This window comes from Serratia sp. TSA_105.2 (assembly GCF_052692115.1).
In genome coordinates this window covers 170738-227198 of sequence record NZ_JBQZFT010000006.1, presented here as the reverse complement: position 1 = coordinate 227198, position 56461 = coordinate 170738, and the positions used below count along the sequence as shown (strand labels likewise).

General features: G+C 58.4%; 56 protein-coding genes and 2 pseudogenes (2 of these 58 cut by a window edge). 38 read left to right on the top strand and 20 right to left on the bottom strand.

What is annotated here, in order from left to right; translation table 11 throughout:
• Positions 1-148, top strand: the 3' end of a protein-coding gene (gene ravA / locus ACUTSC_RS18680) for an ATPase RavA (RefSeq protein WP_197768373.1). The gene continues 1361 nt to the left of window position 1, outside the view; only the last 148 of its 1509 coding nucleotides appear in the window; its start codon lies beyond the left edge, outside the window; its stop codon occupies positions 146-148.
• 2 nt (positions 149-150) lie between these two features.
• The gene (gene viaA, locus ACUTSC_RS18675; protein ID WP_197768372.1) at positions 151-1614 is read left to right on the top strand and encodes an ATPase RavA stimulator ViaA; all 1464 of its coding nucleotides are present in this window, start codon (positions 151-153) and stop codon (positions 1612-1614) included.
• A gap of 4 nt (positions 1615-1618) precedes the next feature.
• Here the strand turns inward: viaA and asnA are convergent, their stop codons facing one another.
• A complete protein-coding gene (gene asnA, locus ACUTSC_RS18670) occupies positions 1619-2611 on the bottom strand; it encodes an aspartate--ammonia ligase (RefSeq protein ID WP_197768371.1) in 993 nt (330 codons plus the stop codon).
• Positions 2612-2766: 155 nt separating this feature from the next.
• On the opposite strand from asnA, the gene asnC reads away from it, so the two are divergent.
• The 23 genes from asnC to ACUTSC_RS18555 all read left to right on the top strand — a co-directional run bounded on the left by asnC (position 2767) and on the right by ACUTSC_RS18555 (position 25398).
• A complete protein-coding gene (gene asnC, locus ACUTSC_RS18665) occupies positions 2767-3228 on the top strand; it encodes a transcriptional regulator AsnC (RefSeq protein ID WP_004933786.1) in 462 nt (153 codons plus the stop codon).
• Between the two features lie 100 nt (positions 3229-3328).
• Positions 3329-3769, top strand: coding sequence for an FMN-binding protein MioC (gene mioC / locus ACUTSC_RS18660; protein ID WP_016929621.1), 441 nt, complete (start codon positions 3329-3331; stop codon positions 3767-3769).
• Between the two features lie 380 nt (positions 3770-4149).
• A complete protein-coding gene (mnmG, locus tag ACUTSC_RS18655; RefSeq protein ID WP_033631384.1) occupies positions 4150-6039 on the top strand; it encodes a tRNA uridine-5-carboxymethylaminomethyl(34) synthesis enzyme MnmG in 1890 nt (629 codons plus the stop codon).
• A gap of 138 nt (positions 6040-6177) precedes the next feature.
• On the top strand, positions 6178-6798 hold the full coding sequence (rsmG, locus tag ACUTSC_RS18650) for a 16S rRNA (guanine(527)-N(7))-methyltransferase RsmG (RefSeq protein WP_015379471.1): 621 nt from the start codon (positions 6178-6180) through the stop codon (positions 6796-6798).
• A gap of 639 nt (positions 6799-7437) precedes the next feature.
• Positions 7438-7821, top strand: a complete 384-nt coding sequence (atpI, locus tag ACUTSC_RS18645) for a F0F1 ATP synthase subunit I (protein WP_004933796.1) — start codon at positions 7438-7440, stop codon at positions 7819-7821.
• Between the two features lie 22 nt (positions 7822-7843).
• On the top strand, positions 7844-8623 hold the full coding sequence (gene atpB, locus ACUTSC_RS18640; protein ID WP_025160299.1) for a F0F1 ATP synthase subunit A: 780 nt from the start codon (positions 7844-7846) through the stop codon (positions 8621-8623).
• A 49-nt stretch (positions 8624-8672) separates the two neighbouring features.
• Positions 8673-8912 (top strand): F0F1 ATP synthase subunit C, encoded by a 240-nt coding sequence (gene atpE, locus ACUTSC_RS18635; RefSeq protein ID WP_004093904.1) that lies wholly within the window; start codon positions 8673-8675, stop codon positions 8910-8912.
• Positions 8913-8969: 57 nt separating this feature from the next.
• On the top strand, positions 8970-9440 hold the full coding sequence (atpF, locus tag ACUTSC_RS18630) for a F0F1 ATP synthase subunit B (RefSeq protein WP_004933804.1): 471 nt from the start codon (positions 8970-8972) through the stop codon (positions 9438-9440).
• Between the two features lie 14 nt (positions 9441-9454).
• The gene (gene atpH, locus ACUTSC_RS18625; protein ID WP_197768370.1) at positions 9455-9988 is read left to right on the top strand and encodes a F0F1 ATP synthase subunit delta; all 534 of its coding nucleotides are present in this window, start codon (positions 9455-9457) and stop codon (positions 9986-9988) included.
• Between the two features lie 12 nt (positions 9989-10000).
• Positions 10001-11542 (top strand): F0F1 ATP synthase subunit alpha, encoded by a 1542-nt coding sequence (gene atpA / locus ACUTSC_RS18620; protein WP_004933808.1) that lies wholly within the window; start codon positions 10001-10003, stop codon positions 11540-11542.
• A 59-nt stretch (positions 11543-11601) separates the two neighbouring features.
• On the top strand, positions 11602-12465 hold the full coding sequence (atpG, locus tag ACUTSC_RS18615) for a F0F1 ATP synthase subunit gamma (RefSeq protein WP_004933811.1): 864 nt from the start codon (positions 11602-11604) through the stop codon (positions 12463-12465).
• Between the two features lie 32 nt (positions 12466-12497).
• Positions 12498-13880 (top strand): F0F1 ATP synthase subunit beta, encoded by a 1383-nt coding sequence (gene atpD, locus ACUTSC_RS18610; protein ID WP_004933813.1) that lies wholly within the window; start codon positions 12498-12500, stop codon positions 13878-13880.
• Between the two features lie 20 nt (positions 13881-13900).
• Complete coding sequence (locus ACUTSC_RS18605; protein ID WP_004933814.1) at positions 13901-14320, top strand: F0F1 ATP synthase subunit epsilon; 420 nt, start codon at positions 13901-13903, stop codon at positions 14318-14320.
• A 290-nt stretch (positions 14321-14610) separates the two neighbouring features.
• Positions 14611-15984, top strand: coding sequence for a bifunctional UDP-N-acetylglucosamine diphosphorylase/glucosamine-1-phosphate N-acetyltransferase GlmU (gene glmU / locus ACUTSC_RS18600; RefSeq protein ID WP_197768369.1), 1374 nt, complete (start codon positions 14611-14613; stop codon positions 15982-15984).
• 152 nt (positions 15985-16136) lie between these two features.
• Entirely contained in the window at positions 16137-17966 is a 1830-nt protein-coding gene (glmS, locus tag ACUTSC_RS18595; RefSeq protein WP_049200563.1) for a glutamine--fructose-6-phosphate transaminase (isomerizing), read from the top strand.
• Positions 17967-18301: 335 nt separating this feature from the next.
• Positions 18302-19342 carry a phosphate ABC transporter substrate-binding protein PstS gene (gene pstS / locus ACUTSC_RS18590; RefSeq protein WP_197768368.1) on the top strand — a complete coding sequence of 347 codons (1041 nt, stop codon included), beginning with the start codon at positions 18302-18304 and terminating at the stop codon, positions 19340-19342.
• 91 nt (positions 19343-19433) lie between these two features.
• On the top strand, positions 19434-20390 hold the full coding sequence (gene pstC, locus ACUTSC_RS18585; RefSeq protein WP_004933822.1) for a phosphate ABC transporter permease PstC: 957 nt from the start codon (positions 19434-19436) through the stop codon (positions 20388-20390).
• A gap of 1 nt (position 20391) precedes the next feature.
• Positions 20392-21282, top strand: coding sequence for a phosphate ABC transporter permease PstA (gene pstA, locus ACUTSC_RS18580; RefSeq protein WP_019455481.1), 891 nt, complete (start codon positions 20392-20394; stop codon positions 21280-21282).
• 54 nt (positions 21283-21336) lie between these two features.
• Positions 21337-22107: a phosphate ABC transporter ATP-binding protein PstB gene (gene pstB / locus ACUTSC_RS18575; RefSeq protein ID WP_016929614.1), complete on the top strand. Its 771-nt coding sequence runs from the start codon at positions 21337-21339 to the stop codon at positions 22105-22107.
• An 11-nt stretch (positions 22108-22118) separates the two neighbouring features.
• Complete coding sequence (phoU, locus tag ACUTSC_RS18570) at positions 22119-22853, top strand: phosphate signaling complex protein PhoU (protein ID WP_016929613.1); 735 nt, start codon at positions 22119-22121, stop codon at positions 22851-22853.
• A gap of 168 nt (positions 22854-23021) precedes the next feature.
• Entirely contained in the window at positions 23022-23861 is an 840-nt protein-coding gene (locus tag ACUTSC_RS18565) for an ABC transporter substrate-binding protein (RefSeq protein ID WP_019455482.1), read from the top strand.
• An 81-nt stretch (positions 23862-23942) separates the two neighbouring features.
• Complete coding sequence (locus ACUTSC_RS18560; RefSeq protein ID WP_025304748.1) at positions 23943-24656, top strand: amino acid ABC transporter permease; 714 nt, start codon at positions 23943-23945, stop codon at positions 24654-24656.
• A 1-nt stretch (position 24657) separates the two neighbouring features.
• Complete coding sequence (locus tag ACUTSC_RS18555; RefSeq protein WP_087762478.1) at positions 24658-25398, top strand: amino acid ABC transporter permease; 741 nt, start codon at positions 24658-24660, stop codon at positions 25396-25398.
• On the opposite strand, the gene yieH is transcribed toward ACUTSC_RS18555, so the two are convergent.
• Positions 25395-26063 carry a 6-phosphogluconate phosphatase gene (gene yieH / locus ACUTSC_RS18550; RefSeq protein ID WP_197768366.1) on the bottom strand — a complete coding sequence of 223 codons (669 nt, stop codon included), beginning with the start codon at positions 26061-26063 and terminating at the stop codon, positions 25395-25397. The two genes, ACUTSC_RS18555 and yieH, sit on opposite strands and share 4 nt — an antisense overlap.
• Before the next feature lie 46 nt (positions 26064-26109).
• Positions 26110-26514: an NUDIX domain-containing protein gene (locus ACUTSC_RS18545; protein ID WP_197768365.1), complete on the bottom strand. Its 405-nt coding sequence runs from the start codon at positions 26512-26514 to the stop codon at positions 26110-26112.
• 235 nt (positions 26515-26749) lie between these two features.
• On the opposite strand from ACUTSC_RS18545, the gene ACUTSC_RS18540 reads away from it, so the two are divergent.
• The gene (locus tag ACUTSC_RS18540; protein ID WP_028128066.1) at positions 26750-28087 is read left to right on the top strand and encodes an NCS2 family permease; all 1338 of its coding nucleotides are present in this window, start codon (positions 26750-26752) and stop codon (positions 28085-28087) included.
• 35 nt (positions 28088-28122) lie between these two features.
• On the opposite strand, the gene ACUTSC_RS18535 is transcribed toward ACUTSC_RS18540, so the two are convergent.
• The 4 genes and pseudogenes from ACUTSC_RS18535 to ACUTSC_RS18520 all read right to left on the bottom strand — a co-directional run bounded on the left by ACUTSC_RS18535 (position 28123) and on the right by ACUTSC_RS18520 (position 31067).
• Positions 28123-29175, bottom strand: a complete 1053-nt coding sequence (locus ACUTSC_RS18535; RefSeq protein ID WP_197768364.1) for a hypothetical protein — start codon at positions 29173-29175, stop codon at positions 28123-28125.
• A 77-nt stretch (positions 29176-29252) separates the two neighbouring features.
• Positions 29253-29819, bottom strand: a complete 567-nt coding sequence (locus tag ACUTSC_RS18530; RefSeq protein WP_197768363.1) for an NAD(P)H-dependent oxidoreductase — start codon at positions 29817-29819, stop codon at positions 29253-29255.
• Between the two features lie 161 nt (positions 29820-29980).
• Positions 29981-30706, bottom strand: a complete 726-nt coding sequence (locus ACUTSC_RS18525; protein WP_197768362.1) for a 4'-phosphopantetheinyl transferase superfamily protein — start codon at positions 30704-30706, stop codon at positions 29981-29983.
• A gap of 259 nt (positions 30707-30965) precedes the next feature.
• Positions 30966-31067 (bottom strand): annotated as a pseudogene (locus ACUTSC_RS18520).
• A gap of 193 nt (positions 31068-31260) precedes the next feature.
• Here ACUTSC_RS18520 and ACUTSC_RS18515 point away from each other — a divergent pair.
• Positions 31261-32154 (top strand): hypothetical protein, encoded by an 894-nt coding sequence (locus tag ACUTSC_RS18515; protein ID WP_197768361.1) that lies wholly within the window; start codon positions 31261-31263, stop codon positions 32152-32154.
• A gap of 55 nt (positions 32155-32209) precedes the next feature.
• Positions 32210-33331: a threonine/serine transporter gene (locus ACUTSC_RS18510; protein ID WP_197768360.1), complete on the top strand. Its 1122-nt coding sequence runs from the start codon at positions 32210-32212 to the stop codon at positions 33329-33331.
• Positions 33332-33341: 10 nt separating this feature from the next.
• Here ACUTSC_RS18510 and ACUTSC_RS18505 read toward each other — a convergent pair whose 3' ends face one another.
• The 6 genes from ACUTSC_RS18505 to rpmH form a co-directional block, all read right to left on the bottom strand.
• A complete protein-coding gene (locus ACUTSC_RS18505; protein WP_197768359.1) occupies positions 33342-34142 on the bottom strand; it encodes an MBL fold metallo-hydrolase in 801 nt (266 codons plus the stop codon).
• A 147-nt stretch (positions 34143-34289) separates the two neighbouring features.
• Complete coding sequence (mnmE, locus tag ACUTSC_RS18500; RefSeq protein WP_060424359.1) at positions 34290-35654, bottom strand: tRNA uridine-5-carboxymethylaminomethyl(34) synthesis GTPase MnmE; 1365 nt, start codon at positions 35652-35654, stop codon at positions 34290-34292.
• 96 nt (positions 35655-35750) lie between these two features.
• Entirely contained in the window at positions 35751-37388 is a 1638-nt protein-coding gene (yidC, locus tag ACUTSC_RS18495) for a membrane protein insertase YidC (protein ID WP_141971844.1), read from the bottom strand.
• 2 nt (positions 37389-37390) lie between these two features.
• Entirely contained in the window at positions 37391-37648 is a 258-nt protein-coding gene (gene yidD, locus ACUTSC_RS18490) for a membrane protein insertion efficiency factor YidD (protein WP_074181168.1), read from the bottom strand.
• A complete protein-coding gene (gene rnpA / locus ACUTSC_RS18485; protein ID WP_004933883.1) occupies positions 37612-37971 on the bottom strand; it encodes a ribonuclease P protein component in 360 nt (119 codons plus the stop codon). The genes yidD and rnpA overlap by 37 nt, the downstream gene beginning before the upstream one ends.
• A 17-nt stretch (positions 37972-37988) precedes the next feature.
• Positions 37989-38129, bottom strand: coding sequence for a 50S ribosomal protein L34 (gene rpmH / locus ACUTSC_RS18480; RefSeq protein ID WP_000831330.1), 141 nt, complete (start codon positions 38127-38129; stop codon positions 37989-37991).
• 682 nt (positions 38130-38811) lie between these two features.
• Between rpmH and dnaA the strand changes: the two genes are divergently transcribed.
• The 5 genes from dnaA (at position 38812) to yidA (ending at position 45816) form a co-directional block, all read left to right on the top strand.
• On the top strand, positions 38812-40206 hold the full coding sequence (gene dnaA, locus ACUTSC_RS18475; RefSeq protein WP_071826153.1) for a chromosomal replication initiator protein DnaA: 1395 nt from the start codon (positions 38812-38814) through the stop codon (positions 40204-40206).
• 4 nt (positions 40207-40210) lie between these two features.
• Positions 40211-41311, top strand: a complete 1101-nt coding sequence (dnaN, locus tag ACUTSC_RS18470) for a DNA polymerase III subunit beta (RefSeq protein ID WP_107227539.1) — start codon at positions 40211-40213, stop codon at positions 41309-41311.
• Between the two features lie 45 nt (positions 41312-41356).
• Positions 41357-42442, top strand: a complete 1086-nt coding sequence (gene recF, locus ACUTSC_RS18465; RefSeq protein WP_033636531.1) for a DNA replication/repair protein RecF — start codon at positions 41357-41359, stop codon at positions 42440-42442.
• An 18-nt stretch (positions 42443-42460) separates the two neighbouring features.
• Positions 42461-44875: a DNA topoisomerase (ATP-hydrolyzing) subunit B gene (gene gyrB / locus ACUTSC_RS18460; protein ID WP_197768357.1), complete on the top strand. Its 2415-nt coding sequence runs from the start codon at positions 42461-42463 to the stop codon at positions 44873-44875.
• A gap of 125 nt (positions 44876-45000) precedes the next feature.
• Positions 45001-45816: a sugar-phosphatase gene (yidA, locus tag ACUTSC_RS18455; RefSeq protein WP_445653485.1), complete on the top strand. Its 816-nt coding sequence runs from the start codon at positions 45001-45003 to the stop codon at positions 45814-45816.
• Between the two features lie 25 nt (positions 45817-45841).
• Here yidA and ACUTSC_RS18450 read toward each other — a convergent pair whose 3' ends face one another.
• Together ACUTSC_RS18450 and ACUTSC_RS18445 are read right to left on the bottom strand one after the other, a co-directional pair.
• Entirely contained in the window at positions 45842-46783 is a 942-nt protein-coding gene (locus ACUTSC_RS18450; RefSeq protein ID WP_197768355.1) for an ornithine cyclodeaminase family protein, read from the bottom strand.
• Positions 46770-47738: a threonine/serine dehydratase gene (locus ACUTSC_RS18445; RefSeq protein ID WP_197768354.1), complete on the bottom strand. Its 969-nt coding sequence runs from the start codon at positions 47736-47738 to the stop codon at positions 46770-46772. The genes ACUTSC_RS18450 and ACUTSC_RS18445 overlap by 14 nt, the downstream gene beginning before the upstream one ends.
• Before the next feature lie 16 nt (positions 47739-47754).
• On the opposite strand from ACUTSC_RS18445, the gene ACUTSC_RS18440 reads away from it, so the two are divergent.
• Both ACUTSC_RS18440 and ACUTSC_RS18435 read left to right on the top strand, forming a co-directional pair.
• Positions 47755-48087 carry a hypothetical protein gene (locus ACUTSC_RS18440; RefSeq protein ID WP_197768353.1) on the top strand — a complete coding sequence of 111 codons (333 nt, stop codon included), beginning with the start codon at positions 47755-47757 and terminating at the stop codon, positions 48085-48087.
• Between the two features lie 121 nt (positions 48088-48208).
• Complete coding sequence (locus ACUTSC_RS18435) at positions 48209-49489, top strand: DUF3748 domain-containing protein (protein ID WP_197768352.1); 1281 nt, start codon at positions 48209-48211, stop codon at positions 49487-49489.
• Between the two features lie 30 nt (positions 49490-49519).
• Here ACUTSC_RS18435 and ACUTSC_RS18430 read toward each other — a convergent pair whose 3' ends face one another.
• Positions 49520-49867: a YceK/YidQ family lipoprotein gene (locus ACUTSC_RS18430; protein WP_016929593.1), complete on the bottom strand. Its 348-nt coding sequence runs from the start codon at positions 49865-49867 to the stop codon at positions 49520-49522.
• Positions 49868-50176: 309 nt separating this feature from the next.
• On the opposite strand from ACUTSC_RS18430, the gene ibpA reads away from it, so the two are divergent.
• The 3 genes from ibpA to ACUTSC_RS18415 all read left to right on the top strand — a co-directional run bounded on the left by ibpA (position 50177) and on the right by ACUTSC_RS18415 (position 52945).
• On the top strand, positions 50177-50590 hold the full coding sequence (ibpA, locus tag ACUTSC_RS18425) for a small heat shock chaperone IbpA (protein WP_197768351.1): 414 nt from the start codon (positions 50177-50179) through the stop codon (positions 50588-50590).
• Positions 50591-50690: 100 nt separating this feature from the next.
• Positions 50691-51119: a small heat shock chaperone IbpB gene (gene ibpB / locus ACUTSC_RS18420; protein WP_033653955.1), complete on the top strand. Its 429-nt coding sequence runs from the start codon at positions 50691-50693 to the stop codon at positions 51117-51119.
• Positions 51120-51286: 167 nt separating this feature from the next.
• Entirely contained in the window at positions 51287-52945 is a 1659-nt protein-coding gene (locus ACUTSC_RS18415; RefSeq protein ID WP_197768350.1) for a putative transporter, read from the top strand.
• 10 nt (positions 52946-52955) lie between these two features.
• On the opposite strand, the pseudogene ACUTSC_RS18410 reads toward ACUTSC_RS18415, so the two are convergent.
• The 4 genes and pseudogenes from ACUTSC_RS18410 to ACUTSC_RS18395 all read right to left on the bottom strand — a co-directional run.
• Positions 52956-53337 (bottom strand): annotated as a pseudogene (locus ACUTSC_RS18410) (type II toxin-antitoxin system VapC family toxin).
• Entirely contained in the window at positions 53337-53558 is a 222-nt protein-coding gene (locus tag ACUTSC_RS18405; protein ID WP_004933932.1) for a ribbon-helix-helix domain-containing protein, read from the bottom strand. Before ACUTSC_RS18405 ends, ACUTSC_RS18410 begins: the two are co-directional and overlap by 1 nt.
• A 75-nt stretch (positions 53559-53633) precedes the next feature.
• Positions 53634-54884 (bottom strand): valine--pyruvate transaminase, encoded by a 1251-nt coding sequence (locus ACUTSC_RS18400; RefSeq protein ID WP_004933935.1) that lies wholly within the window; start codon positions 54882-54884, stop codon positions 53634-53636.
• 135 nt (positions 54885-55019) lie between these two features.
• Positions 55020-56461, bottom strand: the 3' portion of a protein-coding gene (locus ACUTSC_RS18395) for an alpha-amylase (protein WP_197768348.1). Its footprint extends 622 nt past the window's final position; only the last 1442 of its 2064 coding nucleotides appear in the window; its start codon lies beyond the right edge, outside the window; the stop codon is at positions 55020-55022.

Here is a 56461-nt window from a genome sequence, read left to right as displayed (position 1 = left end):
CCAGCGCCTGGCGGAACAGCGCCGCGCCTTCAGCCAGCATCAGCCTTGTCTGTTCACCCCCGCCGCAGGCCTGGCCAAGATCGAAGCCAGTCTGCTGCAGGTGGCAGAGCAGGTTAAACAGCAACAGCAGCAAATGCGCGGCCAGTAACCATGCTCAGTCTGGAGACGCTCGATCTGCTGCTGGCGATCACCGAAGGCGAGATGATCGAGGAGATGATCGTCGGCATGCTGGCGGCGCCGCAGCTGTCGGTGTTCTTTAAAAAGTTTCCGGCCCTTCGCCGGGCGCTGGATCGCGATCTGCCACGCTGGAAACTGCAGCTCAAGGAGCGTCTGCAGGAGGCCATGGTGCCGCCGGCGCTGGCGCAGGAATTTTACCGCTACCAACAGTGCCAGCTGGAGAACAACATCCAGTTCTATCACAACCTCAACGACACGATGGAGCTGCTGCGCCAGCTGGTCTCGCCGTTTTATGAACAGGCGCGCGCGCTGGTGGACGCCGCCGATCTGCCCAGCCATCCGCTGGACGACAGCTTTCAAACCCTGTTCCTGCAGCGCTGGCGCATCAGCCTGACGCTGCAGGCCACCATGCTGCACCACCAGCTGCTGGAACAGGAGCGCGAGCAACTGATGGCGGAACTGCAGGAGCGCCTGGCGCTGAGCGGCGCGCTGGAGCCGCTGCTGTCGGAAAATGACACCGCCGCCGGCAGGCTGTGGGACATGAGCAAAGGCCAGCTGCAGCGCGGTGATTACCAACGGCTGGTGGAGTACGGTAACTTTTTGCAGCAGCAGCCGGAGCTGAAAAAGCTGGCGCAGCAGCTGGGCCGCAGCTATCAGGCCAAGGCGGTGCAGCAACAGGACGCGCAGCCCGAACCATTCAGGGTCATGGTACAGGTGCCGGCCACGCTGCCGGAAGAAGTGAGCGGCATTCATCAAAGCGACGACATCCTGCGCCTGCTGCCGCCGGAGCTGGCGACGCTGGGGATTGAAGAGCTGGAGTTCGAGTTTTATCGCCGCCTGCTGGAAAAGCGGCTGCTGAGCTACCGCCTGCAGGGCGACGTCTGGCAGGAACAGATCCTGATCCGCCAGGTCACCCATCAGCAGCAGGATCAACAGCCGCGCGGGCCGTTTATCGTCTGCGTGGACACCTCAGGATCGATGGGCGGCTTCAACGAACAGTGCGCCAAGGCGTTCTGCCTGGCGCTGCTGCGCATTGCGCTGGCGGACAACCGCCGTTGCTACATCATGCTGTTCGCCAACCAGATCGTGCATTACGAACTCACCGCCGCCAGCGGCATCGAACAGGCGGTGCGCTTTCTCGGCCAGCAGTTTCGCGGCGGCACCGATCTGGCGGCCTGCCTGAACGCCACCGTCACCAAAATGGCGGAAAGCGGCTGGTTCGACGCCGATGCGGTGATCATTTCCGATTTTATCGCCCAGCGGTTGCCGGAGGAGGTAATAAAGAAGGTGAAACAACAGCAGCAAAGCCACCAGCAGCGTTTCCATGCGGTGGCGATGTCCGCCTACGGCAAACCCGGCATCATGCGCATCTTCGATCATATCTGGCGCTTCGATACCGGGCTGAAAAGCCGTTTGATGCGCCGCTGGCGGCGCTAGGCGGTTAGAGCAGGCCTTCGACCGCCCCACGCACTTCCGGCGACCACACGCCGCACTGCACCTGGCCGATATGCGACAGTTGCAACAGCAGCATCACCAAACGCGACTGGCCGATGCCACCGCCGATGGTCTGCGGCATATCGCCGCGCAACAGCGACTGGTGCCATTCCAGCTTCATGCGCTCTTCATCGCCGGTCAGCGCCAACTGATGTTTCAGCGCGGCGGCATCGACGCGGATCCCCATAGAGGACAGCTCGAAAGCGTCCTGCAGCACCGGGTTCCACACCACGATATCGCCGTTCAGGCCCGCCAGGCCATCCGCCGCCGGCGTGGTCCAGTCATCATAATCCGGCGCCCGCACATCGTGCGATTTGCCATGCGACAGCTTGCCGCCGATGCCGATCAGGAATACCGCGCCAAGCGCTTTGGCGATCGCCCGCTCGCGCCCTTTGGCGTCCAGATCCGGGTAACGCTGCAGCAGGGTTTCGCTGTGCACAAAGTGGATCTGTTCCGGCAGGAACGGGGTCAGGCCATGCTCGCGGCTGACTTCCGTCTCCGTCGCCTTGATGGCGGCGTAAATGCTGCGCACGGTGCTTTTCAGATAGTCCAGGCTACGCTCACCGTCGCCCATCACCCGCTCCCAGTCCCACTGATCGACGTACACCGAGTGGATAGGCGTCAGGCGATCTTCATCCGGGCGTAGCGCCTTCATATGGGTGTACAGGCCTTCGCCGGCGCCGAAATCGTAGCTGCCCAGGGTTTTGCGTTTCCATTTCGCCAGCGAATGCACCACTTCGAAGGTGGCGTCCGGCAGGGTTTTGACCTTAACCTGCACCGCTTTCTCGCTGCCGGAGAGGTTATCCTGCGTGCCGTCGCCCAAACGGCTGAGGATCGGGGCCTGCACTTCGATCAGGCCGAGCTGTTGCTCCAGCTGGCGGGAAAAGAAGGATTTGACCTGGCTGATTTGTTGTTGTTTTTGGATAAACTGTTTTTTCATTGCCGTATCTCTTGTAAACCTGTCTCTGTTGCCATCGATTAAGCAACAAAATGACACGTCAATTCAATATTCATTAATCAATATTGCCTTTTCACTTTTAATCGTTCATTTTTACCCGGACAGAATTCAACAATCGTTAATTAATGGGGGATTAAATGGCGGAAATTTATCAGATCGATAATCTCGATCGCGGCATCCTCAACGCCCTGATGGACAACGCGCGCACGCCGTACGCCGAACTGGCGAAAAACTTCGCCGTCAGCCCCGGCACCATTCATGTGCGGGTAGAGAAGATGAAACAGGCCGGGATCATCACCGGCGCGCGCATCGACGTCAGCCCCAAACAGCTGGGCTACGACGTGTGCTGCTTTATCGGCATCATATTAAAGAGCGCCAAGGACTACCCTTCGGCGCTGAAGAAGCTGGAAAGCCTGGAAGAAGTGGTGGAAGCCTATTACACCACCGGCCACTACAGCGTCTTTATTAAGGTGATGTGCCGATCGATCGACGCGCTGCAACAGGTACTTATCAACAAGATCCAGACCATCGACGAGATCCAGTCTACCGAAACGCTGATCTCGCTGCAGAACCCCATTATGCGCACCATCGTGCCGTAACCCGTCAAATTGCATACCCACATTATCCACAGGTAGATCCCAGCCGATTCACAGCGTACAATGCAGCCACTTTGAGTGAGAAGGTTGGGATCGTTGGTTCATGGCAGACATTACTCTGATCAGTGGCAGTACGCTTGGCAGCGCCGAATACGTGGCTGAACATTTGGCTGAAAAGCTGGAAGACGCGGGTTTCTCTACCGAGATGCTGCACGGCCCTGAACTGGATGAGTTGCCCTTGACCGGCCGCTGGCTGGTGGTCTCTTCCACACACGGCGCCGGCGAACTGCCGGATAACCTTCAGCCGTTGCTGGAACAGATCGCCGAACAACAGCCGGATCTTTCCGAGGTGCAGTTTGGCGCCGTCGGTTTGGGCAGTTCGGAATACGACACCTTCTGCGGTGCGATCAAACAGATCGACGATCTGTTGATCGCCAGAGGCGCGAAAAGGATCGGCGATCGTCTCGAGATCGACGTGACCGAACATGAAATTCCTGAGGATCCGGCCGAGGAATGGGTAAAAAATTGGATTAATTTACTCTAATTCGCCTAAAGATCGTGCGAACGATTGTGGGTAACTATACTTAAAAGCAGGGTAAAAGCCGTAGTTATCCCAATAACAACCGTAGTACGCTTTTTGTCCTGTGCATAACAAGCCTTTTAGATCCCAGCTTATCAGCCTCGGGATCACCGATCATTCACAGCAAACGATCCTCCTTAATCTGCTGATCTTCATCGTGAATAGTCACTTATCCACAGAGGATCGCGATCCTAATAAGAGATCTAATAAAGAGATCTTTAAATAAAAAAGATCTTCTTTTAATTACCGACGATCCTGACCACTTGGTCGATCGTCTAAACTTGAGTAGAATCCCCCACCCCAGGGCAAATACGATCGTTCGCAATACGGCGAGGTGCAGTTCCATGTTTTATCCAGATCAATTTGACGTCATCATCATCGGTGGTGGCCATGCAGGTACCGAGGCTGCCATGGCCGCGGCGCGCATGGGACGTCAGACTTTATTATTGACACACAATATCGATACGCTGGGACAGATGTCCTGTAACCCGGCAATTGGCGGTATTGGTAAAGGGCATCTGGTTAAGGAAATTGATGCACTCGGTGGCCTGATGGCGACGGCGATCGACCATGCCGGCATCCAGTTTAGGATACTAAACGCCAGCAAAGGCCCTGCCGTTCGCGCCACTCGCGCTCAGGCGGATCGCGTACTGTATCGCCAGGCGATCCGTACCGCATTGGAGAACCAGCCCAACCTGATGATCTTCCAACAACCCGTTGAGGATCTGATCGTCGAAAACGATCGCGTAGTCGGCGCTGTAACCCAAATGGGCCTGAAATTCCGCGCCAAGGCGGTGGTATTGACCGTAGGCACCTTCCTGGACGGCAAGATCCATATCGGTCTGGAAAATTACAGCGGAGGCCGCGCCGGGGATCCTCCTTCGATCTCGCTGTCGCAGCGTTTACGAGAACTGCCGCTGCGCGTTAACCGCCTGAAAACCGGTACACCACCACGCATCGACGCCCGCACTATCGATTTCAGCGTACTGGCGCCACAACACGGCGATACGCCGGTGCCGGTATTCTCGTTCCTGGGCGATGCCAGCCAACACCCGGAACAAATGGCGTGCTACATCACCCATACCAACGAAAAAACCCATGACGTGATCCGCAATAACCTCGATCGCAGCCCGATGTATGCCGGGATCATCGAAGGGATCGGCCCACGTTATTGCCCGTCGATCGAAGACAAGGTCATGCGCTTTGCCGATCGCAATGCGCACCAGATCTTCCTCGAGCCGGAAGGCCTGACCAGCAACGAGATTTACCCTAACGGGATTTCCACCAGCCTGCCGTTCGACGTGCAGATGCAGATCGTCCGTTCGATGGAAGGCATGCAGAACGCGCGTATTATTCGCCCTGGCTACGCCATTGAGTACGATTTCTTCGATCCGCGCGATTTGAAGCCGACGCTGGAAAGCAAATTCATTCAGGGGCTGTTCTTCGCCGGCCAGATCAACGGCACTACCGGGTATGAAGAAGCCGCTGCGCAGGGCCTGCTGGCCGGTTTGAACGCCGGGCGCTTCGCCGACGAACAGGAAGGCTGGGCGCCACGTCGCGATCAGGCTTATCTGGGCGTGCTGGTGGACGATCTCAGCACCCTCGGCACCAAAGAACCGTACCGGATGTTTACCTCACGCGCCGAGTATCGTCTGATGCTGCGCGAAGACAATGCCGATCTCCGCCTGACGGAAAAAGGCCGTGAACTGGGCCTGGTGGACGATGTGCGTTGGGCGCGTTACAGCGAGAAGCTGGAGCGAATCGAACGCGAACGTCAGCGCCTGCGCGACATCTGGATGCACCCGCACGCCGAGAACGTCGAACAGGTCAATGCGCTGCTGAAAGCGCCATTGTCGCGCGAAGCGAATGGCGAAGAGCTGCTGCGCCGCCCTGAGATGGATTACGCGCAGTTGACCGGCACCGACGCCTTCGCGCCGCCGCTGGACGATGTACAAGCCGCCGAGCAGGTCGAGATCCAGGTCAAATACGAAGGCTACATCGCTCGCCAGCAGGAAGAGATCGAAAAACAGCAGCGCAACGAGAATACCGTGCTGCCGTTGGATCTCGATTACCGTCAGGTTTCAGGGCTGTCGAACGAGGTGATCGCCAAGCTGAACGATCACAAACCGAACTCCATCGGCCAGGCTTCGCGTATCTCCGGCATTACGCCGGCGGCGATCTCGATTTTGCTGATCTGGCTGAAAAAGCAGGGGCTGCTGCGCCGCAGCGCATAAATCTCGTATCCAGGCGGCCGTTTGTTCATCCCGTAGCCAAACGGCCGCTGACATCACTTGCGCCCTGAATTATCATAGTCGCCTCATTGCGCCAGCTGACCATCCGCTGGTCGTTCAGCGCCTGCCAGAGGATCCGTTGTGCAAAAAAAATTAGACTCGCTGCTTGCGGCAGCAGGCATTGAGCTGCCCGATCAGCAGAAACAACAGCTGCTGGGCTATGTCGGCATGCTGGATAAGTGGAACAAGGCTTATAACCTCACGTCGGTGCGCGATCCGCAGCAAATGTTGGTACGCCACATTCTCGACAGCATCGTGGTCAACCCGCATCTGCAGGGCTCGCGTTTTATCGATGTCGGCACCGGCCCCGGTTTGCCCGGCATTCCGCTGGCGATCGTGCGCCCGGACGCACATTTCACGCTGCTCGACAGCCTGGGCAAACGCGTGCGTTTCCTGCGCCAGGTGCAGCATGAGCTGGGCCTGAACAATATCGAGCCGGTGCAGAGCCGCGTCGAAGCGTTTCCGGCCGAGCCACCGTTTGATGGCGTGATCAGCCGCGCGTTCGCTTCGCTGCAGGATATGCTGTCCTGGTGCCATCATCTGCCGGCGAAAGGGCAGGGGCGTTTTTACGCGTTGAAAGGCGTGCGCCCGGATGAAGAGCTGACGCAGCTGCCGGCAGGCGTTAGCCTGGAGTCCATCGTGCGGCTGCAGGTGCCTGAACTGGAAGGCGAACGCCATCTGGTGATTCTTAAGGCAAACTGAGTTTGCTTTTGATCAAACAAGCGTGAATTAAAGGTAGTTCCAGGCAGAAAGATAAGCAGGCTAATTAGTTGGTCGCTTTTTTTAGTTAATTTACTTTCTATTAACACAAAAACCGCGGCTAATTAGCGACAATAGAGTAATTGCATTTAGAAATAGTCACGTTAGCAATCATGTGCGAAAGATTGGCCTTTGCTGCTAATGTTAATTGGCTGTTGGAATATTGCCCCGCTGCTTGTCAATAAAAGGTTTTCATCGGGTATACGGATTGTTTTTGAACAGTTAACTGATAATGTTTTGATTTATATAATCTTTTGATCGCTCAAATTGCTAAAGACGGTTTGGTTGACCATCGGCTATAAATCAGGAAGGGACATTACTGTGATCAGCTTCGCGTTTCTAAACGCAACGCTGGAATAATCAGACAATTAAATGCGCCCTATTATTCCGACCGTTTTCTTGTGAAAATAGGCTGGAATAGGGAAATTTAAATAATTGTTCACCTTTTCGCTACTTATCGATTGAATTCGTTGGTATGCCCCGTATAATTTGCTCGTTTTTTGCTGCTTGACTCAGGACAGCAAAAACAGTTGTATACGTCACTCAGCATACCCCCTCTGGGGTACGGAGAGAACAAACGTCATGTCTGTGTCCCTTTACAGCGGGAAAGTCGCACGCAAACTGCTGTTTTTGCAGTTAATGACTTTTGTTCTGATCAGCGTTGCTTTCTGGCTGAAAAGCCCGGAATGGAGCGCTTCGGCGCTGGCAGGCGGTCTCGCCGCCTGGTTGCCGAGTGCAATGTTTATGCTGTTTGCCTTGCGCCACCAGGCGCAAACGCCGGCGCCCGGTAGGGTTGCCTGGTCGTTCGCCATCGGCGAGGGGCTAAAGGTCGTGATCACCATCGTTTTGCTGATCGTGGCGCTGGGGGTGTTCAAGGCGGAGTTTATACCGCTTGGCCTGACCTATTTAGCGGTGTTAGTGGTGCAGATAGTGGCACCGGCCGTGATTAACAGTTACCGAACTTAACTAAATAAGGGTAAGAGGCATCATGTCTGCAGGAGAAGTCTTGACTCCACAGGAGTATATCGGTCACCACCTGACGCAGCTTCAGGTCGGGACTGGGTTTTGGTCGATTAACCTCGACTCGATGTTTTTCTCCGTCGTCCTCGGGGCGCTCTTCCTGGTGATCTTCCGCAAAGTGGCCAAAAACGCCACCAGCGGCGTGCCGGGTAAACTGCAAACCGCCGTGGAGCTGGTGGTCGGTTTCGTCGACAGCAGCGTGCGCGACATGTACCACGGCAAGAGCAAGGTGATTGCGCCGTTGGCACTGACCGTGTTCGTCTGGGTGTTCCTGATGAACCTGATGGACCTCATCCCGGTTGACTTCCTGCCTTATCTCGGCACCCACGTTCTCGGTCTGCCTGCGCTGCGCGTCGTGCCTACCGCTGACGTGAACGTCACGCTGTCTATGGCGCTGGGCGTGTTTATCCTGATTCTGTTCTATAGCATCAAAATGAAAGGCGTTGGCGGGTTCGTTAAAGAGTTGACCATGCAGCCGTTCAACCACCCTGTATTCATTCCTATCAACCTGATTCTTGAAGGTGTCAGCCTGCTGTCCAAACCTGTTTCACTGGGTCTGCGACTGTTCGGCAACATGTATGCGGGTGAGTTGATCTTCATCCTGATTGCCGGCCTGTTGCCGTGGTGGTCACAGTGGGTCCTGAGCTTGCCTTGGGCTATCTTCCACATCCTGATCATTACGCTTCAAGCCTTTATTTTCATGGTTCTGACGATCGTCTATCTGTCGATGGCGTCTGAAGAGCACTGATTTTCTTAAAACACTTGCACTTTTAAACTGAAACAAACTGGAGACTGTCATGGAAAACCTGAGTATGGATCTGCTGTACATGGCTGCCGCTGTGATGATGGGTTTAGCGGCAATCGGTGCTGCGATCGGTATCGGCATCCTGGGTGGTAAATTCTTGGAAGGCGCTGCTCGTCAGCCTGACCTGATTCCTCTGCTGCGTACACAGTTCTTTATCGTTATGGGTCTGGTCGACGCCATCCCGATGATCGCTGTAGGTCTGGGTCTGTACGTGATGTTCGCCGTCGCGTAAGTAGAGCAACCCTCTACGACGTAACCAAACTATTAACTTTTAAAGAGGCATTGTGCTGTGAATCTTAACGCAACAATCCTCGGCCAGGCCATCGCGTTCGTTCTGTTTGTCTGGTTCTGCATGAAGTACGTATGGCCGCCGATCATGGCTGCCATCGAGAAACGTCAGAAAGAAATCGCTGACGGCCTCGCTTCTGCAGAGCGTGCCAAAAAAGATCTGGACTTAGCGCAAGCCAATGCGACCGACCAGCTGAAAACTGCTAAAGCAGAAGCTCAGGTGATCATCGAGCAAGCGAACAAACGCAAAGCTCAGATCATGGATGAAGCGAAAGCCGAAGCCGAGCAGGAACGTAACAAAATCGTGGCGCAGGCTCAGGCTGAGATCGAAGCCGAACGTAAGCGCGCTCGTGAAGAGTTGCGTAAGCAAGTCGCGATGCTGGCAATTGCCGGCGCCGAGAAGATCATCGAACGTTCCGTGGATGAAGCTGCTAACAGCGACATCGTTGATAAACTGGTCGCTGAACTGTAAGGAGGGAGGGGCTGATGTCTGAATTTGTAACTGTAGCTCGCCCCTACGCCAAAGCAGCTTTTGACTTTGCCGTTGAGCACCAAAGCGTAGAGCGCTGGCAGGAAATGCTGGCGTTTGCGGCTGAAGTCACTCGCAATGAACAGATTTCTGAACTGCTGTCTGGCGCGGTTGCGCCAGAAACGCTGTCCAAGACGTTCATCGCGGTTTGTGGCGATCGGCTCGACGAACATGGCCAGAACTTTATCCGTGTAATGGCCGAAAATGGACGTTTACTGGTTCTTCCTGCCGTGCTGCAGCAGTTCATCGAACTGCGCGCCTCGCTGGAATCCACCGTCGAAGTCGAAGTGCTCTCTGCGAGCGCGCTGAGCGAAGAACAGCAGGCGAAAATCGCCGCTGCGATGGAAAAACGTCTGTCACGCAAAGTTAAGCTGAATTGCAAAATTGACAAGTCTGTACTGGCCGGCATCGTTGTTCGCGCCGGCGATATGGTGATTGATGGCAGCGTTCGCGGTCGTCTTGAACGCCTGACAGACGTCTTGCAGTCTTAAGGGGACTGGAGCATGCAACTGAATTCCACCGAAATCAGCGAACTGATCAAGCAGCGCATTGCTCAGTTCAATGTAGTGAGCGAAGCTCACAATGAAGGTACTATCGTTTCCGTCAGCGACGGGATCATCCGCGTACACGGCCTGGCCGAAGTTATGCAGGGCGAAATGATCGCGCTGCCTGGCAACCGTTACGCAATCGCATTGAACCTGGAGCGCGACTCCGTCGGTGCCGTGGTTATGGGTCCGTACGCGGATCTGGCCGAAGGCATGAAGGTTAAATGCACCGGCCGTATCCTGGAAGTTCCCGTCGGTCGTGGTCTGCTGGGCCGCGTAGTTAACACTCTGGGTGCACCAATCGACGGCAAAGGTCCGATTGAGAACGACGGCTTCTCTCCGGTAGAAGCTATCGCGCCTGGCGTTATCGAGCGTCAGTCCGTTGATCAGCCGGTTCAGACTGGCTACAAATCCGTTGACGCCATGATTCCAATCGGCCGTGGCCAGCGCGAGCTGGTGATCGGTGACCGCCAGACCGGTAAAACCGCGCTGGCGATCGATGCGATCATCAACCAACGCGACTCCGGCATCAAATGCGTTTACGTGGCTATCGGTCAGAAAGCGTCCACCATCGCTAACGTGGTGCGCAAACTGGAAGAGCACGGCGCACTGGCCAACACCATCGTGGTGGTGGCGACCGCTTCCGAATCCGCTGCACTGCAATACCTGGCGCCATACGCCGGTTGCGCAATGGGCGAATACTTCCGTGACCGCGGTGAAGATGCGCTGATCGTGTACGATGACCTGTCCAAACAGGCCGTTGCTTACCGCCAGATTTCCCTGCTGCTTCGTCGTCCGCCAGGTCGTGAAGCTTACCCAGGCGACGTATTCTACCTGCACTCCCGCTTGCTGGAGCGTGCAGCGCGCGTTAACGCCGAATACGTTGAAGCCTTCACCAAAGGTGAAGTTAAAGGCCAAACCGGTTCACTGACCGCTCTGCCGATCATTGAAACCCAGGCGGGTGACGTTTCCGCGTTCGTTCCGACCAACGTAATCTCGATTACCGATGGTCAGATCTTCCTGGAATCCAACCTGTTCAACTCCGGTATTCGTCCGGCAGTTAACCCGGGTATCTCCGTATCCCGTGTTGGTGGCGCCGCGCAGACCAAGATCATGAAGAAACTGTCCGGTGGTATTCGTACCGCGCTGGCGCAGTATCGTGAACTGGCTGCGTTCTCCCAGTTCGCCTCCGATCTGGACGACGCGACCCGCAAACAGCTGAGCCACGGTCAGAAAGTGACCGAGCTGCTGAAACAGAAACAGTATGCGCCGATGTCGGTCGCACAACAGTCTCTGGTGCTGTTTGCCGCAGAACGCGGTTACCTGAACGACGTCGAAGTCGCCAAAGTGGTGAGCTTCGAAGCCGCGCTGGTCGCCTATGCGGACCGCGAGCACGCCGAGCTGCTGAACCACATCAACCAAACTGGCAACTTCAATGATGAGATCGAGGGCAAGTTGAAAGACATCCTCGAGACCTTCAAGAAAACCCAGTCCTGGTAACGCCGAACGGTCCTGCTGTTGAAAGACAGCAGGCCGTCTGGCACTGAGGAGAAGCAGAGATGGCCGGCGCAAAAGAGATACGTAGTAAGATCGCTAGCGTGCAAAACACGCAAAAGATCACTAAAGCGATGGAAATGGTCGCCGCCTCCAAAATGCGTAAATCGCAGGATCGCATGGCGGCCAGCCGTCCTTATGCAGAGACCATGCGCAAAGTGATTGGTCACCTTGCGTTAGGGAATCTGGAGTACAAGCACCCGTACCTGGATGAGCGTGACGTTAAGCGCGTCGGGTATCTGGTGGTGTCTACTGACCGTGGTCTCTGCGGCGGCTTGAACATCAACCTGTTCAAAAAGCTGCTGGCGGAGATGAAAGCCTGGTCCGAAAAAGGCGTCGAAACAGATTTGGCGCTGATTGGCTCTAAAGCGGCCTCTTTCTTTGGTTCCGTGGGCGGCAACGTGGTTGCCCAGGTGACCGGCATGGGGGACAAACCTTCCCTGTCGGATCTGATCGGGCCGGTGAAAGTGATGCTGCAGGCCTACGACGAAGGTCGTTTGGACAAGCTGTACATTGTCAGCAACAAATTTGTTAATACGATGTCCCAAGAGCCGCAGGTGCTTCAGCTGCTGCCGTTACCGCCAGCCGATGACGAAGAGCTGAAGAAAACGCCTTGGGATTACCTGTATGAACCCGATCCAAAAGTGCTGCTTGATACCTTGCTGCGCCGCTATGTGGAGTCGCAGGTTTATCAGGGCGTCGTGGAAAACCTGGCCAGCGAGCAGGCCGCACGAATGGTCGCGATGAAAGCCGCAACCGATAACGGCGGTAGCCTGATCAAAGAGCTGCAGTTGGTATACAACAAGGCGCGTCAGGCCAGCATCACTCAGGAACTCACCGAGATCGTTTCGGGAGCCTCCGCGGTTTAAGCTAGGTTTACGAATTACGTAGAGGATTCAAGATGGCTACTGGAAAGATTATCCAGGTAATCGGCGCCGTGGTGGACGTCGAGTTCCCTCAGGATGCCGTACCAAAAGTGTACGACGCCCTTGAGGTAGAAAACGGCACCGAAAAGCTGGTGTTGGAAGTTCAGCAACAGCTGGGCGGTGGCGTGGTTCGCTGTATCGCAATGGGGACCTCCGACGGTCTGCGTCGCGGTCTGAAAGTGAACAACCTGGACCACCCGATTGAAGTGCCGGTGGGTAAAGCTACCCTGGGCCGTATCATGAACGTATTGGGTCAACCGATCGACATGAAAGGCGACATCGGCGAAGAAGAGCGTTGGGCGATTCACCGCGCGGCGCCAAGCTACGAAGAGCTGTCCAGCTCCCAGGAACTGCTGGAAACCGGTATCAAGGTAATGGACCTGATTTGTCCGTTCGCCAAGGGCGGTAAAGTCGGTCTGTTCGGCGGTGCGGGCGTGGGTAAAACCGTAAACATGATGGAGCTGATCCGTAACATCGCGATCGAGCACTCCGGTTATTCCGTGTTTGCGGGCGTGGGCGAGCGTACTCGTGAGGGTAACGACTTCTACCACGAAATGACCGACTCCAACGTTCTGGACAAAGTATCCCTGGTTTACGGCCAGATGAACGAGCCACCGGGTAACCGTCTGCGCGTTGCGCTGACCGGTCTGACCATGGCGGAGAAATTCCGTGACGAAGGCCGTGACGTTCTGCTGTTCGTTGACAACATCTACCGTTACACCCTGGCCGGTACCGAAGTGTCCGCACTTCTGGGCCGTATGCCATCCGCGGTAGGTTATCAGCCAACGCTGGCGGAAGAGATGGGCGTTCTGCAAGAACGTATCACCTCGACCAAGACCGGTTCCATCACTTCCGTACAGGCCGTTTACGTTCCTGCGGATGACTTGACTGACCCGTCACCAGCCACCACCTTTGCGCACTTGGACGCAACTGTGGTACTGAGCCGTAACATCGCTTCTCTGGGTATCTACCCGGCCGTTGATCCGCTGGACTCCACCAGCCGTCAGCTGGATCCGCTGGTTGTTGGCCAGGAGCACTACGACGTAGCGCGTGGCGTGCAGTCTATTCTGCAACGCTACCAGGAACTGAAAGATATCATCGCGATCCTGGGTATGGACGAGCTGTCTGAAGAAGACAAACTGGTCGTATCCCGTGCGCGTAAGATCCAACGTTTCCTGTCTCAGCCGTTCTTCGTGGCAGAAGTCTTCACCGGTTCTCCGGGCAAGTTCGTATCGCTGAAAGACACCATCCGTGGTTTCAAAGGCATTATGGACGGCGACTATGACCACCTGCCGGAGCAGGCGTTCTACATGGTTGGCACCATTGAAGAAGCAGTGGAAAAAGCCAAGAAACTGTAACGCCTTGAGAGGAGGGTGATATGGCTATGACTTACCATCTGGATGTAGTCAGCGCGGAAAAACAGATGTTTTCCGGCCTGGTGCAGAAGATCCAGGTGACAGGCAGCGAAGGTGAACTGGGGATCTTCCCTGGCCATGCGCCGCTGCTGACTGCCATCAAGCCTGGCATGGTGCGTATTGTTAAGCAGCACGGTGAAGAAGAGTTCATCTACCTGTCCGGCGGCATCCTTGAGGTGCAGCCGAGCGTGGTTACCGTGCTGGCGGACACTGCTATCCGTGGTACTGACCTCGACGAAGCGAGAGCGTTGGAAGCTAAGCGTAAAGCTGAAGAACACATTCGCAGCTCTCATGGCGATGTCGACTATGCTCAGGCATCCGCTGAACTGGCGAAAGCGATCGCAAAACTGCGCGTTATCGAGCTCACCAGAAAAGCGATGTAATGTTTGGGTGCCTGGCACCCAACTTTAAGAAAGCGGCCTATAGGGTCGCTTTTTTTTTACTTTAAAATAAGCATTTCAGCCCGGCGGGCGGTGTGGTGTATAACCCCTGATATCGGGAAATAAATGTCGTCGATCGCCGACAGTTTTTTCGTCCTGAAGCCGAATCGGCCATGATGGCGACAGGCCAAGAGCCGCGCGGCCTGCGCCGGGTTCGTGATGAGAAATATGTAGTAATATCGTCGCTAAACGGTTTTACTTTCGTCTATCAAAATGGAGTTATCAGGTTGCTTATGTCGAACAGCGCAATGAGCGTGGTCATCCTCGCCGCAGGCAAGGGTACGCGCATGTATTCCGATCTTCCCAAAGTGTTGCATCCTTTGGCCGGCAAGCCGATGGTGCAGCACGTCATTGATGCCGCGATGAAACTGGGCGCGCAACATGTTCACCTGGTATACGGCCACGGCGGCGATTTGTTGAAAAGCACGCTGACTGACGGCGCGCTGAACTGGGTGCTGCAGGCCGAGCAACTGGGTACCGGTCATGCAATGCAGCAGGCTGCGCCGCACTTTGCCGACGATGAAGACGTGCTGATGTTGTACGGCGATGTGCCGTTGATCTCCGTAGATACGTTGCAACGCCTGCTGGCGGCCAAACCGCAGGGCGGCATCGGTCTGCTGACGGTCAAGCTGGACGATCCAAGCGGTTACGGCCGTATCGTGCGCGAGCAGGGCAACGTGGTGGGCATCGTCGAACACAAGGATGCCAGCGAGGCGCAGCGCCAGATTAACGAAATCAATACCGGCATCCTGGTGGCGAACGGGCGCGATCTGAAGCGCTGGCTGGGGATGTTGAATAACGACAACGCACAGGGCGAGTTTTACATCACCGATATCATTGCCTTGGCCCATGCCGACGGCAAAAAAATCGAGGCTGTACACCCGTCGCGCCTGAGCGAAGTGGAAGGCGTAAACAACCGCCTGCAGTTGGCGACCCTGGAGCGCGTATTCCAGTCGGAACAGTCTGAAAAGCTGCTGTTGGCCGGCGTGATGCTGCTGGATCCGGCGCGTTTCGATCTGCGCGGGGAACTTGTTCACGGCCGAGACATCACTATTGATGCGAATGTGATTATCGAAGGTCACGTCAAGCTGGGCGACCGGGTGAAAATCGGCGCCGGCTGCGTGCTGAAAAACTGCGTGATTGGCGATGACTGCGAGATCAGCCCTTACAGCGTGCTGGAAGACAGCGTGCTGGAAGCCGACTGCACCGTGGGGCCGTTCGCCCGCCTGCGCCCAGGCGCGGAGCTGGCGGCAGGGGCTCACGTCGGCAACTTCGTGGAAATGAAAAAGGCGCGCCTGGGCAAAGGCTCCAAGGCCGGCCACCTCAGCTACCTGGGCGATGCCGAAATTGGCGATGACGTGAATATCGGCGCCGGCACCATCACCTGCAACTACGATGGCGCCAACAAGCACAAGACGGTAATCGGCGACGGCGTATTCGTCGGTTCCGATACTCAGCTGGTGGCGCCGGTGTCGGTCGGCAAAGGCTCCACCATCGCCGCCGGCACCACGGTGACGCGCGATATCGCTGAGAACGAACTGGTGCTGAGCCGCGTCAAGCAGGTGCACATTCAGGGCTGGCAACGTCCGGTGAAGAAGAAGTCATAGTGTGTTTTGCGTTGGGCTCCGTTCACGAGCCCAATACAAAACATAATAACCCCCACCATCTACAGGCTCGGGGGGCGCACGGTAAAAACCGGCAAAAATCAGGTCAAGGCATCGAAAGCGCCCATGAAGGGCGTTCATTAGGAATATAATTGATGTGTGGAATTGTAGGCGCAGTAGCGCAACGTGATATCGCAGAAATCCTGTTGGAAGGTTTACGTCGTCTCGAGTACCGCGGTTATGACTCCGCCGGTCTGGCGGTGGTCGACGAGAAAGGCAACGTCAGCCGCCTGCGCCGCGTAGGCAAGGTGCAAAAACTGGCCGAAGCGGCGGAGCAGACCGATCTGCACGGCGGTACCGGCATCGCTCACACCCGTTGGGCAACGCACGGTGAACCGACCGAGGCGAACGCGCACCCGCATGTTTCCGACTACATTACCGTAGTGCATAACGGCATCATCGAAAACCATGAACCGCTGCGCGAACTGCTGATCGAACGCGGTTATCGCTTCAGCTCCGAAACCGACACCGAAGTGATTGCGCACTTGGTGCACTGGGAACAACTGCAAGGCGGTACGCTGCTGGAAGTGGTTCAGCGCGTGATCCCACAGCTGCGCGGCGCTTACGGCACCGTGGTGATGGACAGCCGCGATCCGAGCGTATTGGTCGCTGCGCGCTCCGGCAGCCCGTTGGTTATCGGCCGCGGCGTCGGGGAAAACTTCATTGCTTCCGACCAGCTGGCGCTGCTGCCGGTCACCCGCCGCTTCATCTTCCTGGAAGAAGGCGACGTGGTGGAAGTGACTCGCCGCACTGTCAACATCTTCGACAAGCAGGGCAACGCCATCGAGCGCCCTGAGATCGAATCCCAGGTGCAGTATGACGCCGGTGACAAGGGCGCTTACCGTCACTACATGCAAAAAGAGATCTACGAACAGCCGCTGGCGCTGAAAAATACCCTGGAAGGGCGTTTCAGCCATGGCCAAATCAATCTGAGCGAGCTGGGCCCGCGCGCCGACGAGCTGCTGGCCAAGGTGCAGCACGTACAGATCATTGCCTGTGGCACTTCTTACCACTCCGGCATGGTGGCGCGCTACTGGTTTGAAGCGTTGGCCGGCGTGCCATGCGATGTCGAGATCGCGTCAGAGTTCCGTTACCGCAAATCGGCGGTGCGTCCAGGCAGCCTGATCATCACCCTGTCGCAGTCCGGCGAAACCGCCGACACATTAGCGGCGCTGCGCCTGTCCAAAGAGCTGGGTTATCTCGGTTCGCTGGCCGTTTGTAACGTTGCGGGTTCTTCGCTGGTGCGCGAATCCGATCTGGCGTTGATGACCAAGGCCGGCACGGAAATCGGCGTAGCTTCGACCAAAGCCTTCACCACGCAGCTCACCGTGCTGCTGATGCTGGTGGCGCGTCTGGGCCGTCTGAAAGGCATGGCTGAAAGCGTGGAGCAGGAGATCGTGCACGGCCTGCAGGCGTTGCCGGCGCGCATCGAGCAGATGCTGTCGATGGATAAAGAGATCGAAGCGCTGGCGGAAGGCTTCTCCGACAAGCACCATGCGCTGTTCCTCGGCCGCGGCGATCAGTATCCGATCGCCATGGAAGGGGCGCTGAAGCTGAAAGAGATCTCCTATATTCACGCCGAAGCTTATGCGGCGGGCGAGCTGAAACACGGCCCGCTGGCGCTGATCGACGCCGATATGCCGGTGATTGTGGTTGCACCGAACAACGAACTGCTGGAAAAGCTGAAGTCCAACATTGAAGAAGTGCGCGCGCGCGGCGGCCAGCTGTATGTGTTCGCCGATCAGGACGCCGGCTTTGTCAGCAGCGAAGGCATGACCATCATTCCTCTGCCGCACGTCGAGGAAATCGTGGCGCCGATCTTCTACACCGTGCCGTTGCAGCTGCTGTCTTACCACGTGGCGCTGATCAAAGGCACCGACGTTGACCAGCCGCGCAACCTGGCGAAGTCTGTCACCGTAGAGTAATCTGCCGCAGGTAAACTACAAAAGCCGGCCTTAGCGCCGGCTTTTTCATGAGCAACGCGAAAGATGACTGCGGCGCCGATTCAGGGATAAACGTTGTCATATTCAAGCGGATAGGGCGTGGCCAAACGGTTTTTTTATTGCTTGGCAATTGCGCTGTTTTTGATGTAACAAATTGATTTTAATATAAACAAACACACCTCAGACGCACTGTAATATAACTGTCATATTGCGTACATTTTTCTGTCACCAAACTGTCCTATTTTCCCTCCTGCAGCAATACTTACTCTGATTAAAACGACTCGAAGTCGATTTTAAGTATCCCATTAGGAGGGATTATGAAACTGATGCGTACCACCGTCGCCAGTATTGTGGCAGCGACCTTCTCCCTGACCACCGTGTCCGCGTTCGCTGCTGCCAGCCTGACCGGTGCAGGTGCGACATTCCCCGCTCCGGTTTACGCCAAGTGGGCAGATTCTTATCAGAAAGAAACCGGCAACAAAGTTAACTATCAGGGCATCGGCTCCTCTGGCGGCGTGAAGCAAATCGTGGCCAACACCGTTGACTTTGGCGCCTCCGACGCCCCGCTGTCTGACGACAAGCTGGCGGCCGACGGCCTGTTCCAGTTCCCGACCGTGATCGGCGGCGTGGTGCTGGCCGTGAATATCCCGGGCATCAAATCCGGCGAACTGACTCTGGACGGTAAAACCCTGGGCGATATCTACCTGGGCAACGTCAAAAAATGGAACGATCCGGCTATCACCAAGCTGAATCCAGGCGTGAAACTGCCCGACCAGAACATCGCCGTGGTGCGCCGCGCCGACGGTTCCGGCACCTCGTTCGTGTTCACCAGCTACCTGTCCAAGGCCAACGCGCAGTGGAAAGAGAAGATTGGCGCCGGTTCTACCGTTAACTGGCCGACCGGTCTGGGCGGCAAAGGCAACGACGGCATCGCCGCCTTCGTTCAGCGTCTGCCTGGCTCTATCGGCTACGTAGAATACGCTTACGCCAAGCAGAACAACCTGGCTTACACCAAGCTGGTTTCCGCCGACGGCAAACCGGTCAGCCCGACCGAAGAGAGCTTCAGCAACGCGGCCAAAGGCGTGGATTGGAGCAAGACCTTCGCTCAGGATCTGACCGACCAGAAAGGCGACAACGTGTGGCCAATCACCTCCACCACCTTCATCCTGGTGCACAAAGAGCAGAAAAACCCTGCTCAGGGCGCCGAAGTGCTGAAGTTCTTCGACTGGGCTTACAAAACCGGCGCCAAGCAGGCGAACGAGCTGGATTACGCCACCCTGCCGACAGAAGTGGTTGAGCAAGTTCGCGCGGCCTGGAAAACCAACGTAAAAGACAGTTCAGGTAAAGCGCTGTACTAACAACGCAGGGGCGCGGGTTCGCCGCGCCCCACACAGTTCTTCAGGCTCCGATCCCGGTTGGGGCTGCCAGGGTTCAAACAGAGAGTAATCTATGGCTGAGTACAAGCCGACCATCAAAGCACCGGGCAAAAACGGTGACATCATTTTCAGCGCGCTGGTGAGACTGGCTGCGCTGATTACCCTATTGTTGCTGGGCGGCATCATCGTTTCGCTGATCTTCGCCTCCTGGCCAAGCATGCAGAAATTCGGCTTCGCCTTCCTGTGGACCAAAGAATGGGATGCGCCGGCGGAGCAGTTCGGCGCGCTGGTGCCGATCTACGGTACCGTGGTCACCTCGCTTATCGCGCTGATCATCGCCGTGCCGGTGAGTTTCGGCATCGCGCTGTTCCTGACCGAACTGGCGCCGAACTGGTTGAAGCGGCCGCTGGGCATCGCCATTGAGCTGCTGGCGGCCATCCCGAGCATCGTCTACGGCATGTGGGGCCTGTTCGTGTTCGCCCCGCTGTTCGCCGAATACTTCCAGACGCCGGTGGGCGAAGTGCTGTCGGGCATTCCGATCGTCGGCGAGCTGTTCTCCGGCCCGGCCTTCGGCATCGGCATTCTGGCCGCCGGGGTGATCCTGGCGATCATGATCATTCCTTACATCGCCGCGGTCATGCGCGACGTGTTCGAACAGACGCCGGTGATGATGAAAGAGTCGGCCTACGGCATCGGTTGCACCACCTGGGAAGTCATCTGGCGCATCGTGCTGCCGTTCACCAAAAACGGCGTCATCGGCGGCGTGATGTTGGGCCTGGGCCGCGCGCTGGGGGAAACCATGGCGGTGACCTTTATCATCGGTAACACCTACCAGCTCGACAGCGCTTCGCTGTACATGCCGGGCAACAGTATCACCTCGGCGCTGGCCAACGAATTCGCCGAAGCCGAGTCCGGCGTGCACACCGCCGCGTTGATGGAGCTGGGTCTGATTCTGTTTGTTATCACCTTTATCGTGCTGGCGCTGTCGAAACTGATGATCATGCGTCTGGCCAAGAATGAGGGGCGTTAACATGGCGACGATGGATATGCAAAACGCAGTCGTTCTGGCGGAAAGCCGCCGCAAAATGCAGGCCTGGCGCCGGCAGAAAAACCGCCTCGCGCTGTTCCTGTCGATGGCGACCATGGCGTTCGGGCTGTTCTGGTTGATCTGGATCCTGATCGCCACCGTCACCAAAGGCTTCGACGGTATGTCGCTGGCGCTGTTCACCGAAATGACCCCGCCGCCGAATACCGCGGGCGGCGGCTTGGCCAACGCCATCGCCGGCAGCGGCCTGTTGATCCTGTGGGCGACCATCTTCGGTACGCCGCTGGGCATCATGGCCGGCATCTACCTGGCGGAATACGGCCGTAAATCCTGGCTGGCGGAAGTGATCCGCTTTATCAACGATATCCTGCTGTCCGCACCGTCGATCGTGGTGGGCCTGTTCGTTTACACCATCGTGGTGGCGAAGATGGAACACTTCTCCGGCTGGGCCGGCATCGTGGCGCTGGCGCTGCTGCAGGTGCCGATCGTCATTCGCACCACCGAAAACATGCTGAAGCTGGTACCGGATACGCTGCGCGAGGCCGCGTACGCCCTGGGTACGCCGAAATGGCGCATGATTTCTGCCATCACGCTGAAGGCGTCGGTGTCCGGCATCATCACCGGCGTGCTGCTGGCGATTGCGCGCATCGCGGGGGAAACCGCACCGCTGCTGTTCACCTCGCTGTCGAACCAGTTCTGGAGCACCGACCTGATGCAGCCGATCGCCAACCTGCCGGTGACCATCTTCAAATTCGCCATGAGCCCGTTCGCCGAATGGCAACAGCTGGCCTGGGCCGGGGTGCTGTTGATCACCCTGTGCGTACTGTTACTGAATATCCTGGCGCGCGTGATTTTCGCCAAGAAAAAGCATTCATAAAATTTTGAGCGCCGCTTTGGCGGCGCTGATGAAAAGAGAGAAGTCTTGATGAGTATGGTTACTGACGCTTCCAGCAGCAAAATTCAGGTACGCGATCTGAACTTCTACTACGGCAAATTCCATGCGCTGAAGAACATCACGCTGGATATCGCCAAGAACAAGGTCACCGCGTTTATCGGCCCATCCGGCTGCGGCAAATCCACCCTGCTGCGCACCTTCAACAAGATGTATCAGCTGTACCCGGAACAGCGCGCGGAAGGCGGCATCCTGCTGGACGGCCAGAACATCCTGACCGACAACTCGGATATCGCGCTGCTGCGCGCCAAGGTTGGCATGGTGTTCCAGAAGCCGACGCCGTTCCCGATGTCGATTTACGACAACATCGCCTTCGGCGTTCGCCTGTTTGAAAAGCTGTCGCGCGCCGATATGGACGAGCGCGTGCAGTGGGCGCTGACCAAGGCGGCGCTGTGGAACGAAACCAAGGACAAGCTGCACCAGAGCGGCTACAGCCTCTCCGGTGGCCAGCAGCAGCGTCTGTGCATCGCCCGCGGCATCGCCATTCGTCCGGAAGTGCTGTTGCTGGATGAGCCTTGCTCGGCGCTGGATCCGATCTCCACCGGCAAGATTGAAGAGCTGATCAGCGAGCTGAAGGCCGACTACACCGTGGTGATCGTGACGCACAACATGCAGCAGGCGGCGCGCTGCTCCGACTCTACCGCATTTATGTATCTGGGCGAGCTGATCGAGTTCAGTGATACTGATAACCTGTTCACTGCGCCGCAGAAAAAGCAGACTGAAGACTACATCACTGGCCGTTATGGTTGATAGGAAGCATCATGGATAACCTGAATTTAAACAAACACATTTCCGGCCAGTTCAACGCAGAGCTTGAGCATATCCGCACCCAGGTGCTGACCATGGGCGGGCTGGTGGAGCAGCAGCTGACCGACGCCATCACCGCGATGCACAATCAGGATGGCGAGCTGGCCAAGCGCGTGATCGAAGGCGACGCCAAGGTCAACATGATGGAAGTGGCGATCGACGAAGCCTGCGTGCGCATCATCGCCAAGCGCCAGCCAACCGCCAGCGATCTGCGCCTGGTGATGGCGATCATCAAAACCATTTCCGAGCTGGAACGCATTGGCGACGTGGCGGACAAAATCTGCCGCACCGCGCTGGAAAAGTTCTCGCACCAGCACCAGCCGCTGCTGGTCAGTCTGGAATCGCTGGGGCGCCACACCGTGCAGATGCTGCACGACGTGCTGGACGCGTTTGCGCGCATGGATCTGGACGAGGCGATCCGTATCTACCGTGAAGATAAAAAGGTCGACCAGGAGTATGAAGGCATCGTGCGTCAGCTGATGACCTACATGATGGAAGACTCACGCACCATTCCCAGCGTGCTGACCGCGCTGTTCTGCGCCCGTTCTATCGAGCGCATCGGCGACCGCTGCCAGAACATCTGCGAATTTATCTTCTATTTCGTCAAAGGGCAGGACTTCCGTCATTTGGGTGGTGATGCCCTGGAAAAGCTACTCTCTCCGGGCGGTAAAGACGAAAAGGCCGACTAACCCTTTCCGGGTAATATCCTTCAAAGGCGCGGTTTCCCGCGCCTTTATTCCATCTTAAGCGCGTAAAGATAAAAAGGTTATAAATATAGCTTTTTATATTATTTCCTGACCTATGTGGCGCTTGCTAGCTTATCCGCCAGCAGGACATCAACCACTTAGGAGCTTTCTATGAAACATCGCGCTTTGGCCTTAACGTTGTTAGCCAGTCTGACCGGCCTCGCCGCCGGCGCCGCGCACGCGGACAAACTTGACGATATCAAGCAAGCCGGCGTGGTGCGTATCGCGGTGTTCGATAGCAACCCGCCGTTCGGCTACATCGACCCGCAGAGCAAGAAGCTGGTGGGCTACGATGTGGACGTCGCCGATGCGATCGGTAAAGCGCTGGGCGTGAAAGTGGAGCTGCGCGCCACCAACCCGGCCAACCGCATTCCGTTGCTGGTGTCGAAGAAGGTTGACCTGATCGCCGCCAACTTCACCATTACCGACGAGCGCGCCAAGGAAGTGAACTTCAGCGTGCCATATTTCGCTACCGGCCAGAAATTCATCGCCCGCAAAGGCGTGCTGAAAACCCCGGAAGACATCAAGAAGCTGCGCATTGGCGCGGACAAGGGCACGGTGCAGGAAATCACCCTGCGCGAGCGTTTCCCGACGGCGAAGGTGATCTCTTACGATGACACTCCGCTGGCGTTCGTGGCGCTGCGTAACGGCAACGTGCAGGCGATCACTCAGGACGACGCCAAGCTGGTCGGCCTGCTTGGCAACCTGCCGGCGGCGCAGAAGGCGGAGTTTGAAATTTCGCCGTTCAGCCTGACCAAAGAGTACCAGGGCGTCGGCATTCCCAAGGGCGAAGATCGCCTGACCGCCGCGGTGAACGAGACGTTGATCAAGCTGGAAAAAGACGGCGAAGCGGTTAAGATTTACGATCGCTGGTTCGGGCCGGAAACCCAATCCGCCCAACCGCGCGGTGATTTCAAAATCGCGCCTTTGGATCAGCAACCGAAAGCCTGATTTAACCGCTCGCGGTGAGATCGGCACGGAGGGGCGCAGCTTGCTGCGCCCCTGATGCATTCTGCAAGACAAGGATTGAACATGAACCTGGACTGGCTGCTGGCGCCGCAATACCTGAGCTGGCTGTGGCACGGCTTTCTGCTGACGCTGTGGCTTTCCGCCTGCGCGGGCCTGGCGGCCACGCTGCTGGGCTTTGTGCTGGCGGCGATGCGCGACAGCAGCCTGCGGCCGTTGCGCTGGCTGGCGATGGGGTACAGCTCGCTGTTTCGCAATACGCCGCTGCTGGTGCAGCTGTTCTTCTGGTACTTCGCCGCCGGGCAGATCCTGCCGTCCGCCGCCATGCAATGGCTGAACAGTTCACATCAGGTTGGCCCGCTTGAGTGGCCGTCGTTCGAGTTTCTCGCCGGTTTCTTCGGCCTGACGCTCTACTCCACCGCCTTTATCGCCGAAGAGATCCGTTCCGGTATTCGCGGCGTCGCCGGCGGGCAGAAATATGCCGCCCAGGCGCTGGGGCTGACCGGCTGGCAGGCGATGCGCTACGTGGTGTTGCCGCAGGCGCTGAAAATCGCGCTGCCGCCGCTGCTCGGGCAATACATGAACGTGATCAAGAACTCGTCGCTGACCATGGCGATCGGCGTTGCCGAACTCTCTTACGCCTCGCGTCAGGTCGAAACCGAAACGTTGCGCACCTTCCAGGCGTTCGGCGTGGCGACGGTGCTGTATATCGCCATCATCGCGCTGCTGGAAGGCTGGGGCATGTGGCGCCAACAGCGTAAACCGCTGGGAGGGCATTGAGATGGATTTCAGGGTAATTCACGATAACCTGGGCTACCTGCTGTGGGGCACCTGGCCGGACGGACCGCTGGGCGGCGCGGCGCTGACGTTGGCGATCAGCCTGATGGCCGGCGTGGCTTCGGCGGTGCTCGGCACGTTATTCGGCGTGGCGCTGGCGATGTCACGCGGCGTCGCTGCCGGATTGCTGGCGGCGGTGCTGGGCTTTTTCCGCGCCATTCCGGTCATCATGCTGATCTTCTGGACCTATTTCCTGCTGCCGATGGTGTTTGGCGTCGAGATCCCGGAAATCACTACCGTGGTGTGCGCGCTGGCGCTGATCGCTTCGGCCTATCTGGCCCATGCGGTGAAGGCCGGCATCGCCGCGATCGGTCCCGGCCAGTGGCAGGCCGGGCTTTCTCTGGGGCTGACCCGTTGGCAGACGCTGCGCATGATCGTGCTGCCGCAGGCGCTGCGCATGATGGTGCCGTCGTTCATCAACCAATGGATCTCCCTGATCAAAGACACCTCGCTGGCTTATATCGTCGGCGTTGGCGAACTGACCTTTCTGGCGACCCAGGTCAACAACCGCAGCATGGTCTACCCGATGGAAGTGTTCCTGTTCGTGGCGCTGGTCTATTTCGTGTTCTGCCTGGCGCTCGATCTGCTGGCCAACGCGGTCAACCGCCGCTTCGGCGCGCAAACCCGCGCGCTGAAGCGGTCCTGGCGCTGGTGGCGCAACAAGCCGCCGTTGCCGGCCAGTTAATCGGCCGTGAGCCGCCAGCCGCGTTCGCGCCACAGCGCGGGCAGCTGGGCCAGGTCGTCAAACGTCGTCACCAGCGGGTGGTCGATCGGCGGGTTATGCGGGTCGGCGCAGAAGTAAAAGACCGGGATGCCGGCATGGATGCCGGCCTGCGCACCGGCGGGCGAGTCATCGACCAGGATGCAGCGCGTCACCGGCACCCGCATCTGTTCGGCGGCGTGAAACACGATCGCCGGATCCGGCTTCCAGCGCTGAATGTCATAGCCGCTGAACAACCGGTCATCAAAATAAGGTAGCATGCCGGTCAGGCCGAGCGAGTGCTGCATCTTGCTGACCGGTCCGTTGGAGACGGTACAGATTGGCACCGTCACCTGCGCCAGCAGCTCGCGGGCGCCGGCAATCTGTTGCAGTTCGCTGTCGAACAGCCGCGCCACCTCCTGCCGATACAGCGGCTCCAGCGCCTCTTTTGCCAGGTCAGTGCCCTGCTCGGCGTTGACCCGATCGATGATCTCGTACAGCTTCACCCCTTTGTATTTCTTGAATACCTCTTCCAGCGACAGATGAATACCGTAGCGGGCGAACATGTGTACATAGGCTTTGCTGCACAGCACTTCGCTGTCCACCAGCGTGCCGTCGCAGTCGAACAAAATGCAGTCAATCTGATTCATGCGGGACAGGTTCCTTCGGGTTAACGCCGCTGAGGCCGCTCAGCGATCACTTGATCAGGTTACGCGCCTTAAGATCGTGCAAAATCAGCGCGGCGACGTGCGAGCAGTGCGGCAAATCGCGGCTGTCGCACCACCTCAGTTCGGCGATTTCGGCGGCCGGCTGCAGCTGCCCGGTAAAGTCGGCCTGGTAGCAGCGAATGCGCACCTGGGTGCCGTCCTGCTTGCCGTCCGCCGGGCCGGTGAACTCGCCGTAAAATGCGATGGAGTTCGGCAGCAGCGCAACGGTCAGCTCTTCGTCGATTTCGCGGCACAGGGCCTGTTCGTCGGTTTCGCCCGCTTCGCGCTTTCCGCCCGGCATATAAAACAGCGTCTTATTGTGTGAGCGCACCAGCGCCACTTTGTCATCTTTCAGCGCGATCAACGCGAGCTTATCGATAAAGGTTGAAGACATGCGGATTCCTGTTTTTTTAGCGGGTAGGGTAAGAGATGCGATAGGCCATTTTATCGGCCGTGCCGGTAAACGGCAACGCAGCGGGCGGCTGCGGGGGATGAATGCCTGTAAATACAAGCCGTTGACGCGTTTAGCCGTAAAGACGGCGAAAAAAACCTGTGACCGACGTCAAAACCCCCACTTTTTGTTATAGGATAGCCGGCGACTGTCCATTCCCATTTTCGGAATTCTGATAATGACCAAACCAGTATCTGGCCTTGACGCTGAGCAAGGCTTGCTTGGGCGCGTGTTTAAACTCAAGCAACATGGCACGACGGCGCGTACGGAAACGATTGCCGGTATCACCACCTTCCTCACCATGGTGTATATCGTGTTCGTTAACCCGCAAATTTTGGGCGCAGCGGGCATGGATACCCAGGCGGTATTTGTCACCACCTGTCTGATCGCCGCCTTCGGCAGCATCTTTATGGGCCTGCTGGCGAACCTGCCGGTGGCGCTGGCGCCGGCGATGGGCCTGAATGCCTTCTTCGCCTTCGTGGTGGTCGGGGCGATGGGCATCTCCTGGCAGGTGGGCATGGGCGCCATCTTCTGGGGGGCGGTCGGCCTGCTGCTGCTGACCATTTTCCGCATCCGTTACTGGATGATCGCCAACATACCGGTCAGCCTGCGGGTCGGCATCACCAGCGGCATCGGTCTGTTCATCGGCATGATGGGGCTGAAAAACGCCGGCATCGTGGTGGCCAACCCGGATACGCTGGTGACCATCGGCAGCCTGACCTCGCACAACGTGCTGCTGGGCGCGCTCGGCTTCTTCATCATCGCCGTGCTCTCTTCGCGTAACTTCCACGCGGCGGTGCTGGTGTCGATCGTGGTCACCACCCTGATCGGCTGGATGTTGGGCGACGTGAAATACGGCGGCCTGTTCTCCCTGCCGCCGAGCATCACCTCGGTGGTGGGCCAGGTCGACGTGGCCGGCGCGCTGAACATCGGGCTGGCCGGGGTTATTTTCTCGTTTATGCTGGTGAATCTGTTCGACTCCTCCGGCACCCTGATCGGCGTTACCGATAAAGCCGGCCTGACCGACAGCCAGGGCAAGTTCCCGCGCATGAAGCAGGCGCTGTACGTAGATAGCATCAGCTCGGTGGCCGGTTCGCTGGCGGGCACCTCTTCCGTGACCGCTTACATCGAAAGTTCGTCCGGCGTCGCCGTCGGTGGCCGCACCGGTTTGACGGCAGTGGTCACCGGCCTGCTGTTCCTGCTGGTGATCTTCCTGTCGCCGTTGGCGGGCATGGTGCCGGCTTACGCCGCCGCCGGCGCGCTGATCTACGTCGGTGTGCTGATGACCTCCAGCCTGGCGCGGGTGAAGTGGGACGATCTGACCGAAGCGGTACCGGCGTTTGTCACTGCGGTGATGATGCCGTTCAGCTTCTCGATCACCGAAGGCATTGCGCTCGGCTTTATCTCCTACTGCGTGATGAAGCTCGGCACCGGCCGCTGGCGTGAAATCAGCCCGTGCGTGGTGGTGGTGGCGCTGCTGTTCGTGCTGAAGATCGTCTTCGTCGACGGCCATTGACCGCCAAAGGGCCGACGCCTGTCGGCCCTGAACCCCTAGGCGCCCGGCGTCGCATCCGGCGCCCGATCCAACACCCATTGCAACGGTCGCCTGAAGCGCGCTTGCCAACTGCCGGCGGCATCCTCGCCCTGGGCGAAGTGCAGCGTCTGCACCTGATTATCCTCCCCGAACAGATTGGCGAAGTGCAATGCCAGCGCCTGCTCGCTGAAGTTCTGCCGATCGTAATACGCCATCACGATTTTCTTTTGCGCCGCCAAGGACTGCTGGGCCGGCTTGATCTCGCCGTTGGGGGCTATCAGAAGCGCGCCGGCGTAACACTGCGGGTACTTCGCGATCAGGTTGGCGGCGTGCAGTGCGCCCTGGCCGCGGGCGCTGAGGTAAACCCGCCGGGGATTCAGCTTTAGCTGCGGAGCCAGCTGTTGCAGCGTACGCTGAATGGCGGTGTGGGTGCTCTCGTCGCTGTAATTCGACCAGCGGAAGCTGTTTTCCGACAGCATCTGCGTGCCGTTGATCTCGATGTAGGCTACGCCCATTTCGCCGAACAGCAGTCGTTCTTCGGGGCTGATGGCGGCGGCTTTGCCGTAGGTATGCAGGAAGATCACCGTTGGCCAGCCTTCTGGCGGCGCTTCGCCGTCCGGAATCGCATAGCTGGCCTTGCCTTCATAGTGGCGGGCGTGCTGCAGATAGCGCGCTTTGGTGGCGGCCAGGATCGATTGGTAGGTGGCGGAGTGCTGGATGCTGTTGAAGGCGTCGTCCTCCAGCAGGTTGTAGTAGTACCACAGGCCGCGGTCGGCGCTCAGCTGCAGGTAGCGCTCCGCCAGCTCGGTTTGGCCTTTCTCCGCCGACGATACCGCCAGCTGGTAGGGCGCCCAGACGTTGCGGCCGTCTTCGCGCATCAGCGTCAGATACAGCGACATGGCGCCCAGCTTTTTGTCTTCCTGGTTTTGCGCGGAACGCGACAGCTGGGCGTTGAGCGCGCTGTGTGCCGGCAGCTCCAGCGGCTCTTCACCGGCGGGATAACGCATGTCTGCGGCGAAAGCGGGACTGGTGATGGAAACAAAAAATAACGCTAAAATGAAAAAATACATGATGCTATGGCTTTAATTTTCAATGAATTGACGGACTTCATGTCCTGTTGCGGCGCCCGCTGGGCGCCGCGAGACGGTCACTCCACGCGGCGAATAAAATCGCTGAACGCGGACAGCTGGCCGGTCAGGAAATCCAGCGTTCCCTGATCGCTCAGTTCACCGGCCTGTTCATCGACCTTGCTCTGGATCACGCCGCCCATAAACTCAGGCTTGTTCATTACCATCGCATCGAGGAACACCAGGATCTGGCGCAGATGGTATTGGCAGCGCGCGCCGCCGATCGGCCCCATCGAGCTGGTTTGAATGGCGACCGGCTTGCCGGCCAGCGGCTGATTCGGCAAGCGAGATAGCCAGTCGATGGCGTTCTTCAACCCGCCGGGCACGGAATAGTTATATTCAGGGGTGACGATGATCACGCCGTCGGCCTGGCGGATCTGTTCGGCGATCGCCTCGACCGCGGCAGGGAAGCCTTCACCCTGTTGCATGTCGGCGTCGTACAGCGGGATATCGCGGATGGAAGGCAGCGCTTCAATGCTGACGCCCTGTGGGGCCAGCCCAGGCAGGGCGCGGGCCACCATAGCGTTGTAGGAGCCTTTGCGCAGGCTGCCGAGCAGAGTGACGATTTTCAAGGCTTGGTCTGACATGATGATTCTCCCTTTCGAATGAGCAGATTCAGCGTACAACATGGGCGAATAGTAGGCTAAAGCGCGGGTCGAGAATAGGCGATTGCTCAACATTTAGCTGTCTTTACAATTTAATCCAGCAACTTGTGCGGTAAAGACAGCGTTATCCGCTTTGCGCTGCGTTAACCGGGTGTCTTCAGGCCCGTCAGTTTAACGAAGCGCGAGGACGCCGCCGGGCTGCGCGGCGAGATTTCCCCGTCTTTGCGCAGTCCGCCGCGCTCTTCGTAGCGCCAGCACAGCAGGCGATCCAGGCCAGGGCTGCCGGCGCAGGCCCAGCTCAGGTATTCGTCGGCGTCGCTCATCACCTGAACGTCCGGCGTGGCGCTGGAGCGCAGGTGGCCGGAGAAGGGATGCAGACGCAGCGTAGCCTGGCCGCTGTTGCCGAGGCCGGAAATTTTCAGCACGCTTTGCCGGATGCTCCACAGCTGAGTTTCTGCCTCCAGCCGATCGTCCTGCGCGCCGATCCAGGCGCTTTCTGCCGGCGTCTGATGCGCGTGCTGCAGCGCGCTTTGCCGGGTGCCGCGCGCCCGCATCACTTCGATATCCAGTCCGACTTTGCCCTCGTCGCTGAGCAGCACGCCCACGGTGTTGCTGGCGTAAGCGAGGCTGAAATCGGGCAGCTGATGATCGGCGAAACAGGGGCGGCCGGTCGGCGTGGTGGCTATGGGGGGCAGCGTCGGCAGGCCGTACAGGTAGAACATCATTTCGGCGAGCAGAATACGCCCTTGCAGGAAGCGCGTGCGGCGTTTAACGGAAAAGGTGCGGGTGGCGGCTATCACTTCGTCGGAGAGTCTCTGGGTATCCAGGACAGCGGAGGCCGGGGCCCATCGGGCAAAATGACACGCCATTGTTCACTCCATGACAGAGGGTCGCTAAGAACGCAGGGGTGTTAGATTAAGACTAAGTTGAGGATTTATCATCAAAAAACACTATGCGTTTTATCCGATTTGTTGGCTTTTGCACTGCATAGGAGGGGGAGAAGAGCGCACAAGGCGAAGATTATTCGTAATAGGTGCGAGCATAAAATTGATCGGTGCCGAAGTCAGCCGCCTCCGAATCGATGGCGTCCAATCAACCCATAAAAATAACCGCCAGGTAAGAAAAAGTTGGCGGAGAGAGCAGGATTCGAACCTACGACACGATGACTCGTGTGGATTTAAGAAACGGTTAGTTTCTTAAATCTGGCTTAAACCACTCGCCCACCTCTCCGCATTCTTTTGTTGGACACATAAAACCACAAAATAAAAATTGTTAAAATAACCTGAACTTGGAAGTGTGACCAAGGCCAAAAAAACCATGATTTATGTGGGTGATTGTCAATTATCAGAGTCAGATCACTAAATTTACATTAGCTATTGTTATACAAAATTGGCGTCATTGGCTACGAATAGGGAAGAAGGGCATGCCAGATCTCGAGTTAATGCCGCTGCAAAGCGCCGATTTTTATAAAACAGCCGAACGTGTTGTTTTTAAAGAATATAAATGCAACTGCAAAAAAGGTTGGAAGGGCGAAGATCGTTTTATCGTCTACAAAGCCGATCAGAATGGAATCATTGAGGTGGTCAATAATGAGGTTTCAAATAACAACGTCGAAGAGCTCATCGCGCTGGCATCGTCTTTTTTGACGGATAAGGTGCTGATTTCCGGTGGGCATACCGTGGTGAATTTGGACGATCGTTTTTCTGTCAGCAGTGAAGTGGAAAAGTCCGCGCGCTTCTGTATTGACTACATAGCCGAATCCATTCGACAGCTCAATGTTCAGCCTGACTTCTTGATGGAAATAAATGATTTCTATATGGAAAAAAGCGATGGCAGCGAGATAGACGGCGCTAACGAATTCAGGAAGATAGCGACATCGCCGTATATTATTCCGGAAAAAGTAAATGACTACATTCTGGCTTCAAATCAACGTCATGGTATTGATATAAATACATTTTATGTCAGCGAGAAAAACATGGCGGATCGCTTTAAACGCCATATTAAGAACCGTATGGATAAAGAGGCGTATTTTCAGCGCCAAGACGGCAATGTGAAGATGTCGGTGGGCGAACATGCGTTCGATATCATCAAGGAAAATAAACCGACCTGCGCGGCGGGAAATGCCGCGACGTTCAGGGCCATTCGGTATCGCATTTCCTCCAATAAAGTCTTCGATAATTACACTTCGCATATTGGCGTTTTTCCGCTGTGTTCACGTGTCAACGTGCTTAACGGCTATCGTGCGGCCGCGACTTTTTACGATAACTTCTCCTTGCCTTCTTTACTGGTCTTCTTCGGCAGATCCTGTTTCGAATGACATTTTTTGCCAGCTGGCTTTGCGTTGCGGCATAGCCGGCTGGTTGAGCATCATCATGAAAATTTCACACCTGTATTGGCCAGTTACCTTTTTCTCCACGGCATTCGGCGCCGGGATTTTCTTTTTGCCCCAGGCAGTGGGGCCGGGCGTATTGGGGATGAAGGCGTTCGCGCTGTTTATCGTTATCGCCATGTCGGTATCGATGATGGCGCACTATCTTTTTTTCAAATTCATCACTTCGCACCCGGAGAAAGATTTCCTGGCGGCATCATCGACGTTTATCGGCGAGCGGGCAGCGGCAATCGTCTGTGTGCTGTTTATTCTGTCGATGATCATTATCGTGCTGATAAATTTCATCACCCTGGTCAACGTCGTCGCGTCTTTTTTCTACGACGGATTTTGGGTTCGGGTCGGCATTTCGCTGTTGCTGAGTGCGGCGCTGTCAGCAGCATGGTTGGCGTTTAGCCAGCGAATCGAGCACCTGATTGCCAGAATGGCACTGTTTTCTATTGTGCTCGTGGCGATTCTGGCGGTGTTTTTCCTGTTACAACCGACTGGGGTTCGGCAGGCGGCGCAGGCACCGGCTGGCATATCATTGCAGACGTTGTTGCTGCTGCCGATTTTTCTTTTTACGTTTAACTTTACCCCATGCATCCAGCGGTTTGCGAAAAGCGCCGTGCGGCCGCAGGCGCGCAGTATTCTGTTCGGCAAGATACTGATATTGGCATTTATCGCCATGATCGTCATCGCTATCAGCCGCTTGCTGACGCTGGATGACATCTCAATCATTAACAGCCGCAATGTGGATGCGCTGTTTTATACCGCCGGTTTGACCGGCAACGCCACTGCGTGGTTAGGCGCTGCCCTGTTGCTGTGTTTGCTGACCGGCGGCGCTTATATCGGCACCTTGACCGGCGTGATCGACGGCATTACATCCTTCGGCATAGCGGGCAAAAAGAGAATCCTCGCAGGGAACATCGTTGTCTGTACGCTTATCGGCGCGATCAACCCGAGTATTATCAAGATCATCTCGGGCTGGTCGATACCCGTTATCGTGATGACCGTCTTTTTCATCCCATCTCTGTATTTTTTGCAGCGGGGCGACGGTAGGCAAAAAGGGGTCGGGATCGTCGTGTTGGGCTGCGGTATCGCGGTAATCGCGACACTGTTTGTGTAAAGCGGCGCGCCTAATCCAGAATCAGCGTGTCGCCGGTGGCCGGCGCGATCGCTTCCGGCAACCATAGCCGGCCCCAGGCGCCGGTACAGTGGCAACCCATGATCTTTTCCGGTTGATGCTGCCGCAAAAAACGGCGGACGTGCCAGAGCGTGCGCGGGGAAGCGCAGCGCAGATGAAAACCGCCGATCAGGGCGTGGATCCTTTCGATCCCGGTGATTTTCTGGCAATGGCGCACGATATTGACGATCCCGCGGTGCCCGCAGCCGGTCACGATCACCAGACCGCGATCCGATTTGTAAATCAGCACCCCTTCGTCGATGACGTAATCCACCGCCGCGTTTTCCCCGGCGATCACCCCGTAGGCGCGCGGGGCAGGCACCGCGATTTCGCCTGACCACATAAAGCGATCGCCGATCGCCAGCGGTTCGCGGCTGTAGTGCATGCGGTGGCGCGAGTAGTCGATATCCAAAGAGAGCTTTTTGATTTTCCGGGTGTAGCCCAGCATCTTCAGCGCCGCATAGCGCTCATCGCCGACCTGTGGGTGGCAGATGATGCGGCTGTTGTCCGGCAGCCAGGCGACGCCGCCGCAGTGGTCATAGTGGCCGTGGGAGAGCACCGTCGCGGTGAGGCGGGAGAGATCGACGCCCATCAGCGCCGCATTGCGCAGAAAGCTGTCGTCGGGGCCGGTATCGAACAGTATGGACGTCGTCTCATCCTCAATCAGCAGGCTTAGCCCGGCCTTGGCCTGCAATAATGGGTCGGCGCCGGCGGCGCGGCGGTTTTCCAGCAGTACCTTGAGGGTCAATGCCATGTTGACTCGTTCCTGAGAGAGATTCCTGACTTTTCAGTATAGCGTGGAGGGCGGTAGCGGCTCTGTGAGCCGGCGCGCAGAGCGAGCGCGGGAAAGAAAAACGGCCGGAACAAGGGCTTGTCCCGGCCGTGAAGGCGTCTGGCGGCGTTATTTACCGATACAGAAGCTGGAGAAGATGCGGCCCAGCAGGTCGTCGGAGGTGAATTCGCCGGTGATTTCGCTCAAGGCCAGCTGCGCCTGGCGCAATTCCTCGGCCAACAGCTCGCCCGCGTAAGCGCTCACTAACTGTTCTTTGCCCTGCACCAGGTGCTGTGCCGCCAGTTCCAGCGCCTGCAGGTGGCGACGGCGCGCCAGGAAGCCGCCTTCCATGTTGCTGGTGAAGCCCATGCTTTGTTTAAGATGATCGCGCAGCACATCGACACCCTCGCCGGTGCGGGCTGACAGGCGAATAAGTGAGTGGTTGTTCACTTCCGTCAGGCCCAGCGTTTCACCGGTGATGTCGGCTTTGTTACGCACCACGGTGATCGGCAGCGTGCCCGGCAGGCGCGCCATAAACTCCGGCCAGATCTCCGCCGGCTCGGTGGCGGCGGTGGTGGTGCCGTCAACCATAAACAGCACTCTGTCGGCCTGTTCGATCTCGTTCCAGGCACGTTCGATGCCGATACGTTCAACTTCGTCGCTGGCGTCGCGCAGGCCGGCGGTGTCGATGATGTGCAGCGGCATGCCGTCGATATGGATATGTTCACGCAAGACGTCGCGGGTGGTGCCGGCGATATCGGTGACGATCGCCGCCTCGCGCCCGGCCAACGCATTGAGCAGGCTGGATTTACCGGCGTTGGGGCGCCCGGCGATCACCACCTTCATCCCTTCGCGCAGCAGGCTGCCCTGGCGCGCTTCACCACGCACGTTATCCAGATCCGCCATCACGTCGTTGAGCTGCGCCTCGATTTTACCGTCGGACAGGAAGTCGATTTCCTCGTCCGGGAAGTCGATCGCCGCTTCCACGTAGATTCGCAGGTGAGTGAGCGCTTCCACGAGCTGGTGGATACGGGTGGAAAACGCCCCCTGCAGCGAGTTCATCGCTGAACGCGCCGCCTGTTCGGAGCTGGCGTCGATCAGATCGGCAATCGCTTCGGCCTGCGCCAAATCGAGCTTGTCGTTGAGGAATGCGCGTTCGGAGAACTCGCCGGGCCGTGCGATGCGCACGTCAGGCAGCGCCAGCACGCGCTTGAGCAGCAGATCGAGGATCACCGGCCCGCCGTGGCCCTGCAGTTCCAGCACGTCTTCGCCGGTAAAGGAGTTCGGCCCCGGGAACCACAGCGCGATGCCCTGATCGAGGGTGGCGCCCGTGGCGTCGCGGAACGGCAGATAGTCAGCGTAGCGCGGCTTCGGCAGCTTGCCGAGTAACGCCTGGGCGACGTCTTTGGCCTGGCTTCCGGAAATGCGCAGAATGCCGACGCCGCCGCGTCCCGGCGGGGTGGCTTGGGCTACGATGGTATCGGTGGTGCTCATAACGGTTCTCTCTGACGATTAAGATGCAAAAAGGCGGTCTAATGACCGCCTTTGGGGTGACTGCAAGGGTCGGCGCGCCGAACCCCTACAATACGCTTAGCTTTTTTTCTTGTCGCGGCTGTGCAGACCGCGTTTTTCCAGACCACGGTAAATCAGCTGCTGCTGCAGGATGGTCACCAGGTTACTGACGATGTAGTACAGCACCAGACCGGACGGGAACCACAGGAAGAACACTGTGAAGATCACCGGCATGAAAGTCATGATTTTCTGCTGCATCGGGTCAGTCACGGTGGTCGGCGACATCTTCTGAATGAAGAACATCGTCACGCCCATCAGGATTGGCAGGATGTAGTACGGATCTTGCGCCGACAGGTCATGGATCCACAGGGCGAACGGCGCGTGGCGCAGCTCGACCGAACCCATCAGCATGTAGTACAGCGCCAGGAAGATCGGCATCTGAATGATCAGCGGCAGGCAGCCGCCGAGCGGGTTCACTTTCTCCGACTTGTACAGCGCCATCATCTCTTGGCTCATGCGCTGTTTGTCATCGCCGATGCGCTCGCGCATCGCCTGCAGCTTCGGCTGCAGCATGCGCATTTTCGCCATCGAGGTGTACTGCGCCTTGGTCAGCGGGTACATGATGCCGCGCACGATGAAGGTGATGATGATGATGGAGAAGCCCCAGTTACCGATAAAGCCGTGGATGAACTTCAGCAGTTTGAACAGCGGCTGGGAGATGAACCACAGCCAGCCGTAATCCACGGTCAGGTCCAGGTGCGGCGCCAGCTGGGCCATCTGATCCTGCAGCTCCGGGCCGACCCACAGGGTCGCGTTCAGCTGCTGCTGAGCGCCCGGCTGCACCACGACCGGCGTAGATTTGAAGCCGATGGTGGACAGGTTGTCGCCCGGTTTGGCGGTGTAGAAGGTGTTGTCACCCTTGGTCGCCGGTACCCACGCGGTGGCGAAGTACTGTTGCAGCATGGCGACCCAACCGTCTTTGGTGGTGACGCTCAGGTTTTCGTCTTTGTCGAAAGCGTATTTCTGGTACTTGTCCTCGCTGGACGAGTACGCCGCGCCGCGGAAGGTGTGCAGCGCGAAGTTGCTGCTGCCGGTGTCGCGGTGCTTAGGCAGTTCGGTGGTCTGCTTCAACTGGCCGAACAGGGTCAGCTCCAGCGGCGCAGCGCCTTTGTTGTCGATGCTGTAATCCACGCCGACCGCATAGTGATTGCGTTTGAGCACGAAGGTCTTGGTGTAGACCGCGCCGTCTTTATCGGTGTAGGTCAGCGGGATGCGCAGCTCGTCCTGGCCTTCCGGCAGGGTGTAGCTGTCCTGCGCCGCCTGATACAGTGGGCGTTCGCCGTTGGCCGGGTTGTCCGGGCCGTTTTTACCGGTCAGGCCGCTTTGCGCCTGATAGACGAATGACGGAGTGGTTTCCAGCAGTTGGAACGGAGTCGATGAACCCAGAGTATCCGGGTAGGCCAACAGTTTAGCCTGCTCGATATCGCCACCACGGGTGTTGATGGTCAGTGACAGCACGTCGGTGTTCACGGTAATCAGCTTACCCTGACCACTGGCTGGCACGGCCTGGCTGGCGGCATCACCGGCTACTGCGTTCGAAGTCTGTTGCGTGGTCTGCGCGGCCGGCTGCGGAGCGTTGTCCGTTTGCCATGCCTGCCAGATCATGAAAGACACGAACAGCAGAGCGATGAGGAGAAGATTGCGTTGCGAATCCATCGTTAGAGTTCTCTGTTATCGTCGGTTTTCGGCGGCACCGGATCATCGCCACCTGGGTTCAAAGGGTGGCATTTTAATACGCGTTTCAATGCTAACCAACTGCCTTTTATCATGCCAAACCTGCTTAATGCCTCAATTGCGTAATGAGAGCATGTCGGCTGGAAGCGACAACGAGGCCCTAGCAGCGGACTGATGACGAGCTGATAGGCCCGCACCAGCCCGATCAGGATGCGGGAGCCTGGCGACAGTGGCGACGCCATAATTTATCCAAAGCTTCCGTCAGCGCGCGGTTATCCAAATCCGCTATCCCCTTTTTAGCCACCACGACAAAATCCATCGCCGGTAATTCGTGCTGGCGCAGGCGGAAACTTTCGCGGGTTAGGCGTTTGATCCGATTACGCTCGTGCGCGCGTTTGACGTGTTTTTTGGCGACGGTAAGACCGATGCGGGGATGCCCCAGCTGGTTCAGGCGGCCGAGGATGGTGATTTGCGGCGTGCCAGCCCGTTGTGGCTGCTGGAAGACGAAAGTGAAATGAGTGGGAGTTAACAAACGTAACTCCCTGGGAAAAGCGAGCTTAACCACTCAGCGGGTTAGCTTTATTACTTAGAAACAGTCAGACGAGCACGGCCTTTCGCACGACGGCGGGCCAGAACTTGACGACCATTTTTGGTGGCCATACGAGCACGGAAACCGTGGCTACGGTTGCGCTTCAATACGGACGGTTGGAAAGTGCGTTTCATAGCGATTTCTACCTAAACTTAAAATAATTACTGATCAGTAAACGCGTTTGGCTACTCGGCGTGAAGATGACCGACGCCTCAATCGCAATACATAAAGAAGCGGGATTGTAATAATTGTACAGTCCTGAGTCAATTCGCATCGCGCCAGCCTACCTGGTTGTCTGCCAATAACGGAACAAAATCCGGTCTTGGCCCGTGGTCACCGCAGAATCCTGTCTGGCTAATGACGCACCATAAGGAACCAGGTATCACACGTAGGGCGAAGATTATACGGACTCGGGGTGAAATCGCAAGGATCCCCGTGAGATCCTTTGCGCACGATCGCCGGATCCGGCGTGGATAACAGGGTATAACCGGTTGACAATGTAAAAAACGCGGCGCAGCGGCCGGGATCTGCGCGGCCATTCGGCGCCGGCGGTGAAAAGATCGCCGCCGGCCGCGGCCTGTGGATAAAATGGATCTAATCTGTGAGGAAGGGGAGGATCTCTTGCTCGGATTGCGCTATGATCCGTCATTCCGATCGCGATCCCCCATACCGGGATCGTGAGGGACACAAACCGTGAAAGGCGGTTCGCATCCCCCACAGGCAAACCGCCGATGCCGGGTATGTGTCAAAAATCATGAGTTATAAAAAAGTTGCCCGTTTCTTTTCTTTATTGATCTTGTTCGAGTGGAGTCCGCCGTGTCACTTTCGCTTTGGCAGCAGTGTCTTGCCCGATTGCAGGATGAGTTACCTGCCACAGAATTTAGTATGTGGATACGCCCATTGCAGGCGGAACTGAGTGACAATACCCTGGCGCTGTATGCGCCTAACCGCTTTGTGCTGGATTGGGTTCGCGATAAGTACTTAAACAACATCAATGGTCTGCTGAATGATTTCTGCGGCACGGACGCGCCTTTGCTGCGTTTTGAAGTCGGCAGCAAGCCGATCACGCAGGTGATCAGCCAGACCGTGACCGCCAGCGTCAGCAGTGCCCCTGCGGCCCCGGCGGCGCGCACGGCCGCGCCTTTGCGCCCGAGCTGGGACAACGCGGCGGCGCAACCCGAGCTCTCTTACCGCTCCAACGTCAACCCTAAACACACCTTCGACAACTTTGTCGAGGGTAAGTCCAACCAGCTGGCGCGCGCGGCGGCTCGCCAGGTGGCGGATAATCCGGGCGGCGCCTACAACCCTTTGTTCCTGTATGGCGGCACCGGCCTGGGTAAAACTCACCTGTTGCACGCGGTCGGCAACGGCATCATGGCGCGCAAGGCCAACGCCAAAGTGGTCTACATGCACTCGGAACGCTTCGTGCAGGACATGGTCAAAGCCTTGCAGAACAATGCCATCGAAGAGTTTAAGCGCTACTACCGCTCGGTCGACGCCTTGCTGATCGATGACATCCAATTCTTCGCCAACAAGGAGCGTTCGCAGGAAGAGTTCTTCCATACCTTTAACGCCCTGTTGGAAGGCAATCAGCAGATCATCCTGACCTCGGATCGCTACCCTAAAGAGATCAACGGGGTGGAAGATCGTCTGAAATCTCGCTTCGGCTGGGGGCTGACGGTGGCGATCGAGCCGCCGGAGCTGGAAACCCGCGTGGCGATCCTGATGAAAAAGGCCGACGAAAACGACATCCGCCTGCCGGGCGAAGTGGCGTTCTTCATCGCCAAGCGCCTGCGTTCCAACGTGCGTGAGCTCGAAGGGGCGCTGAACCGCGTGATCGCCAACGCCAACTTTACCGGCCGGGCCATCACCATCGATTTCGTGCGTGAAGCGCTGCGCGATCTGCTGGCGCTGCAGGAAAAGCTGGTCACCATCGACAATATTCAAAAGACGGTGGCGGAGTATTACAAGATTAAAGTCGCGGATTTGCTGTCCAAGCGGCGTTCGCGATCCGTTGCCCGCCCGCGCCAGATGGCGATGGCGTTGGCGAAGGAACTCACCAACCACAGCCTGCCGGAAATCGGCGATGCGTTTGGTGGCCGCGACCATACCACGGTGTTGCACGCCTGCCGGAAGATCGAGCAGCTGCGTGAGGAAAGTCACGACATCAAAGAAGATTTCTCCAATTTAATCAGAACATTATCTTCATAGCGCTATGAAATTTATCGTTGAACGTGAGCATCTGCTAAAACCGCTGCAACAGGTGAGCAGCCCGCTGGGCGGCCGCCCGACCCTGCCGATCCTGGGCAACCTGCTGCTGCAGGTGACGGAAGGCTCCCTGCTGCTGACCGGCACCGATCTGGAGATGGAGATGGTGGCGCGCGTCGCCCTGTCCCAACCGCACGAGCCGGGCGCGACCACCGTGCCCGCGCGCAAATTCTTTGATATCTGCCGTGGCCTGCCGGAAGGGGCGGAGATCGCCGTCACGCTGGAGAGCGAGCGCATGCTGGTGCGGTCCGGCCGCAGCCGCTTCTCGCTGTCCACGCTGCCGGCGGCGGACTTCCCGAACCTGGACGATTGGCAGAGCGAGGTGGAGTTCAGCTTGCCGCAGGCGACGCTGAAGCGCCTGATCGAAGCCACCCAGTTCTCGATGGCCCATCAGGACGTGCGTTATTACCTGAACGGCATGCTGTTTGAAACCGAAGGCGAAGAGCTGCGCACCGTCGCGACCGACGGCCACCGCCTGGCGGTGTGCTCGATGCCGATCGGCCAACAGCTGCCGTCCCATTCGGTGATCGTGCCGCGTAAAGGGGTGATGGAGCTGGTGCGTCTGCTGGACGGCGGCGATTCGGTGCTGCAGCTGCAGATCGGCAGCAACAACATCCGCGCCCACGTTGGCGATTTCATCTTCACCTCCAAGCTGGTTGACGGCCGTTTCCCTGACTATCGCCGCGTCTTGCCGAAGAACCCGGATAAAACGCTGGAGGCCGGCTGCGATCTGCTCAAGCAGGCGTTTGCCCGCGCGGCCATTCTCTCGAACGAGAAATTCCGCGGCGTGCGGCTGTATGTCAGCCAGAACCAGCTGAAGATCACCGCCAACAACCCGGAGCAGGAAGAGGCGGAAGAGATCCTCGACGTCAGCTACGACGGCGCGGAGATGGAGATTGGCTTCAACGTCAGCTACGTGCTGGACGTGTTGAACGCGCTCAAGTGTGAAGACGTGCGCCTGCTGTTGACCGACTCGGTCTCCAGCGTGCAGATCGAAGACGGCGCCAGCCAGGCGGCGGCCTACGTTGTCATGCCAATGCGGTTGTAGTCTCGTTACCTTGAATTACAGCACCGTCATCGGTAAAGAGATTGCATGGCTCTGACGCGTTTATTGATTAAAGATTTCCGCAATATCGAGGCGGCGGATTTGGCGCTGGCGCCGGGGTTCAACTTCCTGGTCGGCGCCAACGGCAGCGGCAAGACCAGCGTGCTGGAAGCGGTGTATACGCTCGGGCACGGCCGCGCCTTTCGCAGCCTGCAGGCCGGTCGGGTGATTCGCCATGACCAGCCGGAGTTCGTGCTGCACGGCCGCATAGAAGGTACGGAGCGCGAGCTGTCGGTAGGATTGAGCAAGAGCCGTCAGGGTGACAGCAAAGTACGCATCGATGGCAGTGACGGCCACAAGGTGGCCGAGCTGGCGCAGCTGCTGCCCATGCAGCTGATCACCCCCGAAGGTTTTACCCTGCTGAACGGCGGGCCGAAATTCCGGCGCGCTTTCCTGGACTGGGGCTGTTTTCATAACGAACCCGGTTTTTTCACCGCCTGGAGCAACCTGAAACGGTTACTGAAGCAGCGCAATGCCGCGCTGCGCCAGGTGAGTCGCTATGCGCAGATCCGCGCCTGGGATCAGGAACTGATCCCGCTCGCGGAGCGCATCAGCGAATGGCGGGCGGAATACAGCGACGCGATCGCCGCGGATATCACCGCGACCTGCGCGCAGTTTCTGCCTGAATTCGCCCTGAGCTTCTCCTTCCAGCGCGGCTGGGACAAAGAGAGTGACTACGGCGAGCTGCTGGAGCGCCAGTTTGAGCGCGACAGGGCATTGACCTATACCGCGGTGGGGCCGCATAAAGCGGACTTTCGCATTCGTGCCGACGGCACGCCGGTAGAGGATTTGTTATCGCGCGGTCAGCTTAAGCTGCTGATGTGCGCGTTGCGCTTGGCGCAGGGTGAGTTTCTCACCCGGCAGAGCGGGCGGCGTTGCCTGTATCTGATTGATGATTTTGCCTCCGAGCTGGACACCGGCCGTCGCCGGTTGCTGGCCGATCGCCTGAAAGCCACCCAGGCCCAGGTTTTTGTCAGCGCAGTCAGCGCTGAACAAGTGACCGACATGGCCGGTGAAAAGGGCAAGATGTTCCGCGTGGAACAGGGTAAAATAGAGGTTCAACCACAGGACTAAAATGAGCGAGAAACGTTGATGTCGAATTCTTATGACTCCTCAAGTATCAAGGTATTAAAAGGGCTGGATGCGGTGCGCAAGCGCCCGGGCATGTATATCGGCGATACCGATGACGGCACCGGTCTGCACCACATGGTATTCGAGGTTGTGGACAACGCTATCGACGAAGCGCTCGCGGGCCACTGTAGTGACATTCAGGTCACCATCCATGCCGACAACTCGGTATCGGTACAGGATGACGGCCGCGGCATTCCGACCGGCATTCACCCGGAAGAAGGGGTTTCAGCCGCAGAGGTCATCATGACCGTGCTGCACGCCGGCGGTAAATTCGACGACAACTCCTATAAGGTTTCCGGCGGCCTGCACGGCGTGGGCGTCTCGGTGGTTAACGCCCTGTCGGAGAAACTGGAGCTGGTGATCCGCCGCGAAGGCAAAGTGCACGAACAAACTTACAGCCACGGCGAGCCGCAGGCGCCGCTGAACGTGGTGGGCGAAACCGAACAGACCGGCACCATGGTGCGTTTCTGGCCGAGCCACCAGACCTTCACCAACGTGACCGAATTCGAATACGACATTCTGGCCAAGCGTCTGCGCGAGCTGTCCTTCCTCAACTCCGGCGTGTCTATCCGCCTGAAGGACAAGCGCACCGACCGTGAAGACCACTTCCACTACGAAGGCGGCATCAAGGCGTTTGTCGAGTACCTGAACAAGAACAAAACCCCGATCCACCCGAACGTGTTCTACTTCTCGACCGTGAAAGATGATATCGGCGTGGAAGTGGCGCTGCAGTGGAACGACGGTTTCCAGGAAAACATCTACTGCTTCACCAACAACATTCCGCAGCGCGACGGCGGCACGCACCTGGTCGGTTTCCGTACTGCGATGACCCGTACGCTGAACAGCTACATGGAGAAGGAAGGCTACAGCAAGAAGGCCAAGGTCAGCGCCACCGGCGATGACGCGCGTGAAGGTCTGATCGCCGTGGTGTCGGTGAAGGTGCCGGATCCGAAGTTCTCTTCTCAGACCAAGGACAAGCTGGTCTCTTCCGAGGTGAAAACCGCGGTTGAAACGCTGATGAACGAGAAGCTGGTGGATTACCTGATGGAAAATCCAGGCGACGCGAAAATCGTGGTCGGCAAGATCATCGACGCGGCGCGCGCGCGCGAAGCGGCGCGTAAAGCGCGTGAGATGACCCGCCGCAAAGGCGCACTGGATCTGGCCGGCCTGCCGGGCAAGCTGGCGGACTGCCAGGAACGCGATCCGGCGCTGTCCGAACTGTACCTGGTGGAAGGGGACTCCGCGGGCGGCTCTGCCAAGCAGGGGCGCAACCGCAAGAACCAGGCTATCTTGCCGTTGAAGGGGAAAATCCTCAACGTCGAGAAAGCGCGTTTCGACAAAATGCTCTCCTCGCAGGAAGTGGCGACGCTGATCACCGCGCTGGGTTGCGGCATTGGCCGCGACGAGTACAGCCCGGATAAGCTGCGTTACCACAGCATCATCATCATGACCGATGCCGACGTCGACGGTTCGCACATCCGTACGCTGCTGTTGACCTTCTTCTACCGCCAGATGCCGGAAATCATCGAGCGTGGCCACGTGTTCATCGCACAGCCGCCGCTGTACAAGGTGAAGAAAGGCAAGCAAGAGCAGTACATCAAAGATGACGAGGCGATGGATCAGTACCAGATCGCCATCGCGATGGACGGCGCTACGCTGCACACCAATGCCAGCGCACCGGCGCTGGGCGGCGAGCAGCTGGAGAAACTGGTGGCCGAGCACTACGCCGTGCAGAAGCTGATCGGCCGCATGGAGCGCCGCTACCCGCGCGCGCTGCTGAACAGCCTGATTTATCAGCCGACGCTGAACGAAAGCGACCTCAGCGATGAAGCCAAGGTGAAAACCTGGATCGCTTCGCTGGTGCAGGCGCTGAACGACAAAGAGCAGCACGGCAGCAGCTATGACTTCGTGATCTTCGAGAACCGCGAGCGCCAGATGTTCGAGCCGGCGCTGCGCATCCGCACCCACGGCGTGGATACCGACTATCAGCTGGACTTCGACTTCATCCACGGCGGCGAATATCGCAAGATCTGCCAGCTGGGCGAGAAGCTGCGCGGGCTGGTCGAAGAGGGCGCGTTCATCGAGCGCGGCGAACGCCGTCAGCCGGTGGACAGCTTCGAGCAGGCGCTGGAGTGGCTGGTGAAAGAGTCGCGCCGCGGCCTGTCGGTGCAGCGTTATAAAGGTCTGGGCGAGATGAACCCGGAGCAGCTGTGGGAAACCACCATGGATCCGGAAAGCCGCCGCATGTTGCGCGTGACCGTCAAGGACGCCATCGCTGCCGATCAACTGTTCACTACGCTGATGGGCGATGCGGTTGAACCGCGCCGCGCCTTTATCGAAGAAAATGCCCTGAAAGCGGCGAACATCGATATCTGATGCGTTAATGGCTGTGAAAATCCGCGCCGGGCGACCCGCGCGGATTTTTTTTACGCCCTTTTTGGCGCTGACAGCTGAGGCTGAAACGCGTTAGCATGAGAAAAAACCACTGGGAGAAGCGTTGAATGGCTATTGAACTGATTGCGATCGACATGGACGGCACGTTGCTCGATCCGCAGCACCAAATCACGCCGGCGGTAAAGCAGGCTATCGCGGCGGCGCGGCGCAAAGGGGTGCACGTGGTGCTGGCCACCGGGCGGCCTCATATCGGCGTGCAGGACTATCTGCGCCAGTTGGACATTCAGGGCCCCGGCGATTTTTGCATAACCTACAACGGCGCGCTGGTGCTGCGCGCGGCCGATGGCGCCTGTATCCTGCAGGAAACGCTGGGCTTCGAGGACTATCTGCACTTCGAGCAGATGGCACGCGAGTTCGGCGTTCACTACCAGGCGTTCGATTTCGACACCCTGTATACCCCGAACAAAGACATCGGCAAATACACCATACATGAGGCGGCAATGACCGGTATCCCGCTGAAATACCGCAGCGTGGAAGAAATGGATCGCCAGATGCGTTTCCCGAAAGTGATGATGATCGACGAGCCGGAGTTGCTGGACCGCGCTATCGCGCGCATCCCGGCGGAAACGCGCGAGCGTTACACCATTCTGAAAAGTGCGCCTTATTTCCTCGAGATCCTGCACAAGAACGTCGATAAAGGGGCTGGGGTGAGAATGCTGGCCGAGCATCTCGGCGTGGCGCGGGAAAACATCATGACGCTGGGGGATCAGGCCAACGATACGGCGATGATCGAGTATGCCGGCGTCGGCGTGGCGATGGGCAACGCCATTCCCGAGCTGAAAGCGGTGGCGCAGTTTGTCACCGCCACCAATACCGAAGATGGCGTAGCGCGCGCCATCGAGAAGTTCGTGCTCAACGCCTGAGAACACGGGGCGCTGTGGCGCCCCTTTATCTTGCCGCCAACACCCCTTTGGCGATCTGCAGATCCTGAATCGCCAGCCCGGTAAGATCGGCGATGGTGATATGCTGCGGCTCGGTTCGCAACCGCCCACCCTGCGCCAAGAGGGCGCCCATTTCGACAATTGGCGTTGAAGTGAGCCTAGTTTGCCGATAAGCCGTCGCGATCTCGCCATAGTCAGCACATTGCGCCAGCGCATCGACCAGCAGCGCGTCCGCGCGAGCCACAAGATCGGTCGCCAGCTCCTGCTTGCCGGGCGCGTCGGCGCCCACGGCGGTGATGTGCGTGCCGGGCCGGATATCCGCCGCCTGTAAAATCGGTTCGCGGCTGGGCGTGGTGGTCACGATCAGCTGACAGTGTGCCGCCAGTTCCGCCGCATCCTGCGTAACCCGCACCCGAAAACCTTCGGCCTCGGCTTCGCGCCGATACGCCGCCAGCGCCTGTTCGTTGCGGCCCCACACCCACACTTCGCGGCAATCGGTCACCGGTTTCAGACATTGCAGCTGCAGCCGGGCCTGCAGGCCGGTGCCGACCATGCCGATCGCCTGAATATGCGGCGGCGCGCACAGTTCGGCGGCGATGCGGCCGGCCAGTGCGGTGCGCAGCGCGGTCAGCCAGCCCTCATCCTGCAGCAGCGCCCGAGGTTCGCCGGTCTGGGCGGAGAACGCCATCACCAACCCCTGATTGCTGGCCAAACCGCGTTCGGCGTTGCGATAGAAACCGGCGGACACCTTGACCACGAACAGCTCGTCGCCTTCCAGCCAGGCGGATTTGATGCAGCAATCGCCAGCGGCCTGTTCGAACAGGAAGTGCTGCACCGGCGGCTGTTGCACCCGCCGTTGCGAATAGGCGATAAAACCCTGCTTCAGCAGCGGGGTTATGACCTCGGCGTCGAACGCGGCGAGGATTTGCTGCCGATTAAGGATGCGCATCGGCGAGGGCCTTGAGGTATTTCTCCAGCACGATATTTTTACCGCACAGCACCACCGCCACTTTTTTCCCCTGATATTCCGGCGCCAGCTTGATCGCCGCCGCCAGCGCCACACCGGCCGCGCCTTCGATAATCCATCGATCGCTGGCGGCGATCCGGCACATCGCGTGCTTGATCTCCGTTTCGCTGACCAGCACTTTGCGGTCGATCAGCTGTTGGCACAGCGGGAGGGTTATGGCGCCCGGCTCGACGCCGCCGGCGGTGCCGTCGGACAGGGTTTCTTGCTCTTCCACCGGGAAGATGTGGCCCGCTTCCAGCGCGCTGTACATGCTGGTGGCGTTTTCCGGCCAGCAGGCGATAAGCTGCGTATTCGGCGACAGTTGCCGCAGAACGGTGCCGATGCCGGCGATATAGCCACCGCCGCCCACCGCCACGAACACGGCGTCCAGGCCGGTGAGCTGTTCAACCAGCTCCATGCCGCAGGTGCCCTGGCCGGCGATCACCTGCTCATCGTTATACGGCGAGATATAGGTTTTTCCCTGTTCGCGGGCGGCCTGTTCCCCGGCCAGTTCGGCGTTCAGCGCATCGCCCGGCACCCGTTCCACGGTGCCGCCCAGCGCGCGGATGGTGTCTAGCTTGATGCTTGCTGCCGTCTCCGGCGCATAAACCGTGACGCCAACGCCCATCAGCTGCCCCGCCAGGGCGACCGCCTGGCCGTGGTTGCCGGTTGAGGCGGCGATCACGCCGCGCCGGCGTTGCTCGCTATCCAGCAACCGCAGCTTGTTGCTGGCGCCGCGAAATTTAAAGGAGCCGGTGTGCTGCAGATGGTCGCATTTCAGGTACAGCTCGCAGCCCAGCTGCTGTGAAAGCAGCACGCTGCGCTCCAATGGCGTGACCCGCACCTGAGGGCGCAGTTGCTGATGGGCAGAAACAATGGCATCGAAGAGGGGATTCATACCGGCTCCAGATTATTTGGACTTAAAAATCCAGTTTGTACTTTTTTGTATTACTTGTAAACCCCGTCGCCCGACCGCCGGGCAACGGCCGGGGAAGAGCATCGCGTTGGCGGTGAAAATAATCATTAACCTGTCGTTTAGCGACACGATTTTTTATTTATTTGCGTTAAGGAAGATGCTGCCGCTGACTTATTTTGATCAAGGAAATGAGAATGAAAAAAATAGCGCTCGTGGCATCCGCCTATACGGCATGGGCGCCGTTGAGTTTCGCCGCCAGGAATGCGAGCGCCTAATCGGCCGCTTATTTCCTGCCGATGCCGTCGGTCGGCTTAAAATGATAAGACGCTGAAAAATAATTGCGTCATTTCGAACCGAAAAATCCTCCCGCCTTACCCGCGCAGGCCATGTGAAACGCTGTCGCCGATCCGGTAAGATGGCGACTCAGTGCCGGCATGCGCAGGAGAACCGCCATGAGCCATCGGGAAAAACAACTGACTTTCGACCCTCGCGGGCATCAGTTAACCAATATCAACGTCTGGACGCCGGACAGCCAATGGCTGGCTTATGACGTGCGCCCGCGCGGCGCCTCTTTCACCGGTCTGAGCATCGAGCGGGTCAACGTCGCCAGCGGCGCGGTGGAGGTGGTTTATCGCGCCCAGCACGGCGCCCACGTCGGCGTGGTCACGGTCAGCCCCGATGCGCCGGCGCGCTATGCTTTTATCCACGGCCCGGAGCACCCGGACAGCGCCTGGCAGTATGATTTTCACCACCGCCGCGGAGTGATCGTCAGCGAACCGGATCGCGAGTTGGCCATCACCCTCGATGCGCTGGATATCACCGCCCCCTATACGCCCGGCGCGCTGCGCGGCGGCAGCCATGTGCACGTTTTCAGTCCGGACGGCAGCCGCCTCAGCTTTACCTACAACGACCACGTCATGCACGAACGCGATCCGGCGCGCGATCTGCGCAACGTCGGGGTGGCCGTGCCGCTGCACGGGGTCAATCCGCCGAAACAGCACCCGCGCGAGTATGACGGCAGCCACTATTGCGTGCTGGTCAGCGAGACGGTGCCGCAGCCGCAGCCGGGCAGCGATCAGATCAATCGCGCCTACGAAGAAGGCTGGATCGGCCGCGAAGGTTACCGTAAGGCCGACGGCAGCCGGCAGCGCTGGGCGCTGGCGTTCATCGGCGATACGCTGTCCGCCGCCGGCGAAAAGCTGCCGGAGGTGTTTATTGTCGATCTGCCTGAGAACGATGCCGATTACGCCAGGGCGGGCGCTTTGCCGCTGCAGGGGACGGAAAGCGAGTTGCCGGCGCCGCCGCAGGGCGTCAGGCAGCGGCGGATAACCTTTACCGGCGATCGTCGTTTTCCGGGCGTGGCCGGCGCGCCGCGCCATTGGCTGCGCAGCTCACCGGACGGCAGCCAAATCGCATTTTTGATGAAGGACGACGGCGGCGTGGTGCAGCTGTGGACGGTGTCGCCGAACGGCGGAGAGCCGCGCCAGGTGAGCCGCAGCGAGCATGACATCCAGTCGGCGTTCAGCTGGCACCCGCAGGGCGGGACGATAGCCTTGGTGTGCGATAACAGCGTGATGCTGTGCGAGGTCGCCGGCGGCCGCCTGCAGCGTTTAACGCAGCGCAGCGCGCAGCCGCCGTCGGCGGATGCCGTGGTGTTTTCACCGGATGGCAAGAAAGTGGCGTTTATGCGCGAGATAGCGGGGTTCAACCAGATCTTTGTGGTTGAGGTGTAAGGCGGGCCTGGCGGCCCGCTGCGTGCGTGATTAGTGGGTGGCGGTGCTGTCGTTGCCTTCGCCGGGATTGCCGGTTGCCGCCAGATTCTGCTGCTCGCTGCGCAGGATGCGCGCTTTTGGCGAGTCTGCGGTGGCGTCGTTGCCGGAGCGCAGATAGTCGTAAGGCAGCAGTACGGTGTCCATCACCGCGGAGAACGGCAGATCCAGCGCCACCAGCGGCATCATCGCCCAGCTGGTGTTGTCGTCCTTCAGCATGTCCACGCTGGCGCGGGTGCCGGGATAGTAACCCTGATTCGGGCCGGTATGGCTCATCACGCTGGAGCAACCGCTGGTCGCCAACAACATGCAGCCCGTCGCTATCGCTTTCATCGTCGTCATTAATCCATCCTGCAGGGTTGCTGTTCCCCTAAATTAAGCTGATTTATAACATCCTGTTGCTGCTTTTAAAGAAGCAAAATCCCGCTCTGTGGCGGCTCTCTCACTTTAGTGTAAGTGGTAAAAAAACTTTCGCCTAATCGGTGCGAAGTTTTTTTGATCCTCGCCTGTTGAATTGATGAAATCAACCCCCATTTTATCATCAGAGCCGAATTGAGAATTCGCCGTAAGGGAATTCTGGCTTAATTAGCCTGTCCAGAGTGGAAGGCGTATTTATTTCAACCTCGCTGAAGTGCCTTAGGAGGCTGTTTTATGCGTAATTTTGATCTTTCCCCGCTATACCGTTCCGCCATTGGTTTCGATCGCTTGTTCAACGCGCTGGAAGCCGGTCAGAGTCAGGGCAACGGCGGTTATCCGCCTTATAATGTCGAGCTGGTGGACGAAAATCATTATCGCATCGCCATCGCGGTAGCCGGGTTTGCCGAGCAGGAGCTCGAGATCATCACGCAAGATAATCTGCTGATCGTGCGCGGGGCGCACAATAACGAACCGGCAGAAAAAACCTATTTATACCAGGGCATCGCCGAGCGTAATTTCGAGCGTAAATTCCAGCTGGCCGAACATATTCAAATTAAAGGCGCCAAGCTGGAGAATGGCCTGTTGTATATCGACATGCAACGCATCGTGCCGGAAACATTAAAACCGCGCCGCATCGAAATTAAATAAATTTCCGTTTCGCCGGCAGGTACGCTGCCGGCAAATAATACCTAGCCTGCCGTCAGGGGGCTGAATAAACACATCTCGCTTAATGAAAGGAGTTGTTCCTATGCGTAATTACGATTTATCCCCGCTTCTGCGTCAGTGGATTGGTTTTGATAAATTGGCCAGTTCAATGGGTGGCCAGGAACCCCAGGGGTTCCCGCCGTACAACATCGAGAAAAGCGATGACAATCACTACCGCATTTCTCTGGCGCTGGCCGGTTTCCGGCAGAGCGAACTGAATATCGAAGTAGAAGGGCCACGGTTGACCGTCAGCGGTAAACCTACGCCGCCGGAAAAACAGGTCGAATACCTGCATCAGGGGTTGGTGTGCAAAGAGTTCCAGCTGACCTTCACCCTGGCGGAGCATCTGCAGGTGTCCGAGGCCAAATTTGAAAACGGCCTGCTGCACATCGATCTGGTGCGTCAGGTGCCGGAAGCCTTGCAGCCGCAGCGCATCGCCATCGGCGCGGCGCCGGAGCTGGAAGCCAAATAACCGACTGAAAAACGGTCATCATCATGCGGGGGAGATCCAGACGGGTCTCCCCCGTTGCGTTATGTGGCGCACGCCACAGTCCCCCCGACAGTCCGATGTCATAATCCTTGTTAATTGTGTGTCTTTGGCCGCAAATTCCCGATTCAACTTTGGCAAGGATGTGACCTATGAGCGATATCGCCCTGACCGTCAGCATGTTGGCGCTGGCGGCCGTCATTGGGCTGTGGATGGGGAACTGGAAGCTGTACGGCGTCGGGCTGGGCATCGGCGGCGTGCTGTTCGGCGGCATCCTGGTCGGTCACTTCGCCCAGAGCGGGCAAATCAGCCTGAATGGGGACATGCTGCACTTTATCCAGGAGTTCGGCCTGATCCTGTTCGTCTACACCATCGGTATTCAGGTCGGCCCCGGTTTCTTCTCTTCGCTGCGCGTCTCAGGTCTGCGCCTCAACGCTTTCGCGGTGCTGCTGGTGCTGACCGGCGGCGTCGTGGCGGCGGCGGTGCACAAGCTGTTCGACGTGCCGCTGCCGATCATCCTCGGCGTGTTCTCTGGCGCGGTCACCAACACTCCGGCGTTGGGTGCCGGTCAACAAATCCTGACCGATCTCGGTTCCGATCCGGCGTTGGTGGACGGGATGGGGATGGGCTACGCCATGGCCTATCCGTTCGGTATATGTGGCATTCTGCTGGTGATGTGGCTGATCCGGCTGTTTTTCCGCATCAATATCGAGCGCGAGGCGCAGGCGTTTGAAAACGGCCTGGGCAATCAGCGTGAGCTGCTGCACGCCATGAATGTGGCGGTGCGCAATCCGAATCTGCAGGGTATGGCGATCAAGCAGGTGCCGCTGCTCAACGGTGAAGCGATCGTCTGTTCGCGCCTCAAACGCGGGGAGCTGCTGATGGTGCCGGCGCCGCACGAACGGCTGGAACTTGGCGACTACCTGCACCTGGTGGGCAAACGTGAAGATCTGGAAAATGCCCGGCTGGTGATCGGCGAAGAGGTAGACGCCTCGCTGTCGACGCGCGGCACCGCGCTGCAGGTGGTGAGGGCGGTGGTGACCAACGAGCAGGTGCTGGGCAAGAAAATCCGCGATCTTAACCTGAAGCAGAAATATGACGTGGTGATTTCACGCCTCAACCGCGCCGGCGTGGAGCTGGTGGCCGGCAGCAACGTGACGCTGCAATTCGGCGACATTCTCAACCTGGTCGGCCGGCCGGAGGCCATCGACGCGGTGACGGCAATCGTCGGCAACGCCCAACAAAAACTGCAGCAGGTGCAGATGCTGCCGGTCTTTATCGGCATCGGCCTCGGGGTGCTGCTCGGCTCCATTCCGCTGTTCGTGCCGGGCTTCCCGGCGGCATTGCGGTTGGGGCTGGCCGGCGGGCCGCTGGTGGCGGCGCTGATCCTGGGGCGCATCGGCAGCCTCGGCAAGCTGTATTGGTTTATGCCGCCGAGCGCCAACCTGGCGCTGCGCGAACTGGGCATCGTGCTGTTTCTGGCGGTGGTCGGATTGAAGTCGGGCGGCAACTTCATCGATACGTTGTTGCACGGCGAGGGGCTGACGTGGGTCGGGTACGGCGCGTTGATCACCGCCATTCCGCTGCTGAGCGTCGGTATTCTGGCGCGCACGGTGGGCAAGATGAACTACCTGACGCTGTCTGGCATGCTGGCGGGATCGATGACCGATCCGCCGGCGCTGGCCTTCGCCAACGGCCTGCATCCCACCAGCGGCGCCGCCGCGCTGTCTTACGCCACCGTTTATCCGCTGGCGATGTTCCTGCGCATCATGTCGCCGCAGCTGCTGGCGGTGCTGTTCTGGACGCTGTAACGCTGCCCGACTACAGCCGGTAAGGCATTAACACGCCGTTGTCAGTGCCAAAATCTTTGGGGTTGCGGGAGATGAGCGTCCGGAACCCCACCTGCGCGGTGGCCCAGATAATGGCGTCCGGCAGCTTCACATGCTGTGAGTGGCGTAATTCTACGGCGCGTTCGGCAACTATCATCGGTAATAGGCAGCAGCAGGAATTGCCCTAAAAACTGGCGCGTTTTCAGCTCCAGCGCCGTCCCCTGTTTTTTGGCCCCTACCATCACTTCCATCCAGGTGATGGCGCTAATCGCCGGGTTGATGTGGTATTCGGTCAGAACGTCTTTGGCTTGAGGAATGCCATTGAGATAATCGATCAGGATATTGGTGTCGAATAACGCCCGTTGAGCCACCATTATTCCCACTCCTCGCGCTGACGATTTTCGTAGTCTACGCCATCGCCCATCGCCCCGGACCAGAGTCCGAAAGCATTGCTGGGATCTTCAACGTGGTTCTCCGTCAGATAACGGGAGACGGCCTGACGGATGATTTCGGCCCGGGGAACGTGGCGGATATTCTTCAGATTGTCGAGCTGCCGCAGGTCTTCTTCAGGTAAATCGATCACGATGCGAGTCATCGCTAGCCCTCCAAAAAAAAGATATACGATATATGCATCGCATATCTTTATCGGTCGATTTTCAATCAGCTGGCGTTAGCCTTCCTGATGCGCGCGTTCGATCTCTTCTGCCAGGATCGCCACGCCGCGCTCGATTTTCTCCGGGTCGGGCACGTAGTTCATGCGCATGCACTGGTGGGTGTGCGGCCAGTCGTGCTCCAGCCCCGGGAAGAAGTAGTGGCCCGGCACCATCAGCACGCCGCGCTTTTTCAGGCGCTGATACAGCACCTCGGTGGTGATTGGCAGATCCTTGAACCACAGCCAGAGGAAGATAGCCCCTTCCGGTTTGTGGATCAGGCAGCGCTCCGGCGACAGGTAGCGGCGGATAATCTCGATGGTGTGCTCGACGCGCTGTTTGTAGAACGGGCGAATCACCTCGTTCGACAGGCGCAGCAGATCGCCGCGCGCGATCATTTCCGTCGCCATCGCCGGCCCCATGCTGCCCGGCGACAGGCTGATAATGCCGTTCATGTTGGTCAGTGCGGTGATCACCTTCTCGTCGGCGATCACGATGCCGCAGCGCGAGCCCGGCAGGCCGAGTTTGGACAGGCTCATGCACAGGATGGTGTTAGGATTCCACAGCGGCGTGGCGTCGCTGAAGATGATGCCGGGGAACGGCACGCCGTAGGCGTTGTCGATCACCAGCGGAATATCGCGCTGCTGCGCCAGCAGGTCGAGCTTCATCAGCTCTTCGTCGGTGATCACGTTGCCGGTCGGGTTGGTCGGCCGTGAAACGCAGATCATGCCGATGTCGTCGCCGATGGTGAGGTGTTCGAAATCAACGTGATATTTGAACTGGCCGTCCGGCAGCAGCTCGATGTTCGGCTTGGCGGAGACGAACAGCCCTTCGTCCAGCCCGGCATCGGCATAGCCGATATATTCCGGCGCCAACGGGAACAGCACGCGGCGGCGCGAACCGTCGGCGTAGCGGCCGGCGAACAGGTTGAACAAGTAGAAAAACGCGCTTTGGCTGCCGTTCGTCAGTGCAATATTCTGTGGCGAAATCTCCCAGCCGAGCTCGTCGCGCAGCAGATTGGCCAGCGCTTTCAGCAGCGCGTCCTTGCCTTGCGGGCCGTCGTAGTTGCACAGCGCTTCGGTCAGTTTGCCCTGGTCGAGCATCTCCTGGCACAGCTGTTTGAAGTAGGCTTCCATCTCTGGGATCTGCGCCGGGTTGCCGCCGCCGAGCATGATGGCACCGGGGGTGCGCAGGCCTTCGTTCAGGTCGTCCATCAAACGGGTAATGCCCGCATAACGGGTAAATTTTTCGCCGAAAAGTGAGAAAGTCATAGGTGTAGCAGTACTGTTTCTTAGCAGGTAATCCCCCACCATACCGCCAGACAAATCCCGCTGCAACGCGGCCGACAAATCGACCAATGGGCACAAACTTCGCCCATTGGCCGATTGGTAGCATATTACACTGGATTATTGTGACCGTTCGCCGGCCCACACCACCATCACCTTATCGTCGCCGAGCCGGCGGCTGAAGGCGTAGTAGGCGGCGTGCGGCTGCGGGGTTTGCACGCCGCCGCCGATCGCCGGGTGGCGAGCGCGGAACTGCCCCAACCGTTGCCAGTGGGCCAGCAGCGGGGCTCTTTCTCCCAGCAGCTCACGCCAGTTCATGTCGGAGCGGGTGCCCTGCAGCGGATCGGAACCGGCTGGGCCGAGCGGGCGGCCGCTTTCATCGCCGTAGTAAATCTGCACCGCGCCCGGCGCCAGCAACAGCAGGTTCGCCGCCCGCTGTTGCAGCGGCAGCGAGCCTTTGGCGTCGCTGGCGAAGAACAGCCGGGTGTCGTGCGAAGAGAGGTAGCTCAGCACGTTGAAATCCTGCAGCCGCTCGGCCATCTGCCGGTAGGTGGCATCGATGTCGGCAAAGCAGCCCAATGCCTGCGCCGCCTGGTCCTGGAAGTCGAAGTTGATCATCGCGTCGAAGCCGTTTTGGTAATAGTCGCTTTTCATCACCCCGTGACCCCAGGCCTCGCCGGTCATCCAAAACGGCGCGTCATCCAGCGCCTGCTGCGGATGCTCCGCTTTCCACGCCGCCAATGCCGCCGTGGCGCGCTGCTTCAACAGCGCCAGCGTCGGTTTTTCCACGTGCTTGGCGGTATCGACGCGAAAACCGTCGATGCCGTAATCGCGCACCCACTGGCTGAGCCAGACGGTCAGGTAATCGCGGGTGGTGGCGCCGGGCATGTCGCGTGCGGCGGTGTCGGGTTTGTGGCGATAGAACAGCGGCAGGCCGCTGGCGCCGGGCGCTTCGGTTTTGATGTCCGGCAGGAAGGCCAGCGACATTGTCAGGTCATCATAGCCCGGTGAGTCATAGTCGCCGATGTCGGTGCGGATCCAGTTTTTCCCCCACCATTGGCGCCAGCCCGCCTTGTCGCTGAAGTTGATGTAGTCGTTGAAGCTGTGCCAGTTTTGCCCCGGCCCGGGGCGCCAGTCACTCCAGTTTTTCCCCAGGGTTTTCTCCACCTCTGTACCTTGCAGATACAGCGAGCCGAAGTGGAACGTCTGCATATCCGCCAGCGTGGCGTAACCGACATGGTTCACCACCACGTCGAACAGAATGCGAATGCCGCGCCGATGCGCTTGCTCGACCAGCGTGCGCAGCTCCTGTTCGGTGCCCATGTTGGCGTCGAGGCGAGTCCAGTCCAGCGCGTAATAGCCATGATAGGCGTAATGCGGGAAATCGCCTTTGGTGCCGCCGCCGACCCAGCCGTGGATTTGCTCCAGCGGCGAGCTGATCCACAAGGCGTTGACGCCGAGCTGCTGCAGATAATCCAGCTTCTGCGTCAGGCCGGCCAGATCGCCGCCGTGAAAGGTGCCTATTTCCTGCAGGCCGTCGCTGCGGCGCCCATAGCTGTGGT

Bases quoted from the DNA above. Each gene is read 5' to 3' on its own strand.
- viaA (WP_197768372.1), top strand. From the start codon at position 151: ATGCTCAGTCTGGAGACGCTCGATCTGCTGCTGGCGATCACCGAAGGC.
- asnA (WP_197768371.1), bottom strand. From the start codon at position 2,611: ATGAAAAAACAGTTTATCCAAAAACAACAACAAATCAGCCAGGTCAAA.
- asnC (WP_004933786.1), top strand. From the start codon at position 2,767: ATGGCGGAAATTTATCAGATCGATAATCTCGATCGCGGCATCCTCAAC.
- mioC (WP_016929621.1), top strand. From the start codon at position 3,329: ATGGCAGACATTACTCTGATCAGTGGCAGTACGCTTGGCAGCGCCGAA.
- mnmG (WP_033631384.1), top strand. From the start codon at position 4,150: ATGTTTTATCCAGATCAATTTGACGTCATCATCATCGGTGGTGGCCAT.
- atpI (WP_004933796.1), top strand. From the start codon at position 7,438: ATGTCTGTGTCCCTTTACAGCGGGAAAGTCGCACGCAAACTGCTGTTT.
- atpB (WP_025160299.1), top strand. From the start codon at position 7,844: ATGTCTGCAGGAGAAGTCTTGACTCCACAGGAGTATATCGGTCACCAC.
- atpE (WP_004093904.1), top strand. From the start codon at position 8,673: ATGGAAAACCTGAGTATGGATCTGCTGTACATGGCTGCCGCTGTGATG.
- atpH (WP_197768370.1), top strand. From the start codon at position 9,455: ATGTCTGAATTTGTAACTGTAGCTCGCCCCTACGCCAAAGCAGCTTTT.
- atpA (WP_004933808.1), top strand. From the start codon at position 10,001: ATGCAACTGAATTCCACCGAAATCAGCGAACTGATCAAGCAGCGCATT.
- atpG (WP_004933811.1), top strand. From the start codon at position 11,602: ATGGCCGGCGCAAAAGAGATACGTAGTAAGATCGCTAGCGTGCAAAAC.
- atpD (WP_004933813.1), top strand. From the start codon at position 12,498: ATGGCTACTGGAAAGATTATCCAGGTAATCGGCGCCGTGGTGGACGTC.
- ACUTSC_RS18605 (WP_004933814.1), top strand. From the start codon at position 13,901: ATGGCTATGACTTACCATCTGGATGTAGTCAGCGCGGAAAAACAGATG.
- glmU (WP_197768369.1), top strand. From the start codon at position 14,611: ATGTCGAACAGCGCAATGAGCGTGGTCATCCTCGCCGCAGGCAAGGGT.
- glmS (WP_049200563.1), top strand. From the start codon at position 16,137: ATGTGTGGAATTGTAGGCGCAGTAGCGCAACGTGATATCGCAGAAATC.
- pstS (WP_197768368.1), top strand. From the start codon at position 18,302: ATGAAACTGATGCGTACCACCGTCGCCAGTATTGTGGCAGCGACCTTC.
- pstC (WP_004933822.1), top strand. From the start codon at position 19,434: ATGGCTGAGTACAAGCCGACCATCAAAGCACCGGGCAAAAACGGTGAC.
- pstA (WP_019455481.1), top strand. From the start codon at position 20,392: ATGGCGACGATGGATATGCAAAACGCAGTCGTTCTGGCGGAAAGCCGC.
- pstB (WP_016929614.1), top strand. From the start codon at position 21,337: ATGGTTACTGACGCTTCCAGCAGCAAAATTCAGGTACGCGATCTGAAC.
- phoU (WP_016929613.1), top strand. From the start codon at position 22,119: ATGGATAACCTGAATTTAAACAAACACATTTCCGGCCAGTTCAACGCA.
- ACUTSC_RS18565 (WP_019455482.1), top strand. From the start codon at position 23,022: ATGAAACATCGCGCTTTGGCCTTAACGTTGTTAGCCAGTCTGACCGGC.
- ACUTSC_RS18560 (WP_025304748.1), top strand. From the start codon at position 23,943: ATGAACCTGGACTGGCTGCTGGCGCCGCAATACCTGAGCTGGCTGTGG.
- ACUTSC_RS18555 (WP_087762478.1), top strand. From the start codon at position 24,658: ATGGATTTCAGGGTAATTCACGATAACCTGGGCTACCTGCTGTGGGGC.
- yieH (WP_197768366.1), bottom strand. From the start codon at position 26,063: ATGAATCAGATTGACTGCATTTTGTTCGACTGCGACGGCACGCTGGTG.
- ACUTSC_RS18545 (WP_197768365.1), bottom strand. From the start codon at position 26,514: ATGTCTTCAACCTTTATCGATAAGCTCGCGTTGATCGCGCTGAAAGAT.
- ACUTSC_RS18540 (WP_028128066.1), top strand. From the start codon at position 26,750: ATGACCAAACCAGTATCTGGCCTTGACGCTGAGCAAGGCTTGCTTGGG.
- ACUTSC_RS18535 (WP_197768364.1), bottom strand. From the start codon at position 29,175: ATGTATTTTTTCATTTTAGCGTTATTTTTTGTTTCCATCACCAGTCCC.
- ACUTSC_RS18530 (WP_197768363.1), bottom strand. From the start codon at position 29,819: ATGTCAGACCAAGCCTTGAAAATCGTCACTCTGCTCGGCAGCCTGCGC.
- ACUTSC_RS18525 (WP_197768362.1), bottom strand. From the start codon at position 30,706: ATGGCGTGTCATTTTGCCCGATGGGCCCCGGCCTCCGCTGTCCTGGAT.
- ACUTSC_RS18515 (WP_197768361.1), top strand. From the start codon at position 31,261: ATGCCAGATCTCGAGTTAATGCCGCTGCAAAGCGCCGATTTTTATAAA.
- ACUTSC_RS18510 (WP_197768360.1), top strand. From the start codon at position 32,210: ATGAAAATTTCACACCTGTATTGGCCAGTTACCTTTTTCTCCACGGCA.
- ACUTSC_RS18505 (WP_197768359.1), bottom strand. From the start codon at position 34,142: ATGGCATTGACCCTCAAGGTACTGCTGGAAAACCGCCGCGCCGCCGGC.
- mnmE (WP_060424359.1), bottom strand. From the start codon at position 35,654: ATGAGCACCACCGATACCATCGTAGCCCAAGCCACCCCGCCGGGACGC.
- yidC (WP_141971844.1), bottom strand. From the start codon at position 37,388: ATGGATTCGCAACGCAATCTTCTCCTCATCGCTCTGCTGTTCGTGTCT.
- yidD (WP_074181168.1), bottom strand. From the start codon at position 37,648: ATGGCGTCGCCACTGTCGCCAGGCTCCCGCATCCTGATCGGGCTGGTG.
- rpmH (WP_000831330.1), bottom strand. From the start codon at position 38,129: ATGAAACGCACTTTCCAACCGTCCGTATTGAAGCGCAACCGTAGCCAC.
- dnaN (WP_107227539.1), top strand. From the start codon at position 40,211: ATGAAATTTATCGTTGAACGTGAGCATCTGCTAAAACCGCTGCAACAG.
- recF (WP_033636531.1), top strand. From the start codon at position 41,357: ATGGCTCTGACGCGTTTATTGATTAAAGATTTCCGCAATATCGAGGCG.
- gyrB (WP_197768357.1), top strand. From the start codon at position 42,461: ATGTCGAATTCTTATGACTCCTCAAGTATCAAGGTATTAAAAGGGCTG.
- yidA (WP_445653485.1), top strand. From the start codon at position 45,001: ATGGCTATTGAACTGATTGCGATCGACATGGACGGCACGTTGCTCGAT.
- ACUTSC_RS18450 (WP_197768355.1), bottom strand. From the start codon at position 46,783: ATGCGCATCCTTAATCGGCAGCAAATCCTCGCCGCGTTCGACGCCGAG.
- ACUTSC_RS18445 (WP_197768354.1), bottom strand. From the start codon at position 47,738: ATGAATCCCCTCTTCGATGCCATTGTTTCTGCCCATCAGCAACTGCGC.
- ACUTSC_RS18435 (WP_197768352.1), top strand. From the start codon at position 48,209: ATGAGCCATCGGGAAAAACAACTGACTTTCGACCCTCGCGGGCATCAG.
- ACUTSC_RS18430 (WP_016929593.1), bottom strand. From the start codon at position 49,867: ATGACGACGATGAAAGCGATAGCGACGGGCTGCATGTTGTTGGCGACC.
- ibpA (WP_197768351.1), top strand. From the start codon at position 50,177: ATGCGTAATTTTGATCTTTCCCCGCTATACCGTTCCGCCATTGGTTTC.
- ibpB (WP_033653955.1), top strand. From the start codon at position 50,691: ATGCGTAATTACGATTTATCCCCGCTTCTGCGTCAGTGGATTGGTTTT.
- ACUTSC_RS18415 (WP_197768350.1), top strand. From the start codon at position 51,287: ATGAGCGATATCGCCCTGACCGTCAGCATGTTGGCGCTGGCGGCCGTC.
- ACUTSC_RS18405 (WP_004933932.1), bottom strand. From the start codon at position 53,558: ATGACTCGCATCGTGATCGATTTACCTGAAGAAGACCTGCGGCAGCTC.
- ACUTSC_RS18400 (WP_004933935.1), bottom strand. From the start codon at position 54,884: ATGACTTTCTCACTTTTCGGCGAAAAATTTACCCGTTATGCGGGCATT.